Source organism: Nocardia grenadensis NBRC 108939 (assembly GCF_001613445.1).
Classification (GTDB): Bacteria; Actinomycetota; Actinomycetes; order Mycobacteriales; family Mycobacteriaceae; genus Nocardia; species Nocardia grenadensis.
Genome location: NZ_BDCJ01000008.1, coordinates 56,336 through 112,217 on the forward strand (window position 1 = coordinate 56,336; position 55,882 = coordinate 112,217).

Sequence of the window (55,882 nt, forward strand, 5' to 3'; positions counted from 1 at the left end):
GGTCCGCAGGATGAGCGCGTGGGTGGCCCCCGCCTGCAGCGCGCTGCGAACGGGGACCGTTTCCGAGAGACCGCCGTCGAAGTAGCGGCGTCCACCCAGCGCCACCGGCGGGCCGGCCAGCAGCGGCAGTCCGGACGATGCCCGGAGCGCGGTCTGCAGCGTCGCCTTGTCGACGATGAACGGATGCAGGTCCACCGGTTCGCCGGTGTGGATATCGGTGGCGATGGGGTGGAAGGTGGTCTCGTTGGCCAGGATGGCCGGAAAATCCATCGGATGCAGGCCGTCGTACACCTTGTGCACCAGATAGTTCAGATCGAACGCGGGCCGGCCGCGCAGCATCCGGGCCGGGGCGATGGCCCGGCGCATGATCGCGGCGTCGGTCCAGGCCTGCATACCCCGCCCCGCCCGGCCGCACAGCAGCCACGCCGCGTTGATCGCGCCCGCCGAGGTGCCGTACACCGCATCGAAGACCCCGGCCATACCGAGCTGCTCCAGCGCGTGCACCATTCCGCTGGAGTACACCCCGCGGCTGCCGCCACCCTCGACCACGAGTACGAGCCGATGGCCGTCGGTCCGGCTCGCGGATGCGAAACGGTCGCGGATCACCTCCGCGACCGTCGGTTGTACTGCGCTCACCCGGTCACCATACGCCGGAGCGGGTGGCGGCCATCGGCCGCTCACCCGCTCCGGAACAGTGTGCATCTACTGTTGGCTCACCGGTCGGCACGCTGTCGCATACCGAGCGCGGCCCGCAGCACAGCGGCTACTTGATCTCGGCGAGAACGGTGCCCTGGGTGATCGCGGCGCCGGCTGCCACGTTCAGTCCGGTGACCACACCGGCCTTGTGCGCATTGACCGGGTTCTCCATCTTCATGGCCTCGAGCACCACGATCAGATCGCCCGCCTCGACGGTCTGGCCTTCCTCCACCGCGACCTTGACCACGGTGCCCTGCATCGGGGCGGTGACCGCGTCACCGGAGGCGGCGCCGCCGCCCGCGCCGCCCCGCGTCCGCGGCTTCGGCTTCTTGCGGACGGCACCGGCCGCCGCCGGAGCGCCGGAACCGATCGAGAACTGGCCCGGCAGCGACACCTCGACGCGGCGGCCACCGACCTCGACCACGACCTTCTGTCGCGGTTCGTCGTCCGCTTCGGCCGGGGCGCCGCCGGTGAACGGCTCGACGGTGTTCTTCCACTCGGTTTCGATCCACTTGGTGTAGACGTCGAACGATTCGCCGTCGCCGATGAAGGCCGGATCCTCGACGATGGCCCGGTGGAACGGGATGACCGTGGCCAGACCCTCCACGTGGAACTCGGCGAGTGCCCGCCGCGCCCGCTCCAGGGCCTGGGTCCGGTTCTCGCCGGTGACGATCAGTTTGGCCAGCATCGAGTCGAACTGGCCGCCGATCACACTGCCCTGCACCACGCCGGAGTCGACGCGCACACCCGGGCCGGTCGGCTCGGAGTACACGGTGACCGGGCCCGGAGCGGGCAGGAAGTTGCGGCCCGCGTCCTCGCCGTTGATCCGGAACTCGAAGGAGTGGCCGCGCGGGGTCGGATCCTCGGTGATCTCCAGCTTCTCGCCGCCTGCGATGCGGAACTGCTGGCGGACCAGGTCGATACCGGAGGTCTCCTCGGTGACCGGGTGCTCGACCTGCAGGCGGGTGTTGACCTCCAGGAACGAGACGGTATCGCCCTGCACCAGGTACTCGACGGTGCCGGCGCCGTAGTATCCGGCCTCCTTGCAGATGGCTTTGGCCGAAGCGTGGATGCGCGCGCGCTGATCATCGGTCAGGAACGGGGCCGGAGCCTCCTCGACCAGCTTCTGGAAGCGCCGCTGCAACGAGCAGTCGCGGGTGCCGGCGACGATCACGTTGCCGTGCTGGTCGGCGATCACCTGGGCCTCGACGTGACGGGCCTTGTCCAGGTACTGCTCGACGAAGCATTCGCCGCGACCGAAGGCGGCGACCGCTTCACGGGTCGCCGATTCGAACAGTTCGGGGATCTCCTCGATCGTGTGCGCGACCTTCATCCCGCGGCCGCCGCCACCGAAGGCGGCCTTGATCGCGACCGGCACGCCGTACTTCTTCGCGAACTCGACGACCTCGTCGGCGTTCTTCACCGGGTCCTTGGTGCCCGCGGCCATCGGCGCCTTCGCCCGCTCGGCGATATGCCGCGCGGTGACCTTGTCACCGAGGTCGCGGATGGACTGCGGCGACGGGCCGATCCAGATCAGCCCGGCGTCGAGGACGGCCTGGGCGAAGTCGGCATTCTCGGAGAGGAAGCCGTAGCCGGGGTGGATGGCGTCGGCGCCGGATTTGGCGGCGGCATCCAGGATCTTGTCGAAGACCAGGTAGGACTCGGCAGAGGTCTGCCCGCCGAGGGCGAAGGCTTCGTCGGCGAGCTCGACGAAGGGTGCGTCGGCATCGGGCTCCGCGTAAACCGCGACACTGCCGAGGCCGGCGTCCTTGGCCGCCCGGATAACGCGCACGGCAATCTCGCCTCGGTTAGCTACGAGTACCTTCGTGATCCGCGCGCTGGCATGGCTGGGCACTGAGCCTCCTGTGTGCAATCTCTGTGTTCGCTGTGCGGGATGGGCCGCGCTTCGGCTCCGCTCCCGCGGATCGGGGTCCGCTGTCCGGCTTCCGAAGAGGATCGGATCGCTTGGTGGGCTCCGGGTCCGTGGGTTCGGATCCGCTACGCGGGCTCCGCGCCCGTGGTCGACACTATCTGTCTGGGGGCGAGTGTAGGCAGTCTGCCAACAAAGCCGGAACTCGGATAGGGCTACCGGGCAGTAGGTCGCAGATCACAATGGGTCGGAGCCGACTATGTGGCACACTGCTGCGCTTTTGGCGGCGCCTGCGGCGTCGCGGGGTCGAGGCCCCCTTGGTCTCGCCGTTTCGTCTTCGAGACCCGAGCCTTCGGCTCATGCGATGTGCGGGGGGTCGTCCATGGAGAGCGACCTTTGAGCGCCTTCGGCCAAGGGGCGAGACGGGCCTCGACCACGTCCGCCCCACGCCACCACATGAGTCGAGACGCCACCGCATGCGTCGAGCCACCGCATGCGTCGAGTTGTACGACGGGTCAGGACAAGCCAACTGCGGGGCCGCCACCATCCTCACTGTTTTACGAGACACCTCGAAGGTTGCAGGTGGCCGGGCGGACCTCCTGTTTTGCGGGCACGGGGAGCTCCCGTCACACCCCGCCGGTGGCTATGGGCATGCGGACCGAGTTTCCCCATTCGGTCCAGGAGCCGTCGTAGTTGCGTACCGTCTCGTGGCCCAGCAGATACTTCAGGACGAACCAGGTGTGGCTGGAGCGTTCGCCGACACCGCTGTAGACGGTGACCGGGCCCGGCTCGATGGTGCCGTAGATCTCGTCCAGTTCGGTGCGGCCGCGGAAGCGGGAACCGGCGGTGAGGGCGCTGGTCCAGGGAATGTTGACCGCGGTGGGGATGTGGCCGCCCCGCAGGGCGGTGCCGGGGCCGCCCTCGCCGGGGTCGCCCGCGTATTCGTGCGGGGAGCGCACGTCGACCAGCGGTTCGCCCAGGTGCTCGAGGACATCGTCGCGGAAAGCGCGGATCGATGTATCGTCCCGCTCGACCTGCGGATACCGGCTGCACGCCGGTTCGGGGGTTTCGAAGACCATATCGCGGCCCTCGGCGACCCAGGCGTCGCGACCGCCGTCGAGCAGCCGGACGTCCCGGTGTCCGAACATGGTGAAAAGCCACAGCGCGTGTGCGGCGTGCGAGTTACCGTCATTGCCGTACAACACGACGGTGTCGTCGTATTCGACGCCGCGGGCGCGCATGAGTGCGGTGAACCGCTCGCCATCGATATAGTCACGGGTCACCGGGTCGTCGAGGTCGCTGCGCCAGTCGAGCTTGCTGGCCCCGGGAACATGGCCTATGCCGTAGAGGAGGACGTCGGCATTACATTCGATGATCTTCAAACCGGGCGTGCCGAGGTTTGCCGACAGCCATTCCGTGGTTACCAGACGGTGTGGGTGCGCATAGGAAGCGAAGGCGGGATATGGGTCCGGGGCGACGGGCACGTTCGGGTTCCTTCACAGGAGGCGGGCAGTGCTGACGACAGGTTCGAGCCGCACTGTGGATAGTAAGTGTGGCTTGACGTGAATCTGTTGATGAGCACAGAGTCGGTGCAATGGGCGATTTGATCGCACATGTCTCCGATAAAGTCTCCCCGAAGGAGGGGTGAGCATGTCTGATTCCTGGCCGCGGCGGCGCCTGCTCGCGATCCTCCGCGGCGCGAGCGAGCCCCTGGACGCGCAGCAGCTGGCACAGATCACCGGCCAGCATGTCACCACGGTGCGGTTCCATCTCGACATCCTCACCCGGGAGTCACTGGTCCGGCAGTTCCAGCAGCCGCCGCGCGGCCGGGGCCGGCCGCGGATCGGTTACCGGGCGGTCCAGCGGACCATCGGCTATCAGGACCTGGCCCAGGTGCTGGCCGACCAGCTGGGACCCGATCCGGAGCGGCAGGCGGCCGCCGGCCGGGCGGCCGGGCGCGCCTGGGGAGACAAACTCGATACCGCAGGCGAACCGGTCGAGTCGGTGCGTGATGCCAAGGACCGCGTCGTCTCGCTGATGTCGGAGCTGGGTTTCGCCCCTGAACGGGACGGGCGGGAGAGCGCCGTGCGTGACCCCGACCAGGGCGCGGTGGTCCGGCTGACGGCCTGTCCGCTGCGCGATCTGGCGCGAACGCATACCGAAGTGGTGTGCGGGGTGCATCGCGGGCTGTTGGCGGCGCTGCTGGAGCGTTCCGGGGCCCAGGGTGCGGTCGAGGCCGAACTCGTGCCTTTCGTGACCGAGGAGATGTGCGAGGTGCGGCTACGGCGGGTGGGTCCGCCACCGGCGCAGGCTCCGGCCACGGAAGCGGCCGACTCCGCGGTCACGGCCGCACGCCGCCTCCCGCAGCCCGGGCATATCGATGCGGCCGCCGGGCAGGCGGCGCGGTTGTCGCGGGTATCGGGTCAGGCGGTGCCGCCGGGTAGTCAGTTGCCGCCCGCGTCCGCCTCTCTGGAGTCGGACCCGTTCCCGCCCGCTACCGGGCCGCTGGCGCCGTCCGCGAGGCAGCAGGGTGGCCGGGCATTCCGCGGCGGTCCCCCCTCAGGTGCGGTCGGCCCACAGCTGGGCGACGCCAACGCCCACTTCCTGGAGCAGTCGGCGCAACAGTGGTAATCCGATCCCGACGACGCTGGAGGGGTCACCGTCGATCCGGTCGACGAACCAGCCCCCCAGCCCGTCGAGGGTGAACGCGCCCGCCACCTGCAGCGGTTCGCCGGTGGCGATATAGGCGTCCAGTTCGGCGGGATCGGGTTTACCGAAGTGCACGGTGGTGGCGCTGCAGTCGATCGCCTCGGTGGTGACGACGCCATCGCGTACGCGCAGGACGCAGTGCCCGGTGACCAGATCCGCGAAATGCCCGGCCATGGCCTGCCAGCGCGCCAGCGCCACCTCCGGTGTATGGGGTTTGCCCTGGAGTGCGCCGTCGATCAGCAGCATGGAATCGCAGCCGACGACGAGGAGATCGGTGTCCGGTGGATCGTCGGCCAGGGTGGACGCTACGGCCCGGGCTTTCGCCCGGGCCAGTTCGACGACCACTTCCCGAGGCCCGGTACCGGCCGGCAGGGCTGCCGCCACGGCATCCTCGTCCACATCCGACACTCGGACAATGGGTTCGATGCCCGCGGCGCGCAGTACCGACCGACGGGCGGGCGACGCGGACGCGAGGACCAGCCGGGTCACGTGTGAAGTTCTCCTGAGGTCGGTGTCAGAAACGCAGATGCGACAGCTGCGGATAGGAGTACGGCGAGAACGGGGAGTTCCCGCGGTGCATCATCGTCGGCTTACCCCAGAGATCCTGCGAGCCGGAATCGGCGGGCGCCGAACCCGCGGCCGCGGCAGCGGTGAATACACACACCAGCGCGGCGATCTCGGCGTCGGTCGGCGCGCCTTTCTCGATCACGAGGAACGGCTTCTCCCCGTTTGTCGCGGCAGCAGTGCCCGCGGCGGCTTCGGTCGCGGTATCGGCCGGCACATCCCTGGTCGCGAGGTCCAGTTCCGCTGCGGCCAATACTTCTTCTTCTGCCACAATCGTCACAGTGCCAGATCCTCTCTCTTGCCTCGAGCGGGCTCGCGCGGTTCAACGGAACCCGCTCGATCTTCTCTCACCGATCGCGTACCCGAAATCAGTGTGCGGCCTACAGAGCGTATCGCCGGATCACAGCGGGATGTTGCCGTGTTTCTTCGGAGGCATGGTCACCATCTTCCGCTCCAGCAGGCGCAGCGCGGAGACGATCTGGCCGCGAGTATGCGACGGAGGGATCACCGCGTCCACGTAACCGCGCTCGGCGGCGACGTACGGATTGACCAACGTGTCCTCGTACTCGTTCTGCAGTTCCAGCCGCAGTTTGTCCACGTCGGAGCCGTCGCGGGCGGCATCGGCCAGCTTCTTGCGGTACACGAACCCGACCGCGCCGGAGGCACCCATCACAGCGATCTGGGCAGTAGGCCAGGCCAGGTTCACATCGGCGCCCATATGCTTGGAACCCATGACGTCGTAGGCGCCACCGTAGGCCTTCCGGGTGATGATCGTGATTTTGCCCACAGTGGCCTCACCGTAGGCGTAGAGCAGCTTGGCGCCGCGCCGGATGATGCCGTTGTACTCCTGGTCGGTACCGGGCAGGAAGCCGGGCACATCCACCAGGGTGATGATCGGTACATTGAACGCGTCGCAGGTGCGGACGAACCGCGCGGCCTTCTCCGAGGCGTCGATATCGAGACAGCCGGCGAACTGGGTGGGCTGGTTGGCGACGATACCGACGCTGCGGCCGTCGACCCGGCCGAAGCCGACGATGATGTTCATGGCCCGCTCGGCCTGGATCTCCAGGAATTCGTCGTCGTCGAGCAGCCGGCGGATGACCTCGTGCATGTCATAGGGCTGGTTCGGCGAATCCGGGATCAGCGTGTCGAGTTCGATGTCCTCTTCGGTGAGCGATTCCTCGATCGCACCGGTGATCGGGTCCGAGGCCGGGAAGCGCGGCGCCTCGGCGCGGTTATTGCTCGGCAGGTAGGACAGCAGATCCTTGACGTAGTCGAGGGCATCCTGTTCGCCGGAGGCCACATAGTGCGCGGAACCGGACTTCACCATGTGGGTATGGGCACCGCCCAGCTCCTCCATGGTGACCTCTTCGCCGGTGACGGTCTTGATGACGTCCGGCCCGGTGATGAACATCTGGCTGGTCTGATCGACCATCACCACGAAGTCGGTGAGCGCGGGGGAGTACACGTGCCCACCCGCGGCGGCGCCCATGATGAGCGAGATCTGCGGGATGACGCCGGAGGCCTGGATATTGCGGTGGAAGATCTCGCCGTAGAGGCCGAGCGAGACCACGCCCTCCTGGATACGAGCGCCGGCGCCCTCGTTGATACCGATCAGCGGCCGGCCGGTCTTGAGCGCCAAGTCCATGACCTTGACGATCTTCTCGCCGTAGACCTCGCCGAGGCTGCCACCGAACACGGTGACATCCTGGCTGAAGATGCACACCTCGCGGCCGTCGACGGTGCCGTAGCCGGTCACCACGCCGTCGCCCAGCGGGCGCTGCTTGTCGAGGCCGAAGTTCACGCTGCGATGCCGGGCCAGGGCGTCGAGCTCGACGAAAGAGCCCTCGTCGAGCAGGGCGAGGATGCGCTCCCGCGCGGTCATCTTGCCCTTGGCGTGCACCTTGTCGATCGCGGCCTCACCCATTGGATGCTGGGCTTCTTCCAGCCGATTCCGCAGGTCAGCCAGTTTGCCGGCGGTGGTGTGGATATCGGGCGCACCTGCCGAATCCGGCGTGGGCTGCTGCTGGACACTCGTCATGGCTCGGAGTGTAACCAGAGGCGCACAGTGCTGTTAACCCAGATCCTGCTACTGGTGAGTAGAACCCGGTCCGGAAAACCCCAGGTGGACAAGTCGTCACCGGTTCATATGTGTACCGCGAATCGCGGCGAACGTCCACACGACACGCCACGGTGATCCGTCACAAGCCTAACCCGTGCGGTTCGTGAGCGCGCGCCGGCGATTAATTCGCTTTCGCTCTGCGGTGCCGGGCAATACCCTTGCAGCAGGCCACTTTTGGAACACGGAGGGGAGGTGGCCCGCTATGTGGCACTGGACATCTCGAGACGGCCGATTCCCGGAGGCCTTGGCGTTCACCCGGGTGAACGAGCCGGAACCGACCATCACCGAAACAGTCGCCGAGACCGAATCCGAAGAGCCCGACACCGTGGAGAACGAGGCGATATCCGCGGATTCCCGGCCCACCGGCTACGACCTCGCCGGCTGGACCCGGTGGTCACCGCACCCGCCGTGCGGTGACCACCGACCCCGGCCAGTACCCTGCCCTGGTGCAGAGGCCACCGTTGGACGTCGAACATCTACGGCGAGCGCTGACCGGAACTCCGGAACTGGCGTTCTACACCGGAATCGACGTGATCGAATCGACCGGATCCACCAACGCGGACCTGATCGCGCGCGCCGCAGACTCGGAGATCGATCGTGTCGTACTGGTCGCCGAAGCGCAGGAGTGCGGTCGCGGCCGGCTCGCCCGCGCCTGGGCCGGTCCGCCGCGCGCGCAGATCGCGCTGTCCCTGCTCATTCGGCCCGAAGACTTGGATCCTGAAGCGCTCGGCTGGTTGCCGCTGCTCACCGGAATCGCCGCGGTCGACGCGCTCACGACGACCGCCCGGGTGCCCGCCACCCTGAAATGGCCCAACGACGTGCTGATCGAGGGGCGCAAGGTCGCCGGCATCCTGGCCGAAGTCGCCACCGCGGGGCCCCGCCCGGCGATCGTGGTGGGTATCGGGATGAATGTCACCCTCACCGCGGAAGAACTCCCCGTACCGCACGCCACCTCGCTGCTCCTCAGCGGCGCCACCGATATCGACCGCACCCGCTTGGTGCTGTCCTTCCTGACCGAGTTCGCCCGCCGCTACGCCCGGTGGCAGGAATCCGGATGGGCCGCGGAGACACTCGCCGACGCTTACCGGGAACGCTGCGCGACACTGGGCTCCCGGGTCCGGGCGGAACTGCCGGGAGGTGGGGTGCTGACCGGGGTCGCGCACGATATCGATTCGGCGGGGCGACTGCTGATCGAGGACCGGGCGGTCGCGGCGGGAGATGTGACGCACCTGCGGCCCGGGGACTGAGAAATCGGTGGGCGCACACGCGGGAACCGTAGGGCGGTCGAGTCGGCGCCTGATCCGGACCTTGCTTGCCGACGCGACCCACATAGGTCGATTTTTGCGAGACACCTCGAAGGGGTGAGACCCGTCTCGCCGGTTCGGCCTCGAAAGCGCAGGAGCCGAAGGCTCGAGTCCCGGGGCCGAAACGGCCGGACACCAGGGGGCCTCAACTCCGCGACGCCGCAGGCGGCGCCAAAAACGCGGTAATGTGCGCTCATGGGTTATCCGGAGGATGCGCTGGCGCCCGATGAAGAGTTGATCCTGCACACCCATCCGCATTGGAAGATGCTGTTCTGGCCCATCATCACCCTGATCGTGGTGACCGCGGTGGCCGGCTTCCTGGGCGGCCTGGTGTGGCGTACCGCCGACGAGTCGTGGCGGACGATCCTGCTGCTCGTGGTGCTGGTCGTATGGCTGTTGCTGCTGGCATGGCGCAGTATCGCGCCGATCGTGACCTGGAAATCCACCCATTTCATCGTCACCGATCGCCGGGTGCTGGTCCGGGAAGGTGTGATGACCCACACCGGTATCGATATCCCGATGAGCCGGATCTCGAGTGTCCAGTTCCGGCACGGACTGGTCGACCGGATGTTCGGGACCGGAGAACTGATCATCGGATCGTCATCCGAAGAACCCCTGGAATACAGCGATATCCCGGATGTGGAACAGGTGCACGCGCTGCTCTATCACCAGGTTTTCGAGGCGGCGCCCCGGTACGGCGGCTTCTGATCCCGGCGCCGCGGGCCGCTGCCCGGGCGTGAGCACGCGGGTACCGGGCCGGTGGACCGTAATCTTGTCGCATGACCGCCGTATTGCTGGGCGAAGACGACGAGGCCATCGCGGCGCCGCTCTCGCGGGCGCTGGGCCGCGAGGGGTATTCGGTGACCGTGGAGAGCTTCGGTCCCGCGGTGTTGGACCGGGCACTGGAAGGACACCATGATCTGCTGATCCTCGATCTCGGATTGCCGGGAATGGACGGTCTGGAGGTGTGCCGGCAGGTGCGGGCCCGGGGCGCCGAGATGGCTGTACTCATGCTCACCGCCCGCACCGACGAGGTCGATTTCGTGGTTGGTCTGGACGCCGGTGCCGACGACTACGTCGGGAAACCCTTCCGATTGGCCGAACTGCTGGCCCGGGTCCGCGCCCTGCTGCGCCGCAGCGGGATCGGCGACGACACTGTGGAGGTCGGCGGGATCCGCCTGGAACCGGCGGCACGGCGGGTACTGGTCAACGGAGTGGAAGTCGGGTTGGCGAACAAGGAGTACGAGCTGCTCAAGGTACTGATCGATCGGGCCGGTCAGGTGGTGCCCCGGGAGACGATCCTGCGCGAGGTCTGGGGCGACGCCGAACTGCGCGGGTCCAAAACCCTGGATATGCACATGTCCTGGTTACGGCGCAAGATCGGCGACGAGGGCCCGATGGCGGAACGGCGGATCGTCACTGTGCGCGGTGTCGGTTTCCGGTTGAACACCGACTGACGTGCGGCGGCGGATTCTGCGGTCCATGCTGACCGTGCTGATGCTCACCACTGTCGTGCTCGGGGTGCCGCTCACCTATACGGCGTGGCTGTGGGTGGAGGACATCACCCGCAACGATCTGCGCAGCCGACTGGAACTGATCTCCGCGGAGGTCATCGGTCAGGAAGAGGGCAGCGGGGTGATCAGCGGCGGCCTCGATCTGCGCACTGTGCAGCCGCTGGTGCCCGAGGGCGGGCGGCTCACCGTCGTGTATCCGGCGCCGGAGGATACGGCGGTGAAGGTCGAGGTCGGCGCCGCCACGGTGACCGACCCGCTGGTGGAGTCGTTGTCGATGGGTACCGATGTATCACTGCGACTCGAGGTGCCCGCGACCCCGATGCAGGCCCGGCAGCGACAGGCGGTGGCCGGGGTGGCGCTGGCCGTGGCGATCTCACTGGGTGCGGCGATCACGGTCGCCATCGTCACCGCGCGCCGCGTCGCCGACCCCATCCGTGATGTGGCCGCCAGAGCCGCCCGGCTCGCCATGGGCGATTTCCGCCCGGATCCGCGCCGCCACGGTATCGCCGAACTGGATCGTGTCTCCGATGTGCTCGATTCGGCCACCGTCGAGATCGCCGGCCGGCTGCAACGTGAGCACGCGCTGGTAGCCGACGTGTCCCATCAGTTGCGCAGTCGGTTGACCGCGGTCCGGTTGCGGCTGGACGAACTGTCCGCGCACACCGATCCGGCGGTGGTGCACGAGGCCGAGGAGGCCATGGCCCAGGTCGACCGGTTGACCGAGGCCATCGACGATCTCGTCCGGGCCTCGCGCGACGAGGACGCCACCGACCGCGACCCGGTCCCGGTGATGGACGAGCTGCGCGGCATCGTGACCGAGTGGACGCATCCCTTCCGGGAGGCCGGGCGCACCCTGTACCTGACCGGTGACGAATCGCTACGGGCGCCCATGTCCGGGTCCCGATTGCGGGAGGCGGTGACGGTGCTGGTCGACAACGCCCTGATGCACGGCGGCGGTACCTGCACGGTATCGGTGCGCACCGTGCGTCCCGGGCAGGATCGCGAACCGCTGGTGTGTGTGCAGGTCGCCGACGAAGGCGAGGGGGTCAGCGACGAGCTGGCGCCGCATATCTTCGATCGTGGTTTCTCCGGCGCGGGATCCACGGGTGTCGGACTCGCGTTGGCACGTGCCCTGATCGAGGCCGACGGCGGCCGGCTGGAGCTGCAGCGGCGGCGGCCGGCGCTGTTCGCGGTGTTCCTCGGCAAACCGCTGGCCGCGCGGGTGGAGACGCGGGTGGTGGGGGAGCCGCGCTGAGCGGTCGCGGGAGGTCAGCGGCCGAGCGTGCGCCGGTCGTGCTCCTCTTCCACATACTCTTCGAGCTGTTCGAGCATCTCGTCGACCTCGTCGGGGAAGACCCAGCGCCGCATAGCCCAGTACCGGAACGCCATCTGCAGCAGGTTGCCGATGATGTAGGCGCTGATGAAGTCGGCGATGTTCTCCACCATGAAGCTGACCGTGGGCTGGTGCAGCTGGAAGACGTAGCGGGAGAGGTACAGCGGCGCCATGCTCAGCACCACGCCCACTCCGCTGACCGCGAAGAACAGCAGTGCCTCGTGATGGCGTTCCCGCCCGCCGCGGTTCTTGAACGACCATTCGCGGTTGAGGATGTAGGAGGCGATGACTGCGATGACACCGGAGATGATCTTCGCGGTGACCGGCTTCTCCTCCAGCACCGTCCACTTCAGGATGTAGAAGATCCCGCCGTCGATAACGAACGTGGTCGCTCCGACAATGGCGAACTTGATGAGCTCGCGCTGGCGGTAGGCGATCTCCTGGAGAGGTCGCGGCAGGACGCTGACCACGTCGTCGACGAATGACACAAGTCCGGAGCATACCGCCAGCTGCCGTTCGCGCAGGACGTGACAGTATTGACCGACGTGAACGCACGTAGTTTCGACCCTGCCGCGATGCCGACCGTCGCCATGATCGGTGGCGGGCAGCTGGCGCGGATGACGCATCAGGCGGCCATCGAGCTGGGGCAGCGGCTCCGGGTGCTCGCCGAACGGCCGGACGACCCGGCGGCCCAGGTGAGCCCCGACGTGGTGCTCGGTAGCCATTCCGACCTCGGCGCGTTGCGCCGGGCGGCGACCGGTGCGCACGCGCTCACCTTCGATCACGAGCATGTGCCCACCGAGCACCTCGAGGCATTGATCGCGGAGGGGGTGAATGTGCTTCCGCCACCGCACGCGCTGCGCTTCGCCCAGGACAAACTGGCCATGCGCACGGAATTGTCCGCGCGCGGGTTGCCCGTCCCCGCGTTCACCGTGGTCGAGTCGGAGGCCGCGGCGGTGGGTTTCGGCGAAGAGCACGGCTGGCCGATCGTGCTCAAGGCGATCCGCGGCGGCTACGACGGGCGCGGCGTGTGGATGCCCGAGGATGCCGACGCCGCGGCGAAGATCGTCGCCGAACAGCTCGGCGTGGGCGTGCAACTGCTGGCCGAGGTGCGGGTCCCGCTGAAACGCGAGCTGTCGGCCATGGTGGCGCGCTCGCCGTACGGTCAGGCCGCGACCTGGCCGGTGGTGGAGACCGTGCAGCGCCGTGGTCAGTGCGCTGTGGTGATCGCCCCGGCGCCCGATCTCGACGAGGAGCTGGCCGCCGAGGCCGAGGGGCTCGCGCTGCGGCTCGCCGCGGATCTCGGGGTGGTCGGCGCGATGGCGGTGGAATTGTTCGAGACCACCGACGGCACTCTGCTGATCAACGAGCTGGCCATGCGTCCGCACAACTCCGGGCACTGGGGGATGGACGGCGCCCGCACCGGCCAGTTCGAACAGCATCTGCGCGCGGTGCTCGACTACCCGCTCGGCGATACCCGCCCGCTCGCGCCGGTGACGGTGATGGCGAATATCCTCGGAGCGCCCGAGGCGCCGGCCATGTCGATGGACGAACGCCTGCACCACCTGTTCGCCCGGATGCCGGACGCCAAGGTGCACCTCTACGGCAAGGGCGAACGCCCGGACCGCAAGATCGGGCATGTGAACGTGCTCGGCGACGATGTCGCGGTGGTACGGGAACGAGCCGAGCGCGCGGCGCACTGGATGTCGCACGCGGTATGGACCGACGGATGGGACCCGCATGAGTGACGTGGTGGAAAGCAGTGTTCCGGGCTCCCCGGTGGTCGGGTTGATCATGGGAAGCGATTCCGACTGGCCCACGATGGAGGCCGCCGCCGAGGCGCTGGCCGAGTTCGGGATCCGTTTCGAGGTGGGGGTGGTGTCCGCGCACCGGACGCCGCAGCGCATGCTCGACTACGCCCGCGGCGCCGCGGGCCGGGGGCTGCGGGTGCTCATCGCGGGTGCGGGTGGCGCCGCGCATCTACCGGGCATGGTCGCCTCGGCGACCCCGCTGCCCGTGATCGGTGTGCCGGTTCCGCTGAAGTACCTCGACGGTATGGATTCGCTGCTCTCGATCGTCCAGATGCCCGCCGGGGTTCCGGTGGCCACTGTGTCGATCGGCGGTGCCCGCAACGCCGGCCTGCTGGCCGCCCGGATTCTCGGCGCGCACGATCCGGCGCTGCGCGAGCGGATGGAACAGTTCCAGGCCGGGCTGGAAACCATGGTGCTCGAGAAAGACGAGGCGCTGCGCGCGCGCTTGTTGGGCTGAACGCGACTGCCCGGGGCGGGCGTCCCGGGCAGAGCCGTTCGCGTGGTCGGCCGTCGGCCGACCGCACCACGCCGGCCCGCACGACCGGTGTGCTGTTCGCCATACGGCGCTCGACGGCCGGCGCGGACGCGCCCGGCCGGCCGCTCGCTACCGTGTCGCCATGGACAACGAGGAAACCGGCCGCCGAGTCGGCGGCGCCGAGCTAGTCCGCTTCCGGCTCGGTGTCGTGGACGAGGCGTTGCGTTTGTTCGCGGATCAGGGCTACGAGGCGACCTCGGTGGATGAGATAGCCGAGGCCGCCGGGATATCGCGGCGGACGTTCTTCCGGCAGTTCCGGTCCAAAGAGGATGTGATCTTCGCCGATCACGAGGCCCAGCTCGCCGCGGCGCAGGAGTATCTGCAGCAGGCGCAGCTCGACCCGTGGGACGCGGTCTGTGAGGCCGCGGTCGGGGTGTTCGAGCGGTTCACCCGCTGGCGCGATATCGCCGAGCGGCGCTATCGCGTGGTGCGCCGGGTCCCGGCGCTGCGCGACCGGGAGATCGTGACCGTCTTCCGTTACGAGCGCCTGTTCACCGATTATCTGCGCGAGCGGTTGCCCGATTCCCCCGATCTGGCCCGCGTCCAGTTCGCGGCCGCGGTGACCGCCACCCACAACTATCTGCTGCGCCGGATGATCCGCGGCGAATCGGCGGCGCGGCCCGGCGATCTGCGGGCCGCGCTCGGCGAGATCCCCCGGGGTGGCCGGCGCCCGGGCGGTGAGGACGATCTGGTGCTCGCCGTATTCCGCCGCGACCTGCCCGTCCGGCATGTCGCCGAACTGCTGCGGCAACGGCTGGGTAGTTTGGCAGAAGCGCCCACCGATTGACACTGAGTGCCAGAACGTGACGGACGAACTAGAGATAGCGAGCGGTATACTGGGCCGAGGTCTTGACACTGAGTGCCGATTATCGGCGCCGCCCCCGTACGCAACAGGAGTGAACCCAATGGCGGGAAACCCGGATTTCGATCTGTTCAAGCTGGCGGACTTCCACGATGAGCTGCGTTCGGCCATCCGCGCCCTGTGCGAGAAGGAAATCGCCCCGTACGCCAAGGACGTCGACGAGCACGCCCGGTTCCCCGAGGAAGCCCTCTCCGCGCTCAACGCCGCCGGCTTCAATGCCGTGCACGTCCCGGAGGCATACGGCGGCCAGGGTGCCGATTCCGTGGCCACCTGCATCGTCATCGAAGAGGTCGCCCGCGTCTGCGGTTCCTCCTCGCTGATCCCGGCCGTGAACAAGCTCGGCACCATGGGCATGATCCTCAACGGCTCCGAGGAACTCAAACAGAAGGTCCTCGCCGATATCGTCGACGGCGAAATGGCCTCGTACGCGCTGTCCGAGCGGGAAGCCGGCTCGGACGCGGGCAGTATGCGCACCCGCGCCCGCCAGGAGGGCGACGACTGGATCATCAACGGATCCAAGTGCTGGATCACCAACGGCGGCAAATCCTCCTGGTACACCGTCATGGCCGTCACCGACCCCGACAAGGGCGCCAACGGTATCTCCGCGTTCCTGGTGCACAAGGACGACGAAGGCTTCGTGGTGGGCCCGCTCGAACACAAGCTCGGCATCAAGGGCTCACCGACCGCCGAACTGTACTTCGAGAACTGCAGAATCCCCGGCGACCGCATCGTCGGTGAACCGGGCACCGGCTTCAAAACCGCCCTGCAGACCCTCGACCACACCCGCCCCACCATCGGCGCGCAGGCCGTCGGCCTGGCCCAGGGCGCCCTGGACGCCGCCCTGGCCTACACCAAGGACCGCAAACAGTTCGGCAAGTCCATCGCCGACTTCCAGAACACCCAGTTCATGCTGGCCGATATGGCAATGAAGATCGAAGCCGCCCGGCTGATGGTCTACACCTCCGCTGCCCGCGCCGAGCGTGGCGAACCGAACCTCGGCTTCATCTCCGCCGCCGCCAAATGCTTCGCCTCCGACGTAGCGATGGAGGTCACCACGAACGCGGTCCAGTTGTTCGGTGGGGCCGGCTACACCACCGATTTCCCGGTGGAACGAATGATGCGCGACGCCAAGATCACTCAGATCTACGAGGGCACCAATCAGATCCAGCGGGTGGTCATGTCCCGCGCGCTGCTCAAGGGGTAATTCTCCGGATCGCGGCGTTCGGGTGGTGGCCTGAGATCCACGCTCAGGCCGCCGCCGGGCCGTCAGACGGTGCAGACCGTCCCAACACGTTATCGAGGCCGGCGGGGAGCGAAGGTGGCCCTCGGTACGCTCGTGGGCATGGACGGGACTCGCTCCTGCTGATCGTCACCATCGGCCCGTTGGTGCTGTTCGGGTGGGCGGCTATTCGAGCCGAGCACCGTGGCCTCGGGGGGGCGTTCGCCGGGCCGTTCCAGGAGATGTTCGATCCCGGCGCGGCGCGGGCGCGGATCGTCCGCGAGGAGAGGGCGGAACTGCCGGATCCAGCGGACTCCGGCGACTCGGACGACGATGCGCCGGACACGGCGGTGTACAAGGAGGGGCGGTTCCACATCAACCCTGGTAGGGCTCGGCGGCGCGAAGGTAGCGGGACCGCTGGGTGAGCTCGGTGAGCACCTGCCCGGCCACCCGGGGAACGCCGACTCCGACGCGTCTCGGCCGCCAGTCGCCAGGCCCGGATCTCGGTGCCGGTTCAGGTTCGCGCGGCCAGGAGATCAGTGGTGAGCCGGGCGAGGCGGCGGGCATTGCCGGGATCGAGTGAGGGGAGTGAGAGGTCCAGGGTGCGGCCGCGGTCGACTGCGGTGAGTGGTTCCGCGGGCGGGTTGTCGATGAAATCGTGGAGTGGGCGCACCGATTCGCGTACGGGGCGTGCGGCGACCGCGGCCAGGGAACGGATCGCGGTTCTGGTGAGGAAACCGAGCGGGGAGAGATCGCCGCTTCTGGTGAAACCGGGATGGTAGAGAACGACTTTGATCTTGTCGCCGTGCTCTTCGGCGAACGAGACACCGAGCAGGTCGTTGGCCCGCCCGGCCTGTAGCTGGGCGCCGACCACGCTGTAGCCGCGGGTGAGGTGGGGATCGTCCCAGTGGATCGCGCCCTTCTGCACACCGACCCCGGCGATACTGACGATCACCGGACGGGCGGCACGTTCCAGTAGTGGAACCAGCTGGTGCGACAGCAGATATCGGCTGAGGTAGTACAGCGCGAAGGTGTGCTCGAAACCCTCGGCGGTCTGGACGCGTTTCGGTGTCGTGCGGTTCGCGAAGAGCAGCAGCGCGTCCACGCGGTCATAGGCGGCGCGAATCTCGCCGACCACCCGTTCCACCTCCGTCACCGAACTCAGGTCGGCGCGGACGAAGCGGAGCCGGTCCGCGTCCGCTCCGGCCGCGGCCGTGAGCTGTTCGCCCTTGGCCGGGTTGCTGCCGATCGCCACGACCCGGTCGCCGCGGGTGAGACGTTCGAGGGCGATCGCGCGACCCATGCCGTCCGTGCCGCCGCTGATAAGAATGGTTCTGGACATCACACCTCCGTGGATCCGACTGCTGTACTCATCCTCGGCAGCGGCCACCGGAAGCGAAAGAAGGCACAATTATGTCCGGTGCGCACACGGATGTGCCCTCCATTGCCGCCGCCGCACTCCCCACGCCGGTGCCGGTGGCGGAGTACGCGGCGTGCCCGGTTTCGGGGCTGATGAGTCGGATCGGCGACAAATGGGTCCTGTTGGTGATCGCGTTGCTGGCCGAACGCCGCTATCGCTACAACGAACTGCACCGCTCGATCGAGGGCATCAGTCAGCGCATGCTGACCCGGACCCTGCGCGCGCTCGAGGACGACGGGCTCATCGATCGCGTGGTGTACCCGACGGTCCCACCGGCCGTCGAGTACGGGCTCACCCCGCTGGGGGAAACGTTGCTGGTCCCGCTTTCGGCGCTGGCCGATTGGGCAGTGGACCATGCCGGCGAGATCACCGCCGCGCGCGCGGACCGTACCGGAGGGGGTACGGCCGGGATGTCCGGCGAAGGGTGATCGAAGGCCGGTCCGGCTCGCGGCCGGCCGCCCGCGACGCACTCGACCGGCTCATGGCAGTGGACCGGGAACACCGCGCGAGTCCGCGGAGGGCGTAGCCGGATCGGCTCCGGCCGGGCGGGCGGTTGTCGCCGACCGGGTGATTCCCCAGGTGGTGAACCCCCCGAGCGCGTAGAGCGCACCGGTCAGGCAGGAAGCCTGCCATCCCCATGTCGTGTAGGCCCAGGTCGTCGTGATGGCGCCCAGGGCCGAGCCGAGAGAGTAGAACGCCATGTAGGCGCCGATGACCCTGCCGGCGCGGGCCGGATGTGCGGTGGTCAGCAGATGCTGGCTGCTGACATGTACGGCCTGCACGGCGAAGTCGAGCGTGACGATACCGAGGACGAGTGGCCACAGGGTCGATTCGGCCCGCGCGATCAGGAGCCAGGACGCGGCCAGCAGGAGCAGCGACCAGCCGCTGATCGTCTGTGCGTGACCGGAATCGGCCCAGCGGCCGGCCCGGCCGGCTCCGACGGCTCCGGCGACCCCGGCCAGGCCGAAGAGCCCGATCTCGGTGGTGCCGAAGGTCCAGGGTTGCGCACCCAGCGGTAGCGCCAGGCCGCTCCACAGGGTGCCGAACGAGGCGAAGACGAAGAACGTGATGACGCCCCGGCTCAGAAGTAACCGGCCGTTCGCACTCGGCTCTCTCCTGGCTCTCGGTGCCCGCGAGCATCGGCCGCTGGATGTACTGGGGTCCGGCCGGAGTCTCATCCGGACCGTCACCGCGAGCACGGCGCAGGCCACGGCGAGCAGGAGGTAGACGGTGCGCCAGCCGACGGTGTCGCCCAGTAGTCCGGCCAGGACCCGGATCCCGAGGATGCCGATCACCACTCCCGATGTGACCGTGCCGATATTGCGTCCCCGCTCGTCTGGTGCGGAGACCGCCGCGACATAGACGACGGTGATCTGTACGACGACCGCGAACAGACCCGCGACCGCCAGGCCTGCCGCGGCGACGACCGCATTCGGTGCGGCCGCCGCGGTCGCGGCTCCGGCACCGGTGAGCAGCAGCTGGCCGATGATGAGCCGTCGCCGGTCCAGTATGTCGCCGAGCGGTACCAGCAGAACCAGGCCCGCGAAATACCCGATCTGCCCGGCCGCGACCAGCCGGCCCAGCGATTCCGGCGCCAGTCCCAGCTCGGCACCGGCCTTTTCGAGAACCGGCTGGATGGCGTAGATCGTGGCCACTGCCACGGCGCACACCGCGGCCGGGAGCAGTCGCTGTGGCTTCGCGGAATCCATGCCCGCCTCCAATTGGTAGCAATATGCAACCATTCGAAGATATGGCAAGATGGTTTCGAAATGCAACCGAAGAGATGGGGTGAATCGATGGACCTCGGCGCCGACCGCGAATGGACCGATCCCACCTGCCCGGTGGCCCGGACGGTGGACCTCGTCGGCGATCGATGGATTCTGCTCATCGTTCGAGACGCCATGGATGGCACGGCGTCGTTCACCGACTTCCGGCAGCGGCTCGGGATCTCCCGCAATATTCTGGCGGACCGGCTCCGCAGGCTGGTCGACAACGGCATCCTGGCCACCAGTACAGTTCCCGGCGGGAAGCGGCACAGCTACGAGCTGACCGACGCGGGCAAAGATCTGTTCACGACCATCGTGGCATTGCGGCAGTGGGGTGAGCGCAATGCGTTCACCGCCGGTGAGGCCCGGTCGACGCTGACCGACCTCGCGGGAAACGAACTCGCCGAACTGGGACCGCGCACCCGGGCCGGCGACGAGATCGGTGTGGACACTTCGCGGGTGCGGCGCCCGGTGACCTGAGGGGCCGCTGGGACGCGCGGTGTGTGTTGACCGCTTCGGGCACGGGCCCGGAAGTCGTGGTGGCGAGCAGGATGGATCGGCGCCGGGCGCCCGCCGGCGCGATCGCGGTCGCGGGGTTCGGGGAAGGACTTCGCAGGCTGTCCGGCCGCACTTCGGGCCCGCTCGGATTGCCCCGCGCGGGAGCCGCACTGCGCATATCGTGACCGGGTGGGGGTCGGTGGATGGAGTGGGCCGAATGTCAGCGCCGCTGTGCGGGCACTGCAACAAGCGCTCGCCGGGACAAGAAAATTCAATGTCGGCAACCGATATCCGCGTAGTTCGTTCTGGCGCACGACTCGCCCGCCCGGATGGTCGGTGCTGTCAGGTGCAGCGAAGCCGGTGAGTAGGGCCGCGGTATCCGCAGGGGACGCTTTCGAACGGGCTGGTGCCCGGGGAGCCGGTGAATTCCCGCATGAAAGGTGTTCGGACACAGGATCTCGCGTAACTCGGTCGCGAAGACGGTGGCGACCGTGGCCGGGTCGAACGGGTCGGCCGCGGCGAGCAGCTGATCGACCGATGCCCGAATCGCGGACGCCTGCGACGTATCGGGCATCGCGTATCCCCTCGGAGGTGTGGAAGCGAACCGATATCGGCATCCCCAACCCGGCCTGGGCCGCTACTGCGAATTCGGTTGTGGAAAGTGCTGCTCCATGTTCAGGGGGCCGGTGCGGTGCGGAGGGCTTCGAGGATCCGGCGCAGCGAGGTCAGGGTGTCGGACAGGGCATCGGGGCCGGGAGAGGTGGCCAGCCAGAGGGCGGCTTCGTTCATGGCGCCGGACAGGAGGTGGGTGAGCGGCGGTATGGGCTGGGGTGGGAGTACGCCCGCGGCGACGAGTGCGGTGAGCGCTTCTTCGAGGTGGCGGCCGGCGGCGGATTCGTCCATGGCGCGCCATTCCTGCCAGCCCAGGACCGCGGGACCGTCGATCAGCATGATGCGCTGGATCTCGGGGGTGGTGCAGCTGGTCAGGAAGGTTTCGCAGCCGGTGACGAGCTGGGTCCACGGGTCCGATTCGGTATCCGCGGCGGCGGCGACGCGGTCGCCGACCTCGGATTGCACATCCTCCAGGACCGCGCGGAACAGTGTGAGTTTGCTGTCGAAATTGTGGTAGAGCGCACCCTTGGTGACGCCTGCCGCGGTGACGATCTCCGAAAGACCCACGGCGGCATAACCTTTGGTGGCGAATAGCTTCCTGCTCTGGTGTAGCAGGGTTGCGCGGGTCTGTGCCCGCTGCTGGGCGCGCAGCGATCCGGCCATTGCGAACCTTCCATTGACATACCGATGGTATGCGACCTAGCCTAGTTCGCATACCATCGGTATGTGAACTTCGGCGCGAAAGAGGCAGGTATGACACTAGGCAGCTTCTACCCGGTCATCGGCACCACTCGGATCGCGCAGGCGCGCGATTTCTACACCCACTGGTTCGGATTCGAGATCACCTTCGCGGCGGACTGGTACGTCAGCCTGCGGCGGACCGAGGGCGAGCGGTACTACGAGCTGGCGCTGCTGGACCATACGCACCCGACTGTCCCCGCGGGGTACCGCAAACCGGTCCAGGGCCTGCTGTTGAACTTCGAGGTCGACGATGTCGACGCCGAATGGGAACGGCTGGTCGTGCGAGGCGGGTTGCGGGCCGAACTCGATATCCGCTCCGAGGATTTCGGGCAGCGGCATTTCATCGTCGCGGATCCGAGTGGGGTGCTGATCGATGTCATCACCGAGATACCGCCCAGCGGCGAATTCGCCGCACAGTTCACCGCCGGATCCACGGTGGTATGACGCTAATCCCCGTCGGCGACCGGGCGTGGCTCGGCGGACCCGGTCCTCCGGAAGAGGGGGGTCCGGGAACATCCGCGAGAAAAGTCACGCTAAGGAATTAGCGCAGATAGTGGCGCGCTATGTGCGGCAGTTCAAGCACCGAACAGGCGCAGATGACCTCGTCGCGGGATCCACTCGCGAAACTATGTGCGATAGCGCCTGATCACGATCACGGAAACATGGTCTCCAGTACGGAATGAGTCGCTACCGGTACTTTTCTCGCCGGTGCTCCTCGACCCCCGAGTACGCAGAGTTCGCCGACGCGGCGACCAAGGCGGGGATGACCCTGCCGCGGTTGCTGGTCGAGTCGGCGAAGTCGGAGGGCCGCGTGGAGGCCGGCCGGGCGCACGCGGTGATGGGCTTGCTGGAGGTCGACGAACAGGTCCGGCGCGAGCGAAACAACTTGAACCAGTTGGTCCGCTACACCCACCAGCACAAGGACGCTCCGGTGTTCCCGGAGGAGCTGGTGGCGCGTCTGCGGGATGCGTTGTACGCCAGCACCCGGGCCTCGATCGGGTTGGAGACGGCGGCACGGTGGGTGATGGGGCTGGGCCCGGCGACGAGTGACACGTCGATCGACGTCGATGAGGATCTCGCGCTCAGTAGCGAGTGGGCCGAGGCCGATTCGCCGGGGCGGTGACCGGCTCATGATGCCGAACATCAAAAAGGGCAGCTACATGTCCAACCTGCTGGTGTATTTGGCGGGTAAGGGCCGGGCCAACGAGCACCGCGATCAGCGGGTGATCGCCGGGGACACGGTGGTGGAGGCGATCTACGGTGGCCGGCCGTTGTCGACGATGCAGGCGGCCGAGCTTGCGCGTCTGCTGGATTCCCCGCGGCAGCTGATCCTGCGCGGCGCCCCCGTTCCGTCGGTCGACCGCGCGAAAGCCCGGGCGTTGATGGAGCAAGGGATGGACCGGGCGGCGGCGGTTGCGGAGGCGACCCGCGATCACAACACGTGGCACTGCTCGCTGAGTTTGTCGCCGGAGGAGGGCACGCTCAGCGATGAGACCTGGGCGGCGATCGCTCACGACTTCATGCAGATGATGGGTTTCGCCCACCGTGACGACGATGTGCCCGATACCCGGTGGTCGGCGATCCACCACGGGCTCAACGCCGGCGGAGGCGACCATATCCACATCGCGATGGCGGTGGTGCGCTCGGACGGGTCGTGCGCGAGTTTGTATCTCGACCAGGTCCGGGCGCAGCAGGCCTGTAACCGGTTGGAGCACAAGTACGGGTTGCAGGTGTTGGCGTCGCGGGAGGAGCGCGGCACCGAACGGGCCACCACCCCGGCCGAACGGGCCCGTCAGGAGCGGATCGGTGCACCGGAAACCGACCGCGAGGCGATGGAGCGGCGGGTGCGTGCGATCGCGGCGGCCGCGGGCAGCGAAGCGGAGTGGTTGCGTGAACTGCGCGCGGTCGGGATCCTGCCGCGGCCCCGGTGGGAGAAGGGCGGGCAAGAGGAGGTCGGCGGCTACAAGGTGGAGATGCGGCCGCAGCGCAACGCCGACGGGAAGCTGGAGAAGGCCCTGACCTTCAGCGGTGGATATCTGGCCAAGGACCTGACCCTGCCCGCGCTGCGGCACTGGGCCGGGTGGGATCAGTCGCCGGAGGCGCAGGCCGAGGCCCTGTCGGAGTGGCGTAAGGGCTTGGATCAGTTCGGGCGCCCGAAGATCGGTTCGGAGCTCGATGAGCGGCGGGTGATCGATGAGCTGGCGCGGTGGAGCGCGCACACCCGCACGATCCCGGAGGCTGATCGTGACGAGTGGTGCCGGGCGGCGTCGCAGGCGGCGGGGATGTTCGAGGCGTTGTCGGTCAACGTCGAACGCTCACCGGGCCCGGTCCACCAGCTGGCGCGGCAGCTCGGCCGGGCTGGTGATCAGCCCGCCTCCCACCGGCGGGCGCGGGCACTGTCCCCGCAGCAGCGTGAGCGTGAGCGGGGGTTGCGGCAGATATCGCGGTGGTTGTGGTCGACGCAGAACCCGGTCACCGCGAATGTGGCGTTGCTGTACGCGTTGACCGATTGCCTGCTCGCCGTGCAGGAGACGCTGGCGGCCGGCGATCGGGAGCGGTTGGCGGCTGCGATGGCGTTCAAGGCGCGCCAGAGCCTGACCGAGATCCACATGCGCCACGCGGGGATCGACCCGAAGCGCGAGTACGACCGCAGCGAAGGTTCACCGGCGTGGGTGTCGCTCGTGCGGGCCAACGCGATGGTCGATCGGGTCCCCGCGGGCGAAATCGAACCCGAACTGGCCATGGCGAACCAGGCGTGGCAGGCCAACCGGGTCGCGCTGGCGGGTCGGCCCGGCTATGACATGGTCGACGAGTTCGGGCACATCACCCGGAAGGCGAGCGAGCGGAAAGCGGCACCCCGGCCGACGAAACCGAGCCTGGCCGGTCAGCGGGCGAGCGCCGTACGCAGGGGGCCCCGGCCGGAGCAACAGAACGACCGGGAATTCGACCGCTGATCTGCACCAGGCGTCTTAGGGAACAAGTCTCTTTGCGGTGTTGATCCGGCTCGCGCGCGAGAGGAGCGCCGAGTTGTCCTTGGCGTAGACGACTCCGAGTGCGACCTCGACCATTTCCGCAGTATCCAACGCGTCGGCAACGGTGAATGCGGTGGTTTCGTGAGCGCCGGTGTTTCCAACCCACTTCGCCGCCAACAGCAGCTGCCCAGCTTGGGGCTGCACCTTCTCGAACTCCACCAGTCGGTGATGGAGTTTCACAGGTTCCTGCCCAGCCGGTCGCACCAGAATGTCCTGCTCGTCCATCAGGCGCTCAACCGCGGTCCGCAACGCTCCAGCGAAGGCGAGTGGGTCGAGCCATATCAAGCCCGAGGCGCGGACGATGGCGGCCCGGACGGAGTCGGGGACATCATCGGTCAGCTCTATGACCGGGATCGGCGGAACGATCGTCCGCACGGTCAGCATCGGCCACACGTTCAAGTAGCTCCTATCGTCGACTTCCCAATCGGTGGTGTAGTCGCCGGTGACGATGATCCACGACGTGCACAGCGCTCGACCGCACACTAACCGGAGATAGAAACGGCCCCGAAGATAAGTTGGGTCGTCCTCGTGGTCCTTCTCGCCCGTCTGATGCTCCCACTCGAAAAGCCCAACTCCGAGGCCACCTTCCCCGCATACCGGACACCCTAGGTTCGGCCAGTCACCGTCCCGGAAAGGTCTCGCCAGTTTGCGAATGTTCTTCTGCATGTCGTAGAGCATGAACTACCGCCCTGGCCCAGCGCTCTTTGCTTCCGAAAGTCTGTGCCCGCGGCGATGATGGAGGTATGGACCGCCTGAACCCGCTGCGCTATGACCTGGGCTACCCGTGCGGTAACCCGCGGTGCTACGCGGCGGTGCACGTCTCGCCGACGTGTCCGGTGCCGCGCTACGAGCGACCGCGATCGTCTACACCGAGCGAGGTGCGTGGCCAGCGGCACCTGGCGCAGCTGCAGCGCGAGGGCAAGGCGCCGGTCGTGAAGCCTTTCCCGATGTGGTGGATCTACCTGGTCCCGCCGGCCGTGGTGATCTTCGGGCTGCTCATGTTGTTCTCCGGGTAGGTTCGGACAGAGAAGGACCCCGGCAGCTACCGACTGCCGGGGTACTTCGCCTGTTCCGGGTGGGTCTACTCGGGTGCGTAGCGTTCGATGGTCTCGCCGGTGATGGCTTCGACCAGGGCGCAGCCGATCACTTCCGCGCTCGGTGGGGTGACCGCATTGCCGAACCCGCGGGCTTGGGTGCGCTTGGCCATGCCCGGGGTGATCCGGTAGGAGTCGGGGAAGGCCATCCCGCGCCGGATCTCCGAGGTCTCCAGCATCCGGAACGTGCACTCTTCGATGATCCGCTCCGGGGCGATGCCGAGCAGCCCGTGACGATCGTGGGTGGTCACGGTGCCCAGGGGCTCTGTCACCGGCCGCGCTACACCGGTGCGGTGGTAGGGCACGAGCATCTGGTCTCGCACGGCCTCGGATCCGGGTGGCTGCACCAGGCCGTGGTGGAACCCGTTCGCGGAGAACGTGGCCAGCGGGTCGCCGACCCCGTAGGAGGAGGCCTTGGAGCCGCCGCCGCGCAGGGTGGTGAGGAATGGTGGGATCACCATCGCCAGTTCCCGGCGTGTGGTCTGGGTCGGCATCACCGCGTGCACGGTGCGTGCGATCTGGGTGGATCGTTTGCTGGTCTGGACGACCATCGGCGGCAGCACCAGCCCGTCGGATTCGCGGGTGGTGCGTGTGGGCATCGGCGCCGACAGCGGGGTCGGGTCGGTGCGCCAGGTCCCGCCGGCGGGGGCGAGGAACGGTTCGCGGGCATACCGTTGCAGGCCGAGCCGGATCCGTTCCATCGTCGCGGGGGCCAGCGGATCTTCGCGCTCACCGATGCGCTCGCCGGGATCGATGCTCCAGTCGATCGCGTCGGATGCGGGTGCGGTGATCGGCTCCACGAGCGCGAACCGGCAGGACTTGGACGGGCAGCGGTAGACGTACTGGCCGTGACGGTGCCCGTAGCGGCCCATATCGATCCCGGCCTTCTTCCAGGTCTGCACTGCATCCACGACGTTGTCGCACGTGCTGCACCAGGCTTTCGGGCGCAGCCACTTATCCCAGTCCGGGCGCCGTCCGAGGGACTTGAGCCAGTAGGCGACGTAGAGCCGGTCTCGCGACTGGGGCGCGGTCAGAGCGGCGCGAGGGACCACATGCGCGGAGTTCAGCGCAATCACCCGGGTTTCGTAGCCGATCTCCTCGATCTCGCTGATCCAGCGGTTCCACTGGTCCCAGCGGCGGCACTGCACCACGTTTTCCATGACCCCGCCGAGTACCGGGGTACCGCGGCCGGCCATCGCCCGCAGGTAGCGCGGGATCTGCTCGATCAGCGCCCGGGAGCGGGTTTCTGCCGGATCGTCGATGACGCAGCCGAGTTCGTCGTCGCTGAGCAGGGGGTACTGGTTGGACTTGTCGAAATACCGTTTCTTGCCCTTGGCGTCGGTCCACGCCGGGCACGCCGGCGAAGCCCAGAACAGTTCGCTGTAGGGCAGTTTCGCCAGGTCGATCTCCTCCACATCACCCGGCGGGAGGTGATCGGCGGTGGGGAAATTCAAGGAGTGGATGTCGACGCATTCGGGGTTGTGGTTGGCCGCGAGCGCCAGTTCGATACCGGGGACTTCCTCCCAGCCGAGCGAGTCGCCGCCGAATCCGGCGAAGTACACCGTCGATCGCAGGCTCATGACCGGACCTCGGCCTGGGCGCGGGCGATCCAGCTGTCCAGCACGGCGATCAGCCGGGCAGGGCGGGGGTCTTCCCACTCGCTGAGGTCGAGCCACGCGTGTTCCAGGGTGCTGGTCTCGCTGGGGCGCAGCGGGTGGGTCGGGACGAGTTCAGCGAGGGAGGTGGCGGCCTCGGTGCGCATGTACAGCCCGGTGCGGGCCTCGGTGACGCCGACGTAGTTGTAGTAGCCCTGCGCAGACAGGATCGGCCCGTACAGGCCGTCGCGGCGCTGCTCGTCGAGCGCGGCCAGCGCCGCGGCCTTGGTCGGGTCGATGCCGTAGGACAGCAGGTACTGGCGCAGCCGGCGGGCGCCGAGCAGCCGTCCGTGCCAGGACCGTGCGGCCCGCAGGTACCACTCGGTGACCGCCGGTGCGGGGCTGAGCAGCTGCTCGCGCAACCACATCAGGCGGCAGTGCGCGCGGGCGACCAGGATCTCGGAGGTATCGCCCCAGATCGGCGCCGTGGTGATCGGCTCGCCGGCCAGGACCGCGCGCAGCGCCGACAGCTCGACAGCGAGGAGTTCGGGGCGGCAGGCCCGCGCCGAACGGTCCGCGACCGCGGCCATGCGGCGGGCCCGGCGATGGTGCCCGAGGTTGCGGGCGTACACCGCTTCCAGGGCGAAGGTCACCGCGAGCGCGATATCGGCGTGCTCCTCGCGCACGATCCGGTCGCAGAGGTTCGGCGCGATAGGCGCAGAGACGTAGTAGCGCGGTTCGGTGGGGGTGTAGTGGGGGGACGTGGTCGTCATCGAGACTCCAAACCAGAGGTGAATTAAGTTCGCGAACAAAGTTCGCGTACTTAATTCACGTTAGGTAGGGTCTTCGGGTATGTCAACAAAGTTCGCGAACAATATTGCTACGGTGGTGGCATGACCGACGCCGACGATCATCTCGCCGCGATCCGGGCAGCCCGCGGCCACTACGTCGAGGCTCGGACCGCCCTGTTCGACGCGATCCGGGCAGCTCTCGCCGCCGATGTCGGACCGTCGGCGATCGCGCGAGCCGCGGAGTTCAGCCGCGAGTACATCGCCAAGATCCGGGACGGCAAAGGCCCCAAAGGCGTCTGAAGCTGCTTCGCGGCCCCTCGGCCTACGCTTCCGCTGCCGATTCGTTTTTCGTCAGCGCGTGGGCGGGGCACCACTGGCGGGTTTCGACGTAGCCGCCGCGGTTTCCGGTCGGGATCGCGAGATGCACGTACCCGATCCAGCCGCCGGTCGTCCTGTTAACTGCACTTCCGTTGGCGGCTTTCAGGATCGACGCTGTGGGGTGCATTGAATGGATGAGCTGAGGCGAGCGCTTCGTGAGGGTCGAGTGGAGCTACCACCCGTCGGGATCGTTCGGAGGGTCCATGCGGCCAGCGTGGTGCCCTACGTGGTCGTCATCGAGGGGGCGGAGGTCGAGCCTGTTTCCTCGTATCTGTCGAGTCTGGTCTTATCCGATGTCAGTCCTTTGACCGTTCGGTCTTATGCCCACGATCTGCTGCGGTGGTGGAAGGTCCTGGTTGTGGTGGGTGTGCGCTGGGATCGTGCGACGCGGGAGGAGGTCGCGTTGATGGTGGGATGGCTACGTTCGGCGGTGAATCCGCAGCGCCGGCGTTCGGCCCGATCTGCGGTCCAGCCGGGGTCTGTCAACCTCAGGACCGGAAAGCCGGTGCTACGGGCGGGGTATGCTCCCGCGACGATCAATCATGCGTTGACCGTGGTGTCGGGGTTTTACGAGTTTCATCGCATGTTCGGTCGTGGGCCGCTGGTCAATCCGGTGCCGTCTTCGCCGGATCGCCGTCGCGCGCAGCGTCGGAATCTGCTTGATCGGCCGCATCGGTTCCGCCGGGCACCGATGCGGCAGAAGCAGCCACAGCAGGCACCGAGATCGATTCCGGATGCGGCCTGGTCGAGGCTGTTCGCTGTGATGACTCATGACCGCGATCGAGCGCTCCTTGAGTTCGCCGTCTCGTCCGGGGCCCGGGCCAGCGAGCTGCTGGGTATGTGCGGGGAGCATGTCGAGTGGGGAGAGCGGCGGATCTGGGTCGTGTCGAAGGGGAGCCGGGAGCTTTCGGCGGTACCCGCATCGCCGGAGTCTTTCGACTACCTGGCGCGGTACTTCGCCCGATGCGGGACTCCAGGGCCCAATGAGCGGGTCTGGCGGACAGTGCGTGGAGAGCCTCGCCCTCTGACGTATTGGGCACTGCGGCGGGTGATGCAACGGGCCAATGATCTCCTCGGCACGAACTGGACCTTTCACGATATTCGGCATACCGCTGCGACACGCATGGCGAGGGATCCCGAGCTGACGCTGCCCGAGGTGCAGACGGTGTTGCGGCATCGACATCTGTCGACCACGGAAACGTACTTGCTCCCGCGGATCGAGGAGCTGCACGACAAGATGCAGGAGCATTACGCGCGGCCTCGCCCGGCCAAGAGGTTCGTCACTGGTTATTCGGCCGAGGACATCGCGACGGTGTTCGGTGAGTAGGGTCCGATTGGACCGTCCGGTGCGGGTGAGGCAGAAGCCCGCGAGTGTCCGGAGCACGAGATTCATCAGGCCGACCGTGGTGGCGGCACCCGCGGCGCCTCGGTCTTTGCGCCGGCATGGTGACCTGAGCGATGCATCGCTGACCACGCTCTATGAGGTCACTCATCGGCTGTGGCCTCATCCGGTCAGCCGCTGTGTGGCCCGGGACCGTGGATTCCGGCTGCTGACCGAGTATCTTCTGCAGCACCCCGGTCAGACGTGGCAGCAGCGTTGGGAGATGAGCGAGCTCAACACTCGATCCGCTTCGCTGGCCGACCTCATCAAGAGTGACAGTCCCCGTGCCCACTTCGGCCAGGCACTCGGAGCAATGTATGCCCTGCGGATCATCCGGCCGACTCTGCCCGCGTTCCGGGCGAACAAGTTCGGCAGATACGTCGAGCAGTTCGTGGTCGCGGAGGCCGATCCTGCACTTGATGCCTACGTCGCGGCGGTGGAGGCCACGGTCTCCACTGCCACATTCAAGAGCTGGGCGATCCGCGATGCCTGCACAGCCATGACCGTCCAGGGGATCCCGTTTTCCGATCTGACTCCGGAGGCGTTCCTGCACTACGCACAGCACACCCGAGAATGCACCAGCCGCACCGGTCTGCACGTCGGCAAGTACGTCGGCCACCTGGCCTGGCAGGTGATGCACTCGGTGGGTCACTTTTCGCCGGCCACACCCTCGACTCTGCGTGGTGCGCTCCGCTCGCCGCAGCTCACCACGACCGAGATGGTCGATCGGAACCAGGTCGCTGATCCGGTGATCCGGCAGATGTTCATCGACTACCTCGACCGGCGGGCATCCGATGTTGAGTACTCGACACTGTCCATGACGGCCACCAGCGTGGTCAGGTTGTTCTGGAAGGTCATCGAGGAAATCAACCCAGACCAGGTCGACCTGCGCTTGACCGAGGAGATCTATCGGCGATGGCGTGCCACCCTCGCGTTTCGCGAGGACGGCAAACCCAGGTCGGGGCCCTGGATCATTCTGAGCGCAGTGCAGGCGTTGTACTCCGATATTCAGGCGTGGGCGGTCGACGAACCCGAGCGGTGGGCCCGCTGGTCCGCACCGTGTCCCATTCCGCGAAGCGAGATGCGGCCGTTGGCTGCGCATAAGCGTCGGACCCAGGAGAAGACCCACGATCAGATCCGCGCCCTGCAGCCTCTGCTTCCCGTCCTCGTCGACTACGTCGAGAGCAGAAACCAGCACTGGCGACAGGTCCTCGAACGTGCCTCTGCGGCTGGTCATGGAGAGCAGTTCAGCCAGGACGGGCACAGCTACACCCGAGTCATCACCAGGGGCGATGCTCAGCTGATCCGAAACGGCGACCGACCCGGCGTGCATGTGCGGAGTCCGCGATTCGGTAGGACGATCGATGTGGGCTTATACGAGGACGCCGCATTCTGGACATGGGCGACCATCGAAACCCTCCGCTACAGCGGCATGCGTATCGAGGAGCTCACCGAGTTGTCGCAGTTGAGTGTGCGCCAGTATCAACGACCGAACGGGGAAGTGATCGCGCTGCTTGTGGTGGCACCGTCGAAGTCCGATAGGGAGCGCGTTATCCCGATGTCGGCCGAGTTGTTCCACGTCATCGCATGCGTCATCCGCCGTGTCACGGGCGAGCACAAGTCGGTGCCGCTGGCCACCCGGTACGACGACTATGAACGCGTCACCAGCGAGCCGCAGCCATTCTTGTTCCAGCGTTGTCTCGGGCAACGCCGGGAGGTGATGACCACCGGCGCGATCGGAACCAGTATCCGCAAAGTCTGCACGGATCTGGCCGAAACCGACCCTCGATTCACCGGGATCCATTTTCGTCCCCATGACTTCCGGCGTCTGTTCGCCACCGATCTGATGAACAACGGCCTGCCCATCCACATCGGCGCAGCACTGCTGGGCCACCTCGATCTCGACACCACCCGCGGATACGTCGCTGTCTTCGAAGAGGATGTCACCCGTCACTACCAAGCCCACCTGCAACGCAGAAGAGCGCTGCGGCCCGCCGAGGAGTACCGGACGGTCACCACCCAGGAATGGGCGGAATTCGAAGAGCATTTCGACAAACGCAAAGTCGAACTCGGATCTTGCGGTCGCCCCTACGCCACACCGTGCAGCCACGAACACGCCTGCATCCGGTGCCCCATGCTCCGAATCGACCCGAAGATGATCACCCGACTCACCGACATCGAAACCGACCTCCAGCACCGACGCCAGCAGGCGCATCACGAAGGCTGGCTCGGCGAAATCGAAGGAATCGACCTCACCCTGACCTTCCTGCGCAGCAAACGCGACGAAGCGAACCGCTTGACCACCCGCATCAGCGACCTCGGCACACCGGCTCTTCGACAGCCCGACCGCTGACACGCGCCACTACGCCTCCGCGGGTCAGGTCCCGCGACCCTTTCAGAACGCGGTGCTGATGGGGCCTGGAGTCCAGGTGCCGGATCGCTGCATGCGGTCGAAGGTGACGTGGGCCGGATTGGTGGTCGGGTCCAGATAGGTGTAGCGCTCGAGGGATCCCCAGTCGCGGTGCCAGTCGTTGTCGAGGTAGGTGGGCAGGGTCTCGGCGGAAAGCAGGAGCTGGGTCCAGCCCAGTGGACCGCCACCGTCGCGGCCTTGCCACAGGTTGGTGATGGTGGCGCCGCTGCGGTCGGGAAGGATCCGGTATTCGGGTGGGGTGGCGACGCCGCCGCGGGTAGGCATGAGCTGCTGGCAGGGGAAGTGCAGTCCGACTTCCCAGTCGAGTAGTACTGGGGTCTGTGTGCCGAGTACGGCGTTGAGCGTGCGTGTCTGCGGCACGCGGGGCGGAGTGACTGCCAGCCACTGGTCGGGCGCCAGGTCCTTATCGGTGGCGACGATCCGGATGACGTCGGCGTCGCCGGGGAGTTGATCGAGAGGCACCCGTAGGTTGCGCCAGGACGGTACCGGGCCGATATCGATCGGTTCGATCGCCGCGAGAGTAGTGATGGTGCCGTCGGCCTGGCTCCGGCCGGCTTCGACGACGAGGTCTTGGCCGCCGGTGACGATGCCGTCCTCATCGGTGGACCGGATCCGGCCGGCGGCGGTGATAGCGATGATCTGGCCCGAGTCGGCGCCGGTAGCTTCTGGCAACTGGTACCAGCCGCTGACCAGCTCTGCAGGGGCCTGTTCACCGGCCTGATAGCTGCCGAGCACCGGGGTAAGGGCGGGGTCGAGCCCGAACGGCAGCGGGACATCGCTGCCGTTGACCCCGGTCCCGCGCGGGGTGCCGGTCTCGGATCCGGCGGGAACGGCAGTGCGGTCGGTATCGGTGGAGTCGTTGGGGTCGTCGACCGAGTTCGCCAGCCCCGTAGTGGACTCCACCTCGTCGGAGGTGAGGTCGCCGGAGACGCCGTTGGCGGTGAAACCGGTCGCGGTCGTCGCGGCCAATGCGGTCGCGATATCGCCGGTCACGGGGGTGAGCATGGATGCGTTCGGGTCGGTTTCGACCAGTACCTTGTCGGCCAGGCCGCATCCGTTGTCGAGAGCGGCCAGGTTGGAGGCGGCGATCGAGTAGGAGCCGTGCTGGGCGAAGGCGGCTTTGGTCATCGACAGCAGCTGAAAGGCCACCATCGCGGCGGCGACCAGTAGCAGCACCGGGATCCGAGCCGCACGGACAGTGAGCGAGCGTGGCTGTGGTGGGGTTGTGTGCGGGCGGATGTGGAACCAAGCGGCCAGCACCAGACACACCACCGCGGCGCCGGCGGCGACAGTGGATAGGCCCTTGCCGGCGATCTCGGGCGGGATATCGCCCCACGGCACACCCCACGATGAGGCATACCAGTATCCGTTGGCGCCGACAAACGACATCGACAGCAGAAAGAACACCGCGGCAGCGAACAAGGCGCGGTTACGCGGTGACCGCATCACCGCCGGGCCGGCTGCGACCGCGGTCAGCGCGGCGATTGCCCCGGCCAACCCTGCATAAACACCGAAGTGGTGCGTCCACTTGGTGGGGGTGAACATCATCAGAATCATCGCCCCGACCGTGACGCCGACCAGGCGCTGCGAGGGGCCGGCCGCAGTGCCTGGGAGGTGGCCGCCGCGGCGCAGCATCGCCACGACGCACACCACCAGCCCGGCCACCATGACGAACACCCCGAAGCGGCGGGTCAGCCAGCCATCGGCGTTGATCTGCAGCAGCCACTGATAGCGCAGGTACTCGAAGAACCACGGTTCTCCGGGCCCGATCAGGCTGTGCACGTGGGTCATTTCCCGCACTGCGGCCACAGTCTGGTCGGCGAATACCGCGGTGAGCACGACCAGCCCGGCAGCCGCCAGCGGTGCCAGCAGCGGCAGGTAGCCGGTGGTGCGAGCGCGGTCGGTGATGATCACGACGAGGCGGCGCGCGCCGGCGATGAGCACTGCGAAGCAGATCACGCCGGAGGGGCCGACGGTGAGGGTGAGGGCTGCCACGATCAGCGCGACCGCGGCCGGGAACACCCGCCGGGTCGCGATGGCCCGCTCCATCGAGCACCACGTCAGCAGGATCCCGAGGGCCACGATCGGTTCGGGGCGCAGCCCGTTGTTGAAAGGCATCCAGAATGCCAGAAAGACAGCGGCGCCGGTCCAGACCGCCACACGGCTGCTCTTCACAGCCACGCCGAGTCGGGGAATCACTTCTCGACTGATCACCCACCAGGTCAGCAGTCCGGCCAGCAACGCAGGCAGCCGAACCCACGGGCTGACCGCCGACACCTTGGCCATAGCGGCGAGCAGGTCGTAGTACGGCGTGCCGAACGGCGCCTCGGGCACACCGAACCATCGGAAGTAGTTCGCCATATACCCCGAACTGTCCGAGGCCCGGGCCATACCGAGCTGGTAGCCGTCATCGGAGGTGTTGTTGCCGATGAAGTGCCACACCCCCAGCGTCGCGACCACCACCACATCCACCGGATCCAACCGCCACCAACGTGCAGGCAGAACGCGCCCCGCACGGGCCCGCCGCGGTCCGTCGAGCCGATACAGCAGCACCAGCGCGGCCAGCGTCGCCGCCAAGCACACCCCCATCACCGTCAGCTTCAGCAGCGACGGCGACGAGGAGAACCGGGAATCCACCAGCACCTCGGCCTGCATCCCCGGGATCGGTGCACCGGTCAGATCCGTGAACACACCCACCACTTGCGGACGCAGATCACCCTCGTGTCGTTCGCTCTTATCGACCAAGCCACCGCCGATGGACACCGCCGCTCCCGCACGATCCACACGCAGTGACAACGTGCACGCCTGGCCACGTACCTGGTTCAACGGCGCCGACCACAACAGGGTGCCCCGTGAGACGACATCAACCCTCCCCGGGCGATCCGCCGTGTCGGCGACTGCCTTCACGACCAGCCCGTAACGTTCCGCCTCCGGCGACTGCCGAGGAACCGTCGAGACCACCACGCCACCATCGCCGGCCACTGCATCGACTGCCGCGCAGGGAATCTCGGCCGACACCTCATCCGCGGCATAAGACACCAGCGGCACGGCCACCGACGACAATGCCGACCCCTGCGGCCACGACACCCGCGCCTGCTCCTGCTCCACCGGAAGGAAGGGAACCGAGACCGCAGCCAGGACCGCGACAACTGCCGCCACAACAGCCCACACCCTGAACTGTCGCCCGGCCGCTACACCGGCTCGCTTATCCCCCTGTGGCATCGAGTCCGGAACAGACACCCGCACACGATCTTTACTGACGGTCACGACCAAGGATGCTAACCGTGAGGCGACCAACCAACGACGACCGCACTAGAGCTATTTGCCCGACTTGCAGAGTGCAGAGAAGTGGCTCTTGCCCAGGCGTGCAACTGTCCGGGCACCGTGGCGGTCGTGTCGAGGCCGGCGCGCTTGGCGCGCATCGAGACCTCATCACGGCGGAACCCTCTACCCATCTCACCTCCGAGCGCGACGGCCCAGTCCACCAGGACCGGGATCGGTGGGTCGAGGACACGCCGCAGGGGCGCGGAGAACTCATCGGACCAAGATTCGAACACGCTTTCGATTAAACTCCGGTCCGTGATCGAAGTCGGCGACAAGGTGCGCATCGGTGAGTCCGGGGCGTCGGTCTTCGTCGTGCGGGAGGTCGATCCCGACGAGGGGCGGGCGGTGATCGAGTCCGATAATCCGGATGCGCCGGGTCGCTATCCATTCTCGATGCCGCTGACGGTTCTGGTGCCGGCGGAAGCTGAACCGCCGGGGTGAGCTCCGGTTATCCCGGGTAGACGGGGTGCGGGGTCCAGATTCGCGAAAAGTCACGCTAAGCGGTTTAGCTATCAATCCGAGGGGCGCGGCGGGCACTGACGCAGATAATTTCCGGAGTCGCCGGCGCGTGCCTGGGCCCGGCGGCGCGAGGAGTCCCGGGTGGTGCATCTCCGCGGAATCCGGCGCTAAGCAGGTACCGCAGATAACGAGCCCTTATCTGCGGCAGTCGCGCCTTAGCGCGACTTTTCGCGAATCTGGACCCCATGTGCCTGGCCGCGAGGATGCTCTTCCAAAGCATCCTTGAACAGCAGAAATAAGGAGTTGGGCGGCACCCGATACGGGTGCCGCCCAACTCCTCGTCTTGGGTCAAGCCTGCAGTGGGTCAGCTCGGGTGCTGTGCCGTCTCCAGTGCTTGTGCCGGCAGAACTGCGCCCGCTCCGATGATCTCTATACCGAGCAGCCGGCCATCCACGTCGAAATCCAGGACTACTTCGGCATTGTCGATCGGTATGTTCTGCTGTCGTACAGCCTCACCGGCACCGATGGGCTGCTTCAACGCGATATAGGCGGCATCGGCATCGGGATCGTATGTCACATGCATGTTCGAAATACTCCTGTCTCTCCCAGCGTGTCGACGTCCGGGATCAGTTCCAGCCTGTGCTCACGACTGCGCAACGGGTATTCAAGACCACCCAGACCTTGGTCCCCTTGTACTTCGTCGTCCCTTTGCTGTTCCCTTTGGAACGCGATCCCGACTGGATGGCCTGATTGATCATGTCTTCGGAGATGCCGCGCTTCTGCGCCTGATCGCGACCGTGGCTGGTGAAACCGGCCGCGCGCGAGCAGTTCGCGATGAACGAGAGCTCGCCTCCCGGCACGGTCGCCGCGGTCGAGGCCGGGCTCACGGGTCCGTTGCCTACCGCCGATGCCACCCCGACCGACCCGAACGTGGCACTTGCCGCAATGAGCAGCGCCCCGATCATCATGTTCCGCATATGTGACCCCCTTCTCGGCCTGTCGGCGGTTTCGACCTACAGGCGGACAACTGATTCTTTTGACTTCCAATACCTTTGACTCACGAACTGCAACACCGGTTCCGGTCAATACTGTGATGGTCGTCACTGCACGATTCGCCGTGTGGTGGGTCTCGGCGTAGGCATCCCCGGCCTTCCAGGAGGAGGCCGCTCCTCGGCGGACCGGCGACAGGTTCGGTGTTCGGTCCAGGGAAGGACGCGAACTGTCTTGACCGGAGGTCATTTCTTGGCCGTAAGTTCCGGCATGTACTTGTACAGCGTCGTCCGCGAGACCCCGAGCAGCCGCGCGATCGAGGACACCGACTCATCCGGCCGGGTCAGCAGCGCGCGTGCCTGCCGGATCTGCTCCTCGCTCATGGCCGGTGGCCGGCCGAGGCGCTGGCCGCGGGCGCGGGCCGCGGCGAGGCCTTCGTGGGTGCCGTCGACGATCAGTTCGCGGATGAACTCGGCCAGCGCGGCGAAGACATGGAACACCAGCCGCCCGCCGGGAGTAGTAGTGTCGAGCGCTTCGTGCAGCGACCGGAATCCGATCCCGCGGCGGCGCAGGTCGGCCACGATCGAGATCAGGTCCTGCAAGGAGCGGCCGAGCCGGTCCAGCGAGGCGACGACGAGGGTGTCGCCGGCGCGCATGTAGTCCAAGCACTTCGCCAGTTGCTCGCGCTCGATGTCCTTCCCGGACTTCTTGTCGGCGAACACCTTCTTGCACCCCGCCGCCTTCAACGCCCGGGTCTGCCGATCCAGGTTCTGGTCCCGGGTCGAAACCCGGGCGTAACCGATCAGAGCGCCTCCCCCGCCGATCGGATCCAGGGCATCACCGTCGAGGGAAAGCGGTTCGAGCGCATCGGTGTCCGTCACCCCCGAATCGTACATAAAAGGGTCATGTCAAGTTGTTGAACACGCGGACTTTACGACACGTTTTTTGAACAGTCACCGTTTTCGGGCGACCTGGGCGTTCTCGCGCCGGAGCCGGTTTCAGGCCGAGTGTTCAATAAACGATCAGTTTTTGAACAATGGCCGTGGACTGCACCGAGTGCCAAGGTGGCGCGCAGCATCATAGTGACAGCTGTAACGTGTTCCACTCCAGGATTTTCGAACAGACAGTCCGAAGGGGGACAGGCCACAAATGGTGAGTTTCTTCGACAGCCAAGGTGATCAACTCGTCGCGGAGAAGCTGGCGATCAGTTTGTGGGCGCCGGCGAACCTGAGCGGGACCGGGGTGTGCGGTCTGCTGGCCCGGGAGCTGGAGGGCCACTGCCCTGACGGCTTCGTTCCGGCCCGGCTCACCGCGGACCTCTACCAGCCGGTGCTCAACGCGCCCTTCGAGATGCGCAGTACCGTGGTCCGCCGCGGGTCACGGATAACCGTCGCCGATACCGCCCTCGTGCAGGACGGCCAGGACCGGGTCCGGGCCTCGGCTATATTCCTGACCCGCGGCGCCGAACCGCCGGGGGAAGTATGGAGTCCTTCCGAAGAGTTGCCCGTGCCACCGGAGGGCTGCATGTCCCCAGAAGGTTCCCCGCCGCTGTTCAAAAGCGGTGACCGTGACTGGACCTCCGATTTCGGCGCGAACCAGAACGCCGACCGCAAGATCACCTGGCAGAGCATGCCGCCGCTGATCGCCGGCGAGCCGATCACCGCGTTCCAGCGCGCCGCGATCATGGGCGACGCCACCAACCACCTGTGCCATTGGGGAACAGAGGGCGCCGGCTACATCAACGCCGATGTCACCGTAAACCTCTCCCGGCTCCCGATCGGCTACGAACTCGGACTGCGCGCCGACAACATCATCGCTTCGGCGGGGATCTCCATCGGCGCCGCCACACTCTACGACCGCACCGGGCCCGTCGGCACCTGCGTGGTCACCACCCTGTCCAACGCCCGGCGTCAGATCGACTTCTCGACCAACCCACTCGCCTGAATCCCGGTCCGGCGCCAGCGCCTCTCGGGGCCTTTCTCCCAGCCGCGCTGTGTTCAAGAACCGGTCATTCTTGGACGGGTAGCCGCTTCTAAAGATCGTTGACCAGCGATGATTGTTTCTCGCGATGTTCAAGAATGCATCGTTTTACGACACGCTCACTGGCACGTATGGGTTACGGGGGTCGAGGAGCACCGGCGAGAAAAGTACCGGTAGCGACTCATTCCGTACTGGAGACCATGTTTCCGTGATCGTGATCAGGCGCTATCGCACATAGTTTCGCGAGTGGATCCCGCGACGAGGTCATCTGCGCCTGTTCGGTGCTTGAACTGCCGCACATAGCGCGCCACTATCTGCGATAACTCCTTAGCGTGACTTTTCTCGCGGATGTTCCCGGACCCTCAAGAGTAGGGGTGGGGGGAAGTCCCTGGACACTATCCTCGTACCGGACCACGGGCACACGGTGCGACTGTCGCGCAGATGTTCGCTGACGACGCCGTCCACGACGGTGACATTGCGGACGGGGCACAGCCCGGGGCAGCCGATGACGGTGATCGCACCGCCGCTATCGCGATGGACGGCGCCGCGCAGTTGACGCGAAGTGATCCACGGCCGGTGGCCGAGTGGACACTCGGCGTACTCGGTGGCCTTCATCCCCACCCAGGGGCATTCACCGGGGACATTGCGCCAGTGTTCGGCCACTCTGCCGTCCAGCACGGTCGTCCCGTGCAGGCAATGCAGCGTTTCCGGGCAGCGGTACCGGCCCGCGGTGGTCGAGGTGGCGAGCATCCCGAGGTGGATCCAGGGCTCGACCCGGCAATCGCAGGCAGAACAAGCTGACTGTGGCATGCGGTGTGGTTCGGCCCGCCGGTACTGCCGGATGGGCGCACAATGGGATGGATGACATCCGGTGCGCATAGGCGGTCCGACGACCCGGCCGAACTCCGGTCGCGACTGCGGCACGTCTATTGGATCGGCGGGGGAAGTGGCGCCGGGAAGTCGGCCGTCGCGGCCGCGCTCGCCGCACGGTACGGCCTGCGGGTGTACTCGACCGATGACGCCATGTCCGAGCACGCGGAGCGCGGCACGCCCGCCGACGCGCCGTACCTGGCGGAGTTCCTGGCCATGAGCATGGACGAGCGCTGGGTGCACCGGACTCCGGAGACGATGTTCGAGACATTTCACTGGTTCCGGGGCGAGCGTTTCGGTGCGATCGTCGACGACCTGCTGGCCATCTCCGAACGCACCGTGGCCGAAGGGTTCCGCCTGCTGCCGAACCTGGTGGTGCCGCTGCTCGCCGACCCGGCTCGGGCGATCTGGCTGCTGCCGTCACCGCTGTTCCGCCGCAAAGTCTTCGCCGGCCGCGGCTGGGAGATCCCACGCCGGACCAGCGCCCCCGCCCGCGCGCGGCGGAACCTGCTGGGGCGCGACAAGATTTTCACCGACAGGCTGCGTGCCGAAACGGCCGGGCTCGGGTTGCCCGTGCTCGAGGTCGACGGATCAATGACCGAGCACGACGCGGCGGACCGGGTAGGACGTGCATTCGGCCTGTGATCCCCCGCGGCGGCTCGGATCCGGCCGAGATCGATCTCCACGGGAAACGGGGCGGGAGCTTCGACGACCCCGGTGAACATCTCGCCGCACGTGTGAAGGTCGCGCGGGTCCACGCCCCTATCGCAGATCGGCGCCGTGACCATCTGCCTGCGGAGATGGTGTGCGACCGCCTCGCGGCCGAGGCGAGGAGGCAACGGTCGGTGAAACAGGAAAACCCAACCGTGAGGTTGGAGTCCCCCGCCTTCAGGCGTGGGGAGGAAGTCGAGGATCATGTACGTCGTGAGCGATACCGATCTTGTGGACGTGACCATCAGTGGACCCGACGAAGAATGGCTGGCGGAGTTCACCCATCGGCTCGTCACGGATCGGTTGGCGGCGTGCGGGAACATCTTCCCCGATGTGCGATCGATCTACCGGTGGGAGGGCGCGGTGGAGGATGCCTCCGAGGCCGTGGTCGTACTGCACACCCGGGCCTCGCTGCTGCCCGAGATCGTCGAACGCGCCAACTCCGAGCACCCCGACGAGGTTCCCCAGGTCGTCGCGGTACCGGTGGCAGGGGTGAACCCCGCCTACGGTCAGTGGATCCTGGACGAGACCGGGAACTGAGCACCGGCGTCACCGCGCCCGGCCCGCCGGGCGCGATATCGGGTGCGCGGGCTCAGCGATGGACCAGGTCGGCGTACTCCGGATGGGCACCGATGTAGTCGTCGACGTACCAGCAAGTGGCCGCGACCGCGAAGCCCGCGTCGCGGGTCTCGTCCAGCGCGTACTTCACCACCTGTGCGGCCACACCCCGGCCCCGGAACTCGGGGAAGGTGATGGTGTGGTGGAAGTTGCGGACCTTCGGCGACTCCGTCTCCGCGTAGTCGGCATAGCCCGCGAGCGTTCCGTCCAGGTAGATCTCGAAGCGGGTGTCGTCGGCATTGTGTCGCAGTTCGGTACTCACCTTCGGTGGAACGGCGGGCCCGGTGCGGTTTGTTCCGGTGTTCAGAGGACAGCGCCGGGGTTGAGAATGCCGTGCGGGTCGAGGGCCGTCTTGATTCGCCTGGTCAGGTCCATCACCTCGGGGCCCAGCTGATCCGGGAGCCACGCTTTCTTGAGGCGGCCCACACCGTGTTCGCCGGTGATGGTGCCGCCGAGGGTGATGGCCAGTGCCATGATCTCGCCGAAGGCGCGGTGCGCGCGTTCGGTCTCGTCCGGATCGGACGGATCGTGCACGATCAGCGGATGGGTGTTGCCGTCCCCGGCGTGCGCGATCACCGACACCGTGACGTCGTTGCGCCGGGCGATCTCGGCGATACCGGTGACCAGGTCGCCGAGCCGGGGTAGCGGCACCCCGACATCCTCGAGCAGTAGCGGGCCGAGCCGTTCGACCGCGGGGATCGCGTAGCGGCGGGCCGCGGTGAAGGCTTCGCCCTCCTCCGGGTCGGCGGTATGGAACGCCTCGGTGGCCCCGGCGGCCCGGCAGGCCTCGAGCATGATCCGGGCCTCCTGCGCGGCGTGGTCTCCGGGCGCGTCGGACCGGGCCACCAGCAGGGCGGCGGCGTCGCGGTCCAGGCCCATTCGCAGTTCGTCCTCCACCGCGTTGATGGCGACGGAATCCATGAACTCCAGCATGGCCGGGCGCAGCGCGCCGGTGACGGCGAGGATCGCCTCGGTGGCCGCGCCGAGTGTGGCGAAGGACGCGACCACGGTGCTCTGCACCGGTTGCGCGGGCAGGAGCCGCAAGGTGAGTTCGGTGATGACGCCGAGGGTGCCCTCGCTGCCGACGAACATCTTGGTCAGCGACAGCCCGGCCGAATCCTTCAGCCGCGGGCCGCCCAGCCGCACCGCGGTGCCGTCGGCCAGCACGACCTCCATACCCAGGACATAGTCAGTGGTCACGCCGTATTTGACGCAGCACAGGCCACCCGCGTTGGTGGCGGCGTTACCACCGATCGAGCACATCTCGAACGACGAGGGGTCGGGGGGATACCAGAGTCCGTGTTCGGCGGCCGCCCGTTTGACCTCGGCATTGAGCAACCCGGGGCCGACGACCGCGGTTCGGGTGACCGGGTCGATGGCGATACCGCGCATCCGCTCGGTGCTCAGCACGATTCCGCCGTCCACCGCGGTCGCCCCGCCGGACAGGCCGGAGCCGGCGCCGCGCGGGACCACCGGGATCCGGTGCTCGTCGGCCCAGCGCAGCGTCGCGCACACATCGGTGGTGCCGGTGGCGCGGACCACGGCCAGCGGTGTCCCCGCCGCCGGGTCCTTCGCCCAGTCCTGCCGGTACCCGGCGAGCACATCGGGATCGGTGAGCACCGCGCCGGCGGGCAGGAGGTCGATCAATTCACGCAGGTCCACGCCCCAACGCTAACCGCTCGCGGCCCGGCTGGGGCCCCGTCCGCGCAGACCGGACCCCGGTTGTCACAGGCCGTGGTCGCGGGCACCGTTCACCGAGTGCGCGAGCTCGGCCGCCGCGGTCGCCGGGAACCCGTCGCGCGCGGCGGCGACCGCGGTATCGAATTCCTCCTCCACGAGATCGGCATTGATCTGCGCACCGGCCGTCGCGCCGGCCGCGGCGGCCGCACCGACCTGTGCGGACAGATCGGTCACATTCCCGGCGGCCCAGACCCCCGGCACCTCGGTGCGGCCGGTGGCGTCGCACGGGATGTACCGGCCGAATCCGGCCGGATGCTCCGTGGCCGCCAGGCCCAGGCCGTCCAGGAATCCGGAGTGGGCGACCATTCGCGTACCCACGGCGACGACATCCCGGGCGACGACGGTGCCGTCGGCGAGCCGGATGCCGGTGATCCGGTCGTCGGCGATCTTGATTCCGGCCACCTCGCCGGGCACCACGCGGACCCCGCGCGCGGCGAGCCGTTCGGCGACTTCCGGAGCGGGTTCGGGCTGGTCATGGGTGAAGTAGACGATATCGTCGCTGAGCTGGCGGAACAGCTGGACCTGGTGCGCGGAGACCGGCCCGCGGCTCAGCACGGCGATCGCCCGATCGCGTACCTCGTAGCCGTGGCAGTACGGGCAGTGCACCACATCGCGGCCCCATCGTTCGCGCAGGCCGGGGACCTCGGGCAGTTCGTCGGTCAATCCCGTGGTCACCAGCAGCCGCCGCGCCCGGACCGCGCGGCCGTCGGCGAGCGTGATCGTGAAGCGGTCACCGTCGCGGGCCGCGCCGGTGATCTCCCCGGACACCACCCGGCCGCCGTAGCGGCGGACCTCCGCGCGGCCGGTCTCGAGTAGTTCCGCCGGCGGCGTACCGTCGCGCGCCAGCAGTCCGTGTACGCCGTCGGCGGGGGCGTTGCGCGGGTGTCCCGCATCGATCACCACCACGCTGCGCCGCGACCGGGCCAGCATGAGCGCTCCGTTCAGGCCGGCCGCCCCGCCACCGGCCACCACCACGTCGTAGTCGTTGTCCAAACCATCGGTCACCGTGACCACCTCCTCCGCGCCGACTATCCGTACCTTCGAATCAATTGGCAAACAATTTTGCTGTAATCGCAATTGGCCGCGCCGGCCGGATCGCGGCATTCCTCCGGAAAATAGCGCCCGAGCTGTGGGTTTGCCGCGCGCTCACCTGCCGGACACCTGGTCCTGCGAGGCTGGCGGCGTGCAGGATCTGGCGACGAACGCTGATATGTGGGAGATCCGGTTCGCCCGCTGGTGCGCCGGGGTGGTCGCGCGCCTGCCATGGGGCCTGGACCGCGTCGTCGCCCCCACCTTCCTCGGTTTCGCGCTGATAAACAGCTTCACCTTCGGGGTCGACCTGCTGATCCTCACCGGGATGCGCAGCGGACTCGGCTTACCGGGAGGGTTGTCGGTCTCGGTCGGCTACGTCTGCGCGTTCGCGCTGGCGTTCTATCTCAACCGGCGGTTGAATTTCCGCTCGCACGCGCCGGCGGGGCGGCAGGCGGCGGTCTACACCGTCGTCGTGCTGATCAACTACCTGGCCTTCATTCTCGGCGTCGGTGCCGGACTGGCCGCGCTCGGCGTGCAGTACCACCTCTCGCGCATGCTGGCCGGGGTGTGCGAGGCGGTGTACATGTACTCGGCCATGCGCTGGGTGGTCTTCCGGCGCCGCCGATCGCCGATCAGCCCGTGTGGACCCGGGTTTCGTCGCCGTCGCGGACCACGACATCGGCATCGGTGAGCGCCCAATGCGGTGTGCCCGCCGCCCGGAGGCGGTCGGCGAGGGCGTTACCCGTCCGCTCGGGGTCGGTGGGTGAGTCCAGATGCGGCACGATCGGCCGATCGACCACCCCGAGACCCGCCCAGATCGGTTCGATACCGCAGGCCGGCCGTACCTCGGCGGGGTCGTCGGCGGTCTCCAGACCGTGCAGGTCCGGGCTCAGGACACAGGCGCCCGCGCTGTAACCCGCGTAGACCACCGAATCCGACGCCAGTAATTCCGGGATCACCAGGTCCGCACCGCTCCGCGCGAACTGGGCCCGCAGGACGAAGGTATTGCCCCCGCGGACCCAGAGGACGGGGAACCGCGCCAGCCGCCGGCGCAATTCCTCGGGGCGCCCGGCGTATTCGCGCAGATCCACCTCCTCGGGCCGGAACCCGAGTGCGCGCAACGGGGTCAGTTCGCTGGTCAACGCGGCGGCACGGCCCCGCGGCCACGAGTCGAAGGCATTGGCGATCACCGCGATCGGGCCCGGGGCGCCGACCAGTGAAGCGAATACGTCGTAATGAGCGCCGAATCGGTAGCTCGCCAGGAACAATCGCATCTCAGATGGTGAACGCCAGGTTCCGGACCACCTGCCGGCCCAGCTCCGCGTCCCCGTGGAAGGTGATTTGGTCCAGTGCCGAGTCGGCAGCCACCCGGCCACCGCCCAGCCGTACCAGTAGGCCCGAGTCCAGTTCCAGCGTCAAGGTGGGCTCGGTGGCGGGTGTGTCCACATAGCGTGCCCGGTCACCGACCTCGATGTGCAGGGTCCGCGTGAGCGGACCGGTGAGTGCCAGGGTGATCAGTGAACCCGCCGGCGCCCTACCGCGTTTCGCGACCACCCGGGGCAGTGACTGCGCGAACTCGGCGAAGGCGAGCTCGGCCCGCGGGCCGCCCTCGTCGACCCGCTTCCCCAGTGCGTCGGCGATATCGAGTTCGTGCATCCAGCAGTCGAACAAGCGCACCCGCATGAACCGCGCGTAGGGCACCTCGCCGATAGGCGACGGTGACGGTGCCGACCACGCCGCATCGTCCATGGCGGCGAGCGCGGCCCGGCGGCGGTCGATCACGGCGCGGTACAAATCGAGCAGTTCGGTGCCCGCGCGTGGTCGTAGCCGCTGCACCCAGATCTCGTTGAGGGCGCCGATCTCGTTGCGCACGTGCGGCAGCGTCTCCACATCGATCTCCGGCGCCTGCGGATCACGGGCCGGTGGCCTGTCCCCGAGCAGCAGCGACTCGGTGCCGATCACATGGCTCAGCACATCGAACACGGTCCACCCCGGAAGCGGCGAGGGTGTCCGCCACTGCTGCTCGTCGAGGTCGGCGACCAGTTCGGCGAGGGCGTCGAACTGGTCGGACAACCGCGCGGTGAGTTCGGGACGGTCGAGGGTGTCGGTCATTCGGTCCTCCTTGGAAGCCGGTATCCGCGATCCGCGGAAGTCGTAGCGAAGGCGGGTACCCGGGATCCGCGGTGGCGGCGGCCAAGGTATCGCATCATCGGCAGGGTCGTCCTTGGCTGAGCGGGATTCGTACTGGGGCCGGAGATCAGGCCGGTTCCCCGTCGGCGCCGGGCCGCGTGTCCAGGGCGGCCAGGTCCGCGCGGAGCGCGGCGGCGACCCGTGCGGGCTCGTGTGAGCGGCGCAGCACCAGTCCGGTCGCGAACCGTAATTTGTCGCCGTGACTGCGGGGGATTACATGCAGGTGGACGTGCGCGACCGTCTGGAATGCGGCCTTGCCATCGTTGATCAGCAGATTCGCACCGTCGGCGGCGAACCCGGGACCCTGTACCGCCCGGGCGAGGCGATGGCCGACCCGGAACAGATCCACCCCGGCCTCGGCATCCAGTTCGGACAGATCGGTGGCATGCCGCTTCGGGATCACCAGCGTGTGCCCGCGGGTGATCGGCCGGATATCCAGGAACGCGGTCACCGTATCGTCCTCGTACACCCGATGGGCCGGTGCGGTGCCGGCCACGATCCCGCAGAAAACGCAGTCGCTCACATGGCGCACTCTACGGCGTAAGGGCTCGGCGCGTCCCGGAGCCGGCATCGACTTGGCAAACTTTTCAAACTCCTGAGCCTGCTTCGGCGGATATATCCCGTCATCAGGCTTTACCGATGCGAAGACGTCCGGCTGTCGACTCGGAATGTGACGGGCATCTCAGCTAATCTCACTTCGGCCGATGTACGGTTGCCAGGATTTCGGGCGGTGGTGTCCCAGGGCACCTCCGCCCGGCGCCGGTGATCGGCGGCCGAAACATCAGGAGAGGGAAGCAGACAAGTGGAGACAACGCAGGCCGTGAGCGATTCGTCGCCGCGCGGGGCGCGTGTCGGTGTCGTTCGCGAATCCGCCGCGGGCGAGCGGCGGGTCGCCTTGGTTCCGAAGATCATTCCCACGCTGGTGAAACAGGGTGTGGAGGTCGTGGTCGAGGCCGGAGCCGGAGCGGGCGCGCTCATTCCCGATACCGCCTACGAGGAAGCCGGCGCGAAGATCGGCGACCCCTGGTCGGCCGATGTGGTCGTCAAGGTGGCCCCGCCCAGCGACGCCGAAGTGGGCAAACTGTCCACGGGGCAGACGCTCATCGGATTCCTCGCCCCGCGCAACGCCGACAACCAGATCGACGCGTTGAAGAAGGCCGGCGTGCGGGCCTTCGCGGTGGAGGCCATCCCGCGGATCTCGCGCGCCCAGGTGATGGACGCGCTCTCCTCGCAGGCCAATGTCGCCGGGTACAAGGCGGTCCTGCTGGCGGCGTCGGAATCGACCCGCTTCTTCCCGATGCTCACCACCGCCGCCGGCACCGTGAAACCGGCGACCGTGCTGGTGCTCGGCGTCGGCGTGGCCGGGCTGCAGGCGCTGGCCACCGCGAAACGCCTGGGCGGCCGCACCACCGGCTACGACGTACGCCCCGAGGTCGCCGATCAGGTGCGGTCGGTCGGCGCCCAGTGGCTCGATCTCGGTATCGACGCCGCCGGTGAGGGCGGCTACGCCCGCGAACTCACCGATGAGGAGAAGGCCAAACAGCAGCAGGCGCTCGAGGACGCCATCAAAGGTTTCGACGTGGTGATCACCACCGCGCTGGTACCCGGGCGTCCGGCGCCGCGGCTGGTGACCGCGGGCGCGGTGGCCGGGATGAAACCAGGCAGCGTCATCGTGGACCTCGCCGGGGAGACCGGCGGCAACTGCGAACTCACCGAACCCGGCGAGACCGTGGTCAAGCACGACGTGACGATCTGCTCGCCGCTGAACCTGCCCGCCACGATGCCCGAGCACGCCAGCGAGCTGTACTCGAAGAACATTGCCGCGCTGCTGGAACTGATGCTCGCCGAAGGCGAACTGAAACCCGATTTCTCCGATCAGGTATTGGCCGATTCCTGCGTCACCCGTGACGCCGAACCGACAACGAAGGCCGAATGATGTACACCGAACTGCTGGCGAATATCGCGATTCTGGTGCTGTCCGGTTTCGTGGGTTTCGCGGTGATCTCCAAGGTCCCCAACACCCTGCACACGCCACTGATGTCGGGTACCAACGCCATCCACGGCATCGTGGTGCTGGGCGCGCTGGTCACCCTCGGGCGGATGGAGGATCCGTCCCTCGGTGTCCAGGTCATCCTGTTCGTGGCCGTGGTGTTCGGAACGCTCAATGTGATCGGCGGTTTCGTGGTCACCGACCGGATGCTGGGCATGTTCAAAGGCAAGAAGCCCGCCGCGGGTGCCGAGAAGGCAGGTAAGTGACCCATGGACAATCTGGTCGATATTCTCTACATCCTGTCCTTCGCCCTGTTCATCTACGGCCTGATGGGGCTGACCGGTCCCAAGACCGCGGTCCGGGGCAACTGGATCGCGGCGGCCGGTATGGCGATCGCGGTGATCGCCACCCTGATCGCCGTCCGGGACACCGGTAACTGGATCCTGATCGTCGCCGGCCTTATCGTCGGCGTGGTGCTGGGCGTGCCGCCCGCCCGCTACACCAAGATGACCGCGATGCCTCAGCTGGTGGCGGCGTTCAACGGTGTCGGCGGCGGCACGGTCGCCCTCATCGCATGGGCCGAATTCATCGATACCACCGGTTTCTCGGTCTTCCATCACGGTGAGGAACCGACGGTGCACATCATCGTCGGCTCGCTGTTCGCCGCGATCATCGGTTCGGTGTCGTTCTGGGGTTCGCTGATCGCGTTCGGCAAACTGCAGGAGATCCTGCCCGGACGCCCGATCGGTCTCGGCAAACTGCAGCAGGTGGTGAATCTGCTGCTGCTGGTGGCAGCTACCGCGGCGGCGGTCGTCATCGGGCTCGGCGCCTCCGACGGCGGCGTCTCGCAGTGGTGGATGGTCGGCTTGCTGCTGGCCGCCGGGGTGCTGGGCCTGATGGTGGTGCTGCCGATCGGCGGCGCCGATATGCCCGTGGTGATCTCGCTGCTCAACGCGCTTACCGGCCTGTCCGCGGCGGCCGCCGGTCTGGCACTGAACAACACCGCCATGATCGTGGCCGGCATGATCGTCGGCGCGTCCGGCACCATCCTGACCAATCTGATGGCCAAGGCGATGAACCGGTCCATCCCGGCCATCGTGGCGGGCGGTTTCGGTGGTGGCGGCGCCGTCGCCGGTTCCGGTGGCGGCGAACAGAAGCAGGCCAAGGCCACCTCGGCGGCCGACGCGGCGATCCAGATGGCCTACGCCAACCAGGTGATCGTGGTACCCGGCTACGGTATGGCCGTCGCCCAGGCCCAGCACGCGGTCAAGGAGATGGCGGGACTGCTCGAAGCCAAGGGCGTCGAGGTCAAATACGCCATCCATCCGGTCGCGGGACGGATGCCCGGGCATATGAACGTGCTGCTGGCCGAGGCCGAGGTGTCCTACGACGCCATGAAGGAAATGGACGATATCAACGGCGAGTTCGGCCGCACCGATGTAGCGCTGGTCATCGGCGCCAATGATGTCACCAACCCGGCCGCCCGCGAGGATTCGGCCAGCCCGATCTACGGTATGCCGGTCCTCAATGTCGACCAGGCCAAATCGGTGATCGTGCTGAAGCGTTCGATGAACAGCGGTTTCGCCGGTATCGACAATCCGTTGTTCTACTCCGACCACACCTCGATGCTCTTCGGAGACGCGAAGAAGTCGGTCGGTGCGGTCACCGAGGAGCTGAAGGCCCTGTAGTCGCACGGTGATCGCCACGGCCCCGGGTGGGTTCACCACCGCCCGGGGCCGTGCTGCTGTTGTACGGTCGGCCGATGGCGAGTCCTGGCGCGAAACTGCTGCAATCCCGTTGGTTCGTTCGATCGCCGATCTGGTTGTTCCGGGCCCGGCTCGGGTTCCTGTTCGGTGGCCGGCTCCTGCTGCTGGAACATATCGGCCGCAAATCCGGTGCCGCGCGCTATGTGGCGCTGGAGACGGTGGACCGCCCGGACCCGGGCACCGTGATCGTCGCGTCGGGCTTCGGTGAGACCGCGCAGTGGTACCGGAATCTGCTGACCGAACCGCGGTGCCGGGTGAGTATCGGCACCCACTACCGGCTGCCCGCCGAGGCGCGCGTCCTGGACCGGGTGCGGGCAGCCGAGGTGCTGGCGGGGTATCGGGTCCGGCACCCGCGGGCATATCGGGAGTTGAGCGGCCTCATCGAGGAGGCGACCGGCCGCGGCATCGAAACGGTTCCGCTGGTCGAACTGTCATTGCGCCCCTAGTATGTGGCGTGGTGTCGACCCGAGTAACCGGTCGGTGCCGGGAAAACCGGTGGACGCTGCCCGGGCGCGAGTCGATGATTGTCGGCGATGCTGGAAAGCCACGAACCCTTGCGACTGATCGGCTCCGACACCGCCGTCACAGACCCCGCCGAGCTGCTGGCGTGGAATGCCGTGCTCGATTCCTATTCGACCCCTCGCGATCTGCTGGACATGCTCACCCTGAGCTTCTTCGGCCGCGGGACACAGCCGTACTACCGGAAGAGCCGGCTGGAGCGGGTGCGGCCCGAGGCGGCGCTACGGCCGCCGGGGTCGCGGATCTCGCGGTCGGTGGTCGACAGCGATTCCCGGTCGATCCTCGTGCTCGGCGAGGGCTGGACCCTGCGGGCCGATCGCTGGTCGGATAAATCGGCGCAGGTCGAGGTCACGGCGATCAGCGACGAGCTCGCCGAACGCATTGTGGCGGAATCGGTCCAGGACGCCGAAGAACCGGCCGACAACGACCGGGCCACGGTCAAGATGGGCTTCTGGCACCAGGGTGAACACGGGGCGCAGCGGCGCGCGCTGGCCGTTACCACGCCGGAGTGGCCGAAGATCCGCGGCAACTACAGCACCGCCGTCGCCACCGCGCTGGACCGGTTGATGGCCCTGCGCGCGGACGATATCCGCGGCCGGCTACTGCTGCTGCACGGACCGCCCGGGACCGGCAAGACGACCGCGCTGCGGGCGCTGGCCCGGGCCTGGTCGGAATGGTGCCAGGCCGATTGCGTGCTCGATCCGGAGATGCTGTTCGCCAAACCCGGCTATCTGATGCGGGCAGCCATGGGCGCCGAAGGAGAGGACGAGGAAGCCGACCGCTGGCGTCTGCTGATCCTGGAGGACTGCGACGAACTGATCCACAGCGAGGCGAAGTCATCCTCGGGGCAGGGACTGTCGCGGTTGCTGAACCTCACCGACGGCATGCTGGGCCAGGGCCGCGATGTGCTGGTCGCGATCAGCACGAACGAGGACCTCTCCCGGCTGCATCCCGCCGTGACCCGGCCCGGCCGGTGCCTCGCGCAGCTGGAGGTCGGCCGGTTGTCCGCCGGCGAGGCGCGGCGCTGGCTCGGGGACCGGGGCGCCGAAGCTCCCGCGACCGGAGCGACGCTCGCCGAACTGGTCGCGCTGCGCGACGGGACGGGCAGGATCGCGGTCCACGACGTGGCGCCGGATGCGGGTATGTACCTTTGACGCCCTCTCCGGCCTGAAAGGCCGAAGATTCCTACCAGCGCCCTCGCCCGTCGTGCACGTCCGCCCGCGCAGTGGCGCCGCACGGGCACGGCGCCCGCTCGGCCGCCTGCCGCGGGAGCCCTCGTCGTGGATCCGCCGTGGTCGCGGGGTATTCCCAGGATATGAGGCGCCGCTATCGTGGGCGGCGTGGATGCATTGGCTGCCCTGCTGGAGGGTCCGCGGGCGCGGGGCGCGTTCCTGTTGCGTTCACTGCTGAGCCCGCCGTGGTCGCTGCGTATCCAGGACGAATCGCCTTTGACGCTGGCCGCGGTGATCCGCGGGCACGCATGGGTTCTCACCGAGGACGGCGGTCGGCACCGGATGAGCGCCGGGGATGTGGCGGTGTTCCGGGGACCCCGCCCCTATACCGTCGCCGACGACCCCGCCACCGATCCGCAGATCCTGATCAACCCGGGCCAGATCACCACCACGGTGGACGGTGAGGTGCTCTGCGAGACGATGAACCTGGGGGTGCGGCAGTGGGGTAACGACCCGGCCGGGGAAACCGTTCTGGTCACGGGCTCCTACGAACAGGCGGGCGCGGTGAGCCGGCGCCTGCTGCGCGCCCTGCCACAGACCCTGGTGGTGCCGCGCGGGCGGTCCGACGAACGGGTACTGAGCCTGCTGGTGGAGGAGACCGTGAAGGATCAGCCCGCGCAGAGCGCGGTGCTGGACCGGTTGCTGGACCTGCTGCTCATCGCGACTCTGCGCACCTGGTTCGCCGGGAACGAGGCGCCACCCTGGTATCACGCCTACGGCGACCCGCTGGTCGGTAAGGCATTGCGGCTGCTGCAGCACAATCCCGCACACGGCTGGACGGTGGCCGATCTCGCCCGGGAGGTGGGGTCCTCGCGGGCGGCGCTGGCCAGGCGGTTCACCGAACTGGTCGGCGAACCGCCGATGGCCTTCCTCACCGAGTGGCGGTTGGATCTGGCCGCCGACCTGCTGCAGGGCACCGACGATACGGTGGAGGCCGTCGCCCGCCGGGTGGGGTACGGCAGCGCCTTCGCGTTGAGTGCCGCGTTCAAACGGCAGTTCGGGGTGAGCCCGCGCGATCACCGGCTGGGGGCCGCGGCCGCCGTGGTGCCCCCGCCCGGCTGACCGTGAAACGTCCCGCGCGGGCCCGGTACTTCAGGGCCAGGTCGGTGCATCGAAGTTGTCGGATATGCGGGATAGTGTGCGTGGGTGCAGCTTCGGTACAACTTCCGCGTCTATCCGACGCCCGGTCGACAGGTTGCGTTGGCCCGGGTGTGCGCGGGTGGTGTACAACGACGGTCTGCGTATCAGACAGCGAGCACACGTGGCCGACCGGCCGTACATCACAGACTCCGCATTACAGACCCGGGTGATCACCGAGGCGAAGAAAACCCCGGAACGGACGTGGCCGGCCGAGGTTTCCACGGTGGCGCCGGTGCAGGCGCTCGGCGATCTGCACACCGCGTACCGGAACTTCTTCGCCTCGGTGCCCGGGAGACGCAAGGGCGCGAAACTCACCCCGCCTCGCTTCCGGTCACGCAGGGACAACAGGCAGGCGATCAGGTTCACCCGCAACGGGTTCTCGCTGCGCTCGAACCGGCGACTGTATGTGGCCGAGGTCGACGAACTCGCGCTGCGGTGGTCGCGGGAACTGCCGTCGGATCCTTCGTCGGTCACGATCGTCAAGGACGCATCCGGCCGCTATTTCGCGTCGTTCGTCGTGCAGACCGACGACTCCCCGTTGCCGCCTGTCCAAGCCGAGGTGGGTATCGATCTCGGGTTGTCGACGTTCGCGGTGCTGTCGGACGGGAAAACGATCGCTTCGCCGCGGTTTCTGCGGCAGGCGGAGCGGCGGTTGAGGAAAGCCCAGCAGGACCTGTCCCGGAAGGAGAAGGGTTCGAAGAGCCGGGCGAAAGCTCGTACGCGGTTGGCGAAATCGGTGCACGATGCGGGGTGGGGCATGTTCACCCGCATGCTGGAGGAGAAAGCTCACCGGAATGGGCGTACCTTCGGCAAGGTGGATCGATTCTTCCCGTCCACCCGAATGTGCTCGGTGTGTGGGGCTATGGGTGGGAAGAAGCCTCTACACGTTCGGGTATGGACGTGCGCGTGTGGGGCCGTTCCCGACCGCGATGTGAACGCGGCGATCATTATCCTCGCGGCCGGACGGGCCGAGAGGTTAAACGCCTGCGGAGGGACAGTAAGTCCTGCCGCCTAGCGGAAGGCACGTCCCTGTGAAACAGGAACCCACCGGAGAACCGCGAGGTTCAGGAGGAATCCCGGTCGTTCGAGGCCGGGAGGGCGTCAAACAGCAGTATCCGGTGCTCTGGCCGGTGCCCACCCGCTGGGCCGACAACGACCACTACGGGCACGTGAACAACGTGACCTACTACGCCTATTTCGATACCGCGGTCAACGCCTGGCTGATCGACGCCACGGGCACCGATATCCGGGAACTGCCCGCCATCGGGATCGTGGCGGAGACGTCCTGCCGTTTCCACGCCTCGCTGAGTTTCCCCGACCTGCTGCGCGTGGGTCTGCGGATCGCCCGTCTCGGCCGGTCCAGCATCACCTACGACCTCGCGATCTTCCGGGAGACCGACGATGATCTCGAGCTGGCCGCCACCGGGACCTTCGTCCACGTCTACGTGGACGAGGAAACCCGCAAACCGGTCGAGATCCCCGAGGTGATCCGCAAGGCCGCCGCGGTCCTGGTCACCGACACCACCGAGCAGTAGCCGGGAACGGCTCTCGGGAGCATCCGGAAATCGGTACGCCCGCGAATTGCCCTCGGGCCTATTCGGTCACCTTTCCTTGTCTGCCCGGCCTTTCGCCGGCGCCCGCCCGCCGTGGCGCGCGCACGGAAGAAGGCCGCGGCCATACGCGGACTGCGCTCCGCGGCTGGAACACCTGCCGGGCGAGGCGCATCACCCCGTCGGCCAGCGGCTCCTCCCGGGGATGCAGAGCCAGTTCGTCGTAGGAGTGCGGCCATCCACGCCGCCACGGCGGCCACGATCAGCTCGGCGCGGCCGACGCCTGATCACCAGCGCTGATGGTGGTATCGACAGGTTCCGCCGCGCCTTCGCCGGCCGGACACGGCGGAGGTCTACGGCAGCGGATCGGTCACTGCCGAGCCCGGCGCGCCGAGGGAGAGTCACTGCTGGGCGCCGAGGTCCTCCAGCGTGTGCTGGAAGCGGCGCATCCCGCGGATCCAGCGGTCGTAGTCCGATCCCTTGTGCTGGTACATCGTCAGCACTTCCGGATGCGGCAGAATCAGGAACTGTCGCGCCGCCACTCCGGCCAGTACGGTGTCGGCCACCGCTTCGGGGGTCAATACCGCGCCCGCGGATTTCACGGCGTTGATGGCCAGCCGTCCGGCCGCCTCGTTGTCCGGTGGGATCATTCCCTCGCGCAGCAGCGCCGTATCGACGCCCATGGGGCATACGCAGCTGACCCCGACCCCTCTGTCCCCGTAGGTGATCGACAGCCATTCCGCGAACCCCACCGCGGCGTGCTTGGACACCGAATACGGCGCGGAACCCAGCTGGGTGAGCAGCCCGGCCGCCGACGCGGTGCTCACGAAATAGCCTGTACCGCGTGCCAGCCAGCCGGGGACGAGCAGGCGGGCGGCGCGGATATGGGCCATGGTGTTGATCTCCAGGGCGGCCGCCCACTGCGCGTCGGTGCTGTCCAACCCGGCGCCCCCGCCGATCCCGGCATTGGCGAAGTACAGGTCCACCGGGCCGAAGGCGGATTCCGCGGTATCGATCAGCCGCTGGATCACCGCGGGGTCGGCGGCGTCCCCGCCGGCGGCGACGGCGTTATCGCCGATCACACCCGCCACCTGCGCTGCGGTGGCCGGATCGAGGTCCGCCACCACGACCCGCGCGCCGTGGTCGGCCAGCCGTCGTGCCAGTGCCGCACCGATACCGGATCCGCCACCGGTGACGACGGCGGTCCGGCCCGAGAAAGTGTCCGCTACTGTGCCTGAGAGCTCCATCCCGGCACTCTAACGCTTACATGCGACATGCGCCCCCATATGTCGCTTACTCGGATCGGCGCCCGTCGGCGGGACGTGCCTGCTCGGCGAGCCGACGCAGCAGCGGAGCGGTACGTGGTCCCACCGATTCCTGCATCACCAGGGCCATATTCGTGCGAACCACCCCGGGAATCTTCAGGATCTGCCCGGTGATGCGGTAGAGGTCGTCGGCGTCGCGGGCCACCACCCGGACCGTGAGGTCGGTGG

At 67.6% G+C, this 55,882-nt stretch carries 57 protein-coding genes (2 of these 57 cut by a window edge); 31 read left to right on the forward strand and 26 right to left on the reverse strand.

Annotated features, from left to right (window positions below):
* The 3 genes from NGR01S_RS09315 to NGR01S_RS09325 all read right to left on the reverse strand — a co-directional run.
* On the reverse strand, positions 1-636 hold the 5' portion of the coding sequence (locus NGR01S_RS09315; RefSeq protein ID WP_245664504.1) for a patatin-like phospholipase family protein. The gene continues 354 nt to the left of window position 1, outside the view; only the first 636 of its 990 coding nucleotides appear in the window; the start codon lies at positions 634-636; the stop codon falls past the left edge of the window.
* 127 nt (positions 637-763) lie between these two features.
* Complete coding sequence (locus NGR01S_RS09320; protein WP_063035782.1) at positions 764-2,551, reverse strand: acetyl/propionyl/methylcrotonyl-CoA carboxylase subunit alpha; 1,788 nt, start codon at positions 2,549-2,551, stop codon at positions 764-766.
* Between the two features lie 641 nt (positions 2,552-3,192).
* Positions 3,193-4,050 (reverse strand): sulfurtransferase, encoded by an 858-nt coding sequence (locus NGR01S_RS09325; RefSeq protein WP_063035783.1) that lies wholly within the window; start codon positions 4,048-4,050, stop codon positions 3,193-3,195.
* A 166-nt stretch (positions 4,051-4,216) separates the two neighbouring features.
* Here NGR01S_RS09325 and NGR01S_RS32390 point away from each other — a divergent pair, with 166 nt between their 5' ends.
* Positions 4,217-5,197: a transcriptional regulator gene (locus NGR01S_RS32390; protein ID WP_245664505.1), complete on the forward strand. Its 981-nt coding sequence runs from the start codon at positions 4,217-4,219 to the stop codon at positions 5,195-5,197.
* Here NGR01S_RS32390 and NGR01S_RS09335 read toward each other — a convergent pair.
* From NGR01S_RS09335 to NGR01S_RS09345, 3 genes are all read right to left on the reverse strand, one after another.
* Positions 5,126-5,764, reverse strand: a complete 639-nt coding sequence (locus NGR01S_RS09335; RefSeq protein WP_063035784.1) for a Maf family protein — start codon at positions 5,762-5,764, stop codon at positions 5,126-5,128. The genes NGR01S_RS32390 and NGR01S_RS09335 overlap by 72 nt on opposite strands.
* A gap of 25 nt (positions 5,765-5,789) precedes the next feature.
* Entirely contained in the window at positions 5,790-6,119 is a 330-nt protein-coding gene (locus tag NGR01S_RS09340; protein WP_063035785.1) for an acyl-CoA carboxylase subunit epsilon, read from the reverse strand.
* Between the two features lie 120 nt (positions 6,120-6,239).
* Entirely contained in the window at positions 6,240-7,880 is a 1,641-nt protein-coding gene (locus tag NGR01S_RS09345) for an acyl-CoA carboxylase subunit beta (RefSeq protein ID WP_063035786.1), read from the reverse strand.
* A 527-nt stretch (positions 7,881-8,407) separates the two neighbouring features.
* Between NGR01S_RS09345 and NGR01S_RS09350 the strand changes: the two genes are divergently transcribed.
* From NGR01S_RS09350 to NGR01S_RS09365, 4 genes are all read left to right on the forward strand, one after another.
* The gene (locus tag NGR01S_RS09350) at positions 8,408-9,208 is read left to right on the forward strand and encodes a biotin--[acetyl-CoA-carboxylase] ligase (RefSeq protein WP_063035864.1); all 801 of its coding nucleotides are present in this window, start codon (positions 8,408-8,410) and stop codon (positions 9,206-9,208) included.
* A gap of 252 nt (positions 9,209-9,460) precedes the next feature.
* Entirely contained in the window at positions 9,461-9,973 is a 513-nt protein-coding gene (locus NGR01S_RS09355; protein WP_063035787.1) for a PH domain-containing protein, read from the forward strand.
* A 71-nt stretch (positions 9,974-10,044) separates the two neighbouring features.
* Positions 10,045-10,722, forward strand: coding sequence for a response regulator transcription factor (locus NGR01S_RS09360; protein WP_030522487.1), 678 nt, complete (start codon positions 10,045-10,047; stop codon positions 10,720-10,722).
* A gap of 1 nt (position 10,723) precedes the next feature.
* On the forward strand, positions 10,724-12,034 hold the full coding sequence (locus NGR01S_RS09365; protein ID WP_063035788.1) for a sensor histidine kinase: 1,311 nt from the start codon (positions 10,724-10,726) through the stop codon (positions 12,032-12,034).
* Positions 12,035-12,048: 14 nt separating this feature from the next.
* Here NGR01S_RS09365 and NGR01S_RS09370 read toward each other — a convergent pair whose 3' ends face one another.
* A complete protein-coding gene (locus NGR01S_RS09370; RefSeq protein WP_063035789.1) occupies positions 12,049-12,600 on the reverse strand; it encodes a GtrA family protein in 552 nt (183 codons plus the stop codon).
* Between the two features lie 87 nt (positions 12,601-12,687).
* Here NGR01S_RS09370 and NGR01S_RS09375 point away from each other — a divergent pair, with 87 nt between their 5' ends.
* The 4 genes from NGR01S_RS09375 (at position 12,688) to NGR01S_RS09390 (ending at position 16,524) form a co-directional block, all read left to right on the forward strand.
* On the forward strand, positions 12,688-13,860 hold the full coding sequence (locus NGR01S_RS09375) for a 5-(carboxyamino)imidazole ribonucleotide synthase (protein WP_084480591.1): 1,173 nt from the start codon (positions 12,688-12,690) through the stop codon (positions 13,858-13,860).
* A 46-nt stretch (positions 13,861-13,906) separates the two neighbouring features.
* Positions 13,907-14,380, forward strand: coding sequence for a 5-(carboxyamino)imidazole ribonucleotide mutase (gene purE / locus NGR01S_RS09380; protein ID WP_063035865.1), 474 nt, complete (start codon positions 13,907-13,909; stop codon positions 14,378-14,380).
* A 160-nt stretch (positions 14,381-14,540) separates the two neighbouring features.
* The gene (locus tag NGR01S_RS09385) at positions 14,541-15,245 is read left to right on the forward strand and encodes a TetR family transcriptional regulator (RefSeq protein ID WP_063035791.1); all 705 of its coding nucleotides are present in this window, start codon (positions 14,541-14,543) and stop codon (positions 15,243-15,245) included.
* Positions 15,246-15,363: 118 nt separating this feature from the next.
* A complete protein-coding gene (locus tag NGR01S_RS09390; RefSeq protein ID WP_063035792.1) occupies positions 15,364-16,524 on the forward strand; it encodes an acyl-CoA dehydrogenase in 1,161 nt (386 codons plus the stop codon).
* Positions 16,525-17,053: 529 nt separating this feature from the next.
* Here NGR01S_RS09390 and NGR01S_RS09400 read toward each other — a convergent pair.
* A complete protein-coding gene (locus tag NGR01S_RS09400; protein WP_063035868.1) occupies positions 17,054-17,881 on the reverse strand; it encodes an SDR family NAD(P)-dependent oxidoreductase in 828 nt (275 codons plus the stop codon).
* A 71-nt stretch (positions 17,882-17,952) separates the two neighbouring features.
* On the opposite strand from NGR01S_RS09400, the gene NGR01S_RS09405 reads away from it, so the two are divergent.
* A complete protein-coding gene (locus NGR01S_RS09405; protein WP_063035793.1) occupies positions 17,953-18,387 on the forward strand; it encodes a winged helix-turn-helix transcriptional regulator in 435 nt (144 codons plus the stop codon).
* 51 nt (positions 18,388-18,438) lie between these two features.
* Here the strand turns inward: NGR01S_RS09405 and NGR01S_RS09410 are convergent, their stop codons facing one another.
* Positions 18,439-19,668 carry an MFS transporter gene (locus NGR01S_RS09410; RefSeq protein ID WP_084480593.1) on the reverse strand — a complete coding sequence of 410 codons (1,230 nt, stop codon included), beginning with the start codon at positions 19,666-19,668 and terminating at the stop codon, positions 18,439-18,441.
* 60 nt (positions 19,669-19,728) lie between these two features.
* Here NGR01S_RS09410 and NGR01S_RS09415 point away from each other — a divergent pair, with 60 nt between their 5' ends.
* Positions 19,729-20,205, forward strand: coding sequence for a winged helix-turn-helix transcriptional regulator (locus tag NGR01S_RS09415; protein ID WP_245664506.1), 477 nt, complete (start codon positions 19,729-19,731; stop codon positions 20,203-20,205).
* A 693-nt stretch (positions 20,206-20,898) separates the two neighbouring features.
* On the opposite strand, the gene NGR01S_RS09425 is transcribed toward NGR01S_RS09415, so the two are convergent.
* Positions 20,899-21,498: a TetR/AcrR family transcriptional regulator gene (locus NGR01S_RS09425; RefSeq protein ID WP_063035796.1), complete on the reverse strand. Its 600-nt coding sequence runs from the start codon at positions 21,496-21,498 to the stop codon at positions 20,899-20,901.
* A 90-nt stretch (positions 21,499-21,588) separates the two neighbouring features.
* Between NGR01S_RS09425 and NGR01S_RS09430 the strand changes: the two genes are divergently transcribed.
* The 3 genes from NGR01S_RS09430 (at position 21,589) to NGR01S_RS09440 (ending at position 24,530) form a co-directional block, all read left to right on the forward strand.
* Complete coding sequence (locus NGR01S_RS09430) at positions 21,589-22,020, forward strand: VOC family protein (protein ID WP_063035797.1); 432 nt, start codon at positions 21,589-21,591, stop codon at positions 22,018-22,020.
* Positions 22,021-22,255: 235 nt separating this feature from the next.
* Positions 22,256-22,699: a MobC domain-containing protein gene (locus NGR01S_RS09435; RefSeq protein ID WP_063035798.1), complete on the forward strand. Its 444-nt coding sequence runs from the start codon at positions 22,256-22,258 to the stop codon at positions 22,697-22,699.
* Between the two features lie 10 nt (positions 22,700-22,709).
* Positions 22,710-24,530 (forward strand): relaxase/mobilization nuclease domain-containing protein, encoded by a 1,821-nt coding sequence (locus NGR01S_RS09440; protein WP_245664507.1) that lies wholly within the window; start codon positions 22,710-22,712, stop codon positions 24,528-24,530.
* 15 nt (positions 24,531-24,545) lie between these two features.
* On the opposite strand, the gene NGR01S_RS09445 is transcribed toward NGR01S_RS09440, so the two are convergent.
* Complete coding sequence (locus NGR01S_RS09445) at positions 24,546-25,274, reverse strand: DUF4145 domain-containing protein (RefSeq protein WP_169811887.1); 729 nt, start codon at positions 25,272-25,274, stop codon at positions 24,546-24,548.
* Positions 25,275-25,351: 77 nt separating this feature from the next.
* On the opposite strand from NGR01S_RS09445, the gene NGR01S_RS09450 reads away from it, so the two are divergent.
* Positions 25,352-25,624 (forward strand): hypothetical protein, encoded by a 273-nt coding sequence (locus NGR01S_RS09450; RefSeq protein WP_063035801.1) that lies wholly within the window; start codon positions 25,352-25,354, stop codon positions 25,622-25,624.
* A 65-nt stretch (positions 25,625-25,689) separates the two neighbouring features.
* Here the strand turns inward: NGR01S_RS09450 and NGR01S_RS09455 are convergent, their stop codons facing one another.
* Both NGR01S_RS09455 and NGR01S_RS09460 read right to left on the reverse strand, forming a co-directional pair.
* Positions 25,690-27,282, reverse strand: a complete 1,593-nt coding sequence (locus NGR01S_RS09455) for a DNA cytosine methyltransferase (RefSeq protein ID WP_063035802.1) — start codon at positions 27,280-27,282, stop codon at positions 25,690-25,692.
* On the reverse strand, positions 27,279-28,070 hold the full coding sequence (locus tag NGR01S_RS09460) for a hypothetical protein (protein ID WP_063035803.1): 792 nt from the start codon (positions 28,068-28,070) through the stop codon (positions 27,279-27,281). Before NGR01S_RS09460 ends, NGR01S_RS09455 begins: the two co-directional genes overlap by 4 nt.
* Positions 28,071-28,190: 120 nt before the next feature.
* Here NGR01S_RS09460 and NGR01S_RS09465 point away from each other — a divergent pair, with 120 nt between their 5' ends.
* The 3 genes from NGR01S_RS09465 to NGR01S_RS09475 all read left to right on the forward strand — a co-directional run bounded on the left by NGR01S_RS09465 (position 28,191) and on the right by NGR01S_RS09475 (position 32,200).
* A complete protein-coding gene (locus tag NGR01S_RS09465) occupies positions 28,191-28,388 on the forward strand; it encodes a hypothetical protein (protein WP_063035804.1) in 198 nt (65 codons plus the stop codon).
* A 304-nt stretch (positions 28,389-28,692) separates the two neighbouring features.
* The gene (locus NGR01S_RS09470; RefSeq protein WP_218020751.1) at positions 28,693-29,793 is read left to right on the forward strand and encodes a tyrosine-type recombinase/integrase; all 1,101 of its coding nucleotides are present in this window, start codon (positions 28,693-28,695) and stop codon (positions 29,791-29,793) included.
* 277 nt (positions 29,794-30,070) lie between these two features.
* Positions 30,071-32,200, forward strand: coding sequence for a tyrosine-type recombinase/integrase (locus NGR01S_RS09475; RefSeq protein WP_157107182.1), 2,130 nt, complete (start codon positions 30,071-30,073; stop codon positions 32,198-32,200).
* Positions 32,201-32,242: 42 nt separating this feature from the next.
* Here NGR01S_RS09475 and NGR01S_RS09480 read toward each other — a convergent pair whose 3' ends face one another.
* A complete protein-coding gene (locus NGR01S_RS09480) occupies positions 32,243-35,500 on the reverse strand; it encodes an arabinosyltransferase domain-containing protein (RefSeq protein WP_063035806.1) in 3,258 nt (1,085 codons plus the stop codon).
* A gap of 357 nt (positions 35,501-35,857) precedes the next feature.
* On the opposite strand from NGR01S_RS09480, the gene NGR01S_RS09485 reads away from it, so the two are divergent.
* Positions 35,858-36,043 carry a hypothetical protein gene (locus NGR01S_RS09485; RefSeq protein WP_245664509.1) on the forward strand — a complete coding sequence of 62 codons (186 nt, stop codon included), beginning with the start codon at positions 35,858-35,860 and terminating at the stop codon, positions 36,041-36,043.
* 382 nt (positions 36,044-36,425) lie between these two features.
* On the opposite strand, the gene NGR01S_RS09490 is transcribed toward NGR01S_RS09485, so the two are convergent.
* The 3 genes from NGR01S_RS09490 to NGR01S_RS09500 form a co-directional block, all read right to left on the reverse strand.
* Positions 36,426-36,644 carry a DUF2283 domain-containing protein gene (locus NGR01S_RS09490; RefSeq protein ID WP_063035807.1) on the reverse strand — a complete coding sequence of 73 codons (219 nt, stop codon included), beginning with the start codon at positions 36,642-36,644 and terminating at the stop codon, positions 36,426-36,428.
* Between the two features lie 43 nt (positions 36,645-36,687).
* Entirely contained in the window at positions 36,688-37,038 is a 351-nt protein-coding gene (locus NGR01S_RS09495) for a DUF4258 domain-containing protein (RefSeq protein WP_063035808.1), read from the reverse strand.
* Between the two features lie 258 nt (positions 37,039-37,296).
* Positions 37,297-37,932 carry a recombinase family protein gene (locus tag NGR01S_RS09500; protein WP_373861402.1) on the reverse strand — a complete coding sequence of 212 codons (636 nt, stop codon included), beginning with the start codon at positions 37,930-37,932 and terminating at the stop codon, positions 37,297-37,299.
* 268 nt (positions 37,933-38,200) lie between these two features.
* Between NGR01S_RS09500 and NGR01S_RS09505 the strand changes: the two genes are divergently transcribed.
* Positions 38,201-38,995: an acyl-CoA thioesterase domain-containing protein gene (locus NGR01S_RS09505; protein ID WP_063035810.1), complete on the forward strand. Its 795-nt coding sequence runs from the start codon at positions 38,201-38,203 to the stop codon at positions 38,993-38,995.
* Between the two features lie 363 nt (positions 38,996-39,358).
* On the opposite strand, the gene NGR01S_RS09510 is transcribed toward NGR01S_RS09505, so the two are convergent.
* Entirely contained in the window at positions 39,359-39,781 is a 423-nt protein-coding gene (locus tag NGR01S_RS09510) for a hypothetical protein (protein WP_063035811.1), read from the reverse strand.
* 111 nt (positions 39,782-39,892) lie between these two features.
* Between NGR01S_RS09510 and NGR01S_RS09515 the strand changes: the two genes are divergently transcribed.
* Positions 39,893-40,546 (forward strand): hypothetical protein, encoded by a 654-nt coding sequence (locus NGR01S_RS09515; protein ID WP_063035871.1) that lies wholly within the window; start codon positions 39,893-39,895, stop codon positions 40,544-40,546.
* 279 nt (positions 40,547-40,825) lie between these two features.
* Complete coding sequence (gene cutA / locus NGR01S_RS09520) at positions 40,826-41,152, forward strand: divalent-cation tolerance protein CutA (RefSeq protein WP_245664510.1); 327 nt, start codon at positions 40,826-40,828, stop codon at positions 41,150-41,152.
* A 52-nt stretch (positions 41,153-41,204) separates the two neighbouring features.
* On the opposite strand, the gene NGR01S_RS09525 is transcribed toward cutA, so the two are convergent.
* The 3 genes from NGR01S_RS09525 to NGR01S_RS09535 all read right to left on the reverse strand — a co-directional run bounded on the left by NGR01S_RS09525 (position 41,205) and on the right by NGR01S_RS09535 (position 43,975).
* Complete coding sequence (locus NGR01S_RS09525) at positions 41,205-41,492, reverse strand: GNAT family N-acetyltransferase (protein WP_063035813.1); 288 nt, start codon at positions 41,490-41,492, stop codon at positions 41,205-41,207.
* Between the two features lie 41 nt (positions 41,493-41,533).
* Positions 41,534-42,892, reverse strand: coding sequence for an FAD-binding oxidoreductase (locus NGR01S_RS09530; RefSeq protein WP_063035814.1), 1,359 nt, complete (start codon positions 42,890-42,892; stop codon positions 41,534-41,536).
* 63 nt (positions 42,893-42,955) lie between these two features.
* The gene (locus NGR01S_RS09535) at positions 42,956-43,975 is read right to left on the reverse strand and encodes an NAD(P)/FAD-dependent oxidoreductase (protein WP_063035872.1); all 1,020 of its coding nucleotides are present in this window, start codon (positions 43,973-43,975) and stop codon (positions 42,956-42,958) included.
* 205 nt (positions 43,976-44,180) lie between these two features.
* Between NGR01S_RS09535 and NGR01S_RS09540 the strand changes: the two genes are divergently transcribed.
* Positions 44,181-44,693 carry a GtrA family protein gene (locus tag NGR01S_RS09540; RefSeq protein WP_063035873.1) on the forward strand — a complete coding sequence of 171 codons (513 nt, stop codon included), beginning with the start codon at positions 44,181-44,183 and terminating at the stop codon, positions 44,691-44,693.
* Here the strand turns inward: NGR01S_RS09540 and NGR01S_RS09545 are convergent.
* The 3 genes from NGR01S_RS09545 to NGR01S_RS09555 form a co-directional block, all read right to left on the reverse strand.
* Complete coding sequence (locus NGR01S_RS09545; protein ID WP_063035815.1) at positions 44,635-45,276, reverse strand: Type 1 glutamine amidotransferase-like domain-containing protein; 642 nt, start codon at positions 45,274-45,276, stop codon at positions 44,635-44,637. The two genes, NGR01S_RS09540 and NGR01S_RS09545, sit on opposite strands and share 59 nt — an antisense overlap.
* A 1-nt stretch (position 45,277) precedes the next feature.
* The gene (locus tag NGR01S_RS09550; protein ID WP_063035816.1) at positions 45,278-46,114 is read right to left on the reverse strand and encodes a maleylpyruvate isomerase family mycothiol-dependent enzyme; all 837 of its coding nucleotides are present in this window, start codon (positions 46,112-46,114) and stop codon (positions 45,278-45,280) included.
* A 145-nt stretch (positions 46,115-46,259) separates the two neighbouring features.
* Positions 46,260-46,715 (reverse strand): HIT family protein, encoded by a 456-nt coding sequence (locus NGR01S_RS09555; RefSeq protein ID WP_174551688.1) that lies wholly within the window; start codon positions 46,713-46,715, stop codon positions 46,260-46,262.
* A gap of 279 nt (positions 46,716-46,994) precedes the next feature.
* Here NGR01S_RS09555 and NGR01S_RS09560 point away from each other — a divergent pair, with 279 nt between their 5' ends.
* From NGR01S_RS09560 to NGR01S_RS09595, 8 genes are all read left to right on the forward strand, one after another.
* Complete coding sequence (locus NGR01S_RS09560) at positions 46,995-48,128, forward strand: Re/Si-specific NAD(P)(+) transhydrogenase subunit alpha (protein WP_063035818.1); 1,134 nt, start codon at positions 46,995-46,997, stop codon at positions 48,126-48,128.
* Complete coding sequence (locus tag NGR01S_RS09565) at positions 48,128-48,448, forward strand: NAD(P) transhydrogenase subunit alpha part 2 (protein WP_030522455.1); 321 nt, start codon at positions 48,128-48,130, stop codon at positions 48,446-48,448. Before NGR01S_RS09560 ends, NGR01S_RS09565 begins: the two co-directional genes overlap by 1 nt.
* Before the next feature lie 3 nt (positions 48,449-48,451).
* Positions 48,452-49,870, forward strand: coding sequence for an NAD(P)(+) transhydrogenase (Re/Si-specific) subunit beta (locus tag NGR01S_RS09570; protein ID WP_063035819.1), 1,419 nt, complete (start codon positions 48,452-48,454; stop codon positions 49,868-49,870).
* 74 nt (positions 49,871-49,944) lie between these two features.
* Entirely contained in the window at positions 49,945-50,394 is a 450-nt protein-coding gene (locus NGR01S_RS09575) for a nitroreductase family deazaflavin-dependent oxidoreductase (protein WP_063035874.1), read from the forward strand.
* A gap of 87 nt (positions 50,395-50,481) precedes the next feature.
* Positions 50,482-51,621 (forward strand): DUF5925 domain-containing protein, encoded by a 1,140-nt coding sequence (locus tag NGR01S_RS09580; protein WP_063035820.1) that lies wholly within the window; start codon positions 50,482-50,484, stop codon positions 51,619-51,621.
* A 186-nt stretch (positions 51,622-51,807) separates the two neighbouring features.
* On the forward strand, positions 51,808-52,761 hold the full coding sequence (locus NGR01S_RS09585) for an AraC family transcriptional regulator (RefSeq protein WP_063035821.1): 954 nt from the start codon (positions 51,808-51,810) through the stop codon (positions 52,759-52,761).
* A 157-nt stretch (positions 52,762-52,918) separates the two neighbouring features.
* On the forward strand, positions 52,919-53,854 hold the full coding sequence (locus tag NGR01S_RS09590) for an RNA-guided endonuclease InsQ/TnpB family protein (RefSeq protein WP_063035822.1): 936 nt from the start codon (positions 52,919-52,921) through the stop codon (positions 53,852-53,854).
* A 58-nt stretch (positions 53,855-53,912) separates the two neighbouring features.
* Complete coding sequence (locus NGR01S_RS09595; RefSeq protein WP_063035875.1) at positions 53,913-54,374, forward strand: acyl-CoA thioesterase; 462 nt, start codon at positions 53,913-53,915, stop codon at positions 54,372-54,374.
* A 416-nt stretch (positions 54,375-54,790) separates the two neighbouring features.
* Here NGR01S_RS09595 and NGR01S_RS09600 read toward each other — a convergent pair whose 3' ends face one another.
* Positions 54,791-55,636, reverse strand: coding sequence for an SDR family oxidoreductase (locus tag NGR01S_RS09600; protein ID WP_063035823.1), 846 nt, complete (start codon positions 55,634-55,636; stop codon positions 54,791-54,793).
* A 46-nt stretch (positions 55,637-55,682) separates the two neighbouring features.
* Positions 55,683-55,882 carry the final stretch of an Lrp/AsnC family transcriptional regulator gene (locus NGR01S_RS09605; RefSeq protein ID WP_063035876.1) on the reverse strand. It continues 322 nt past the right edge of the window, so 200 of the gene's 522 nt are visible here — the last part of the coding sequence; its start codon lies beyond the right edge, outside the window; it ends in the stop codon at positions 55,683-55,685.

Coding starts and splice junctions, on each gene's coding strand:
- NGR01S_RS09565 (WP_030522455.1), top strand. CDS start 48,128: ATGTACACCGAACTGCTGGCGAATATCGCGATTCTGGTGCTGTCCGGT.
- NGR01S_RS09445 (WP_169811887.1), bottom strand. CDS start 25,274: ATGCAGAAGAACATTCGCAAACTGGCGAGACCTTTCCGGGACGGTGAC.
- NGR01S_RS09410 (WP_084480593.1), bottom strand. CDS start 19,668: ATGGATTCCGCGAAGCCACAGCGACTGCTCCCGGCCGCGGTGTGCGCC.
- NGR01S_RS09455 (WP_063035802.1), bottom strand. CDS start 27,282: ATGAGCCTGCGATCGACGGTGTACTTCGCCGGATTCGGCGGCGACTCG.
- NGR01S_RS09570 (WP_063035819.1), top strand. CDS start 48,452: ATGGACAATCTGGTCGATATTCTCTACATCCTGTCCTTCGCCCTGTTC.
- NGR01S_RS09425 (WP_063035796.1), bottom strand. CDS start 21,498: ATGGCCGGATCGCTGCGCGCCCAGCAGCGGGCACAGACCCGCGCAACC.
- NGR01S_RS09400 (WP_063035868.1), bottom strand. CDS start 17,881: ATGTCCAGAACCATTCTTATCAGCGGCGGCACGGACGGCATGGGTCGC.
- NGR01S_RS09405 (WP_063035793.1), top strand. CDS start 17,953: ATGTCCGGTGCGCACACGGATGTGCCCTCCATTGCCGCCGCCGCACTC.
- NGR01S_RS09460 (WP_063035803.1), bottom strand. CDS start 28,070: ATGACGACCACGTCCCCCCACTACACCCCCACCGAACCGCGCTACTAC.
- NGR01S_RS09575 (WP_063035874.1), top strand. CDS start 49,945: ATGGCGAGTCCTGGCGCGAAACTGCTGCAATCCCGTTGGTTCGTTCGA.
- NGR01S_RS09430 (WP_063035797.1), top strand. CDS start 21,589: ATGACACTAGGCAGCTTCTACCCGGTCATCGGCACCACTCGGATCGCG.
- NGR01S_RS09465 (WP_063035804.1), top strand. CDS start 28,191: ATGACCGACGCCGACGATCATCTCGCCGCGATCCGGGCAGCCCGCGGC.
- NGR01S_RS09375 (WP_084480591.1), top strand. CDS start 12,688: ATGCCGACCGTCGCCATGATCGGTGGCGGGCAGCTGGCGCGGATGACG.
- NGR01S_RS09450 (WP_063035801.1), top strand. CDS start 25,352: ATGGACCGCCTGAACCCGCTGCGCTATGACCTGGGCTACCCGTGCGGT.
- NGR01S_RS09600 (WP_063035823.1), bottom strand. CDS start 55,636: ATGGAGCTCTCAGGCACAGTAGCGGACACTTTCTCGGGCCGGACCGCC.
- NGR01S_RS09345 (WP_063035786.1), bottom strand. CDS start 7,880: ATGACGAGTGTCCAGCAGCAGCCCACGCCGGATTCGGCAGGTGCGCCC.
- purE (WP_063035865.1), top strand. CDS start 13,907: ATGGGAAGCGATTCCGACTGGCCCACGATGGAGGCCGCCGCCGAGGCG.
- NGR01S_RS09475 (WP_157107182.1), top strand. CDS start 30,071: ATGAGCGAGCTCAACACTCGATCCGCTTCGCTGGCCGACCTCATCAAG.
- NGR01S_RS09515 (WP_063035871.1), top strand. CDS start 39,893: ATGACATCCGGTGCGCATAGGCGGTCCGACGACCCGGCCGAACTCCGG.
- NGR01S_RS09505 (WP_063035810.1), top strand. CDS start 38,201: ATGGTGAGTTTCTTCGACAGCCAAGGTGATCAACTCGTCGCGGAGAAG.
- NGR01S_RS09440 (WP_245664507.1), top strand. CDS start 22,710: ATGCCGAACATCAAAAAGGGCAGCTACATGTCCAACCTGCTGGTGTAT.
- NGR01S_RS09545 (WP_063035815.1), bottom strand. CDS start 45,276: ATGCGATTGTTCCTGGCGAGCTACCGATTCGGCGCTCATTACGACGTA.
- NGR01S_RS09495 (WP_063035808.1), bottom strand. CDS start 37,038: ATGCGGAACATGATGATCGGGGCGCTGCTCATTGCGGCAAGTGCCACG.
- NGR01S_RS09480 (WP_063035806.1), bottom strand. CDS start 35,500: ATGCCACAGGGGGATAAGCGAGCCGGTGTAGCGGCCGGGCGACAGTTC.
- NGR01S_RS09580 (WP_063035820.1), top strand. CDS start 50,482: ATGCTGGAAAGCCACGAACCCTTGCGACTGATCGGCTCCGACACCGCC.
- NGR01S_RS09550 (WP_063035816.1), bottom strand. CDS start 46,114: ATGACCGACACCCTCGACCGTCCCGAACTCACCGCGCGGTTGTCCGAC.
- NGR01S_RS09385 (WP_063035791.1), top strand. CDS start 14,541: ATGGACAACGAGGAAACCGGCCGCCGAGTCGGCGGCGCCGAGCTAGTC.
- NGR01S_RS09360 (WP_030522487.1), top strand. CDS start 10,045: ATGACCGCCGTATTGCTGGGCGAAGACGACGAGGCCATCGCGGCGCCG.
- NGR01S_RS09510 (WP_063035811.1), bottom strand. CDS start 39,781: ATGCTCGCCACCTCGACCACCGCGGGCCGGTACCGCTGCCCGGAAACG.
- NGR01S_RS32390 (WP_245664505.1), top strand. CDS start 4,217: ATGTCTGATTCCTGGCCGCGGCGGCGCCTGCTCGCGATCCTCCGCGGC.
- NGR01S_RS09490 (WP_063035807.1), bottom strand. CDS start 36,644: ATGCATGTGACATACGATCCCGATGCCGATGCCGCCTATATCGCGTTG.
- NGR01S_RS09355 (WP_063035787.1), top strand. CDS start 9,461: ATGGGTTATCCGGAGGATGCGCTGGCGCCCGATGAAGAGTTGATCCTG.
- NGR01S_RS09390 (WP_063035792.1), top strand. CDS start 15,364: ATGGCGGGAAACCCGGATTTCGATCTGTTCAAGCTGGCGGACTTCCAC.
- NGR01S_RS09435 (WP_063035798.1), top strand. CDS start 22,256: ATGAGTCGCTACCGGTACTTTTCTCGCCGGTGCTCCTCGACCCCCGAG.
- NGR01S_RS09415 (WP_245664506.1), top strand. CDS start 19,729: ATGCAACCGAAGAGATGGGGTGAATCGATGGACCTCGGCGCCGACCGC.
- NGR01S_RS09540 (WP_063035873.1), top strand. CDS start 44,181: ATGTGGGAGATCCGGTTCGCCCGCTGGTGCGCCGGGGTGGTCGCGCGC.